The organism is Cupriavidus basilensis OR16, from assembly GCF_000243095.1.
GTDB lineage: Bacteria > Pseudomonadota > Gammaproteobacteria > Burkholderiales > Burkholderiaceae > Cupriavidus > Cupriavidus basilensis_D.
Map to the genome: position 1 here is coordinate 1 of NZ_AHJE01000024.1, position 43,035 is coordinate 43,035.

Consider the following 43,035-nt stretch of genomic DNA (forward strand, 5'->3'; position numbering starts at 1 on the left):
CCGGGTGCCGGGTTGTCGTCGATGAGCGCGACGCTGCAGCCACTCCCGGCCGCCGCGCGCGCCGCCGCCATGCCGGCGGGCCCGGCGCCGACGACCAATACGTCGTAGCGGCGCTGGCAAGAGGCCGGCGCCTGCCCGGTGCCTGTGTGCAGCGCGCTCATGGCGCGCGCTCCAGCACCATGCCCTCCCGGCACGTGATCTGGCACGCCAGCCGGCGCCGGCCGTCGATGGTCATGCGGCATTCCTGGCAAATGCCCATGCCGCAAAACGGCGCGCGCGGCTCGCCGCCGCAGGAGCGGCGGGTGAACGGCCGGTCGCTATAGGCCATGGCCGCCGCCACGGAGATGCCCGCCGGCACCCGCAGCGCGCGGCCATCCAGGAGGACGTTCACGGACAAGTTAACGGCCCGGTTGCGTTTCATGCAGGGTCTCCGTGCCGGGGCCAGGCGCGGTCTCTCGTGGCTGCGGCGAAGCGGCTGAAGGAAAAAGGCGCCGGATCGATCGGGGCCCGGTGGCCCAGCACCAGCGCCGCCAGCAGGCGCGCGCTGCCGGGCGCGGTGGTCACGCCCAGCCCCTCGTGGCCCACCGCCAGCCACAGGCCCGGCTGTCCGGGGTGGGCGCCGACGATGGGCAGCCCGTCAGGCGTGGCGGCGCGAAAGCCGGTCCAGCAGCGGATCGCGTTCATCCCGGCGAGCTCGGGCAGGTAGGCGGTGGCGCGCTGGAGCATGCGGGCCATGACCTGGCTATCCACGGCAGTGTCGAGGCTGTCGAACTGGCGCGACGAGCCGATCAGCAACTGGCCAGTGGGGCGCGGCTGCACATTGAAGGCGACCGAGGTTCCGTCGCTGTGGTGCGCGCTCGCGGCATAGCCGAGTTCGACCAGTTGATGGTTCACGCAGGCCGGGTAGCGCTCGGTAATGACGAGATGCCCCTTCCTGGCGCGGATCGGCAGCGCGGGCAGCAGTTGTGTGGCCTGGATGCCGTTGGCGACGACAACCGCGGTGGCGCTCAGTCGCCTGCCGTCCGCCAGGGTGACATGGTTTGCCTCCACCGCGCTCACCGTGGCTTGCACCAGGCTTATCCGCGATGCCCTCTGCGCGAGCAGCCACGAGGCCACGGCCGGGGCGTAGACGATGGCATCGCCCGCGACCTTGAGCGCGCCCGCCAGGCCCGCGCGCAGCATGGGCTCCTGGCGCGCCAGTTCGCCGGCATCCAGCGTGGCGCACGGGATGCCCTGCGCCCGCAGCGCGTCTTGCCGCTGGCGGGCCAGGTCCATTTCCGCGGCATCGCTGGCCACCCACAGCGTGCCGCACTGGCGATACGCACAGCCAGGCGGCATGTCGCGGGCGAGCTCCCGCCAGAGCCTGAGCGAGCAGGCGCACAGGTCACGCTCGGCCGCGGTGTCGTCCATCATCACCAGGTGGCCCATGCCGGCGTGGGTGGCGCCGCCGGCGCGGCTGTCCAGCACGCAGACATCCAGCCCGTGCCCGGCCAGTTCGAAGGCGCAGGCCGCGCCGACGATCCCGGCGCCGATCACGATGACATCGCCGCAAGCCTGCGCGGGCCTCATGCGCCGATGCCCCAGGCGAAGGGATCGTCGTGCGCGATCAGCAGCGTGGCCTCGGCATGCACATGCGCGCGGCCATGTATGGTCGGGATGATGCGGCCGGGTTCGTCGGCGGGCGCATAGTGCGCCACGAAGCGGCTGCCGGTCACGCTGGCCTGGCGCCAGGGTGTGCCGGGCGCAAGCTTGCCGTCCGCTGCCAGGCAGGCGAGCTTGGCGCTGGTGCCGGTGCCGCAGGGGGAGCGGTCGTAGGCCTTGCCAGGGCACAGCACGAAATTGCGGCTGTCGGCTTCATCGGCATCGTCGGGCGTGCAGAACAGTTCGATATGGTCGACCGGCGCGCCGTCCGGCGCCGCGATGCCTGCCAGTTCGAGCGCCTGCCGCACGGCCCATGCGAACGCCGTCAGCGCCTCGAGATTGTCGCGCGCGATGCGCTGGCCATGGGCTTCGATCAGGAAGAACCAGTTGCCGCCCCAGGCGATGTCGCCGCTGACGCAGCCGTGGCCCGGCACGTCGACGGCCACCGCATGCCGGTAGCGCCAGGCGGGCACATTGCGCACGCCGACCGAGCCGTCTTCATGCAGCGTGGCCTCGACCGTGCCCACTGGCGTATCGATGCTGTGCCGGCCCGGCGCGATGCACCCGAGATGCGCCAGCGAGGCCACCAGCCCGATGGTGCCGTGGCCGCACATGCCCAGGTAGCCGCTGTTGTTGAAGAAGATCACGCCCGCGCAGGCACCGGCGGAAACCGGCGGGCACAGCAGCGCGCCGACCATCACGTCGCTGCCGCGCGGCTCCAGCACGGTGGCGGCGCGCCAGTGGTCGTGCTCCCGCGCGAGCCGCTCCAGCCGCGCGGCCATGCCGCCGCCGCCGAGATCGGGGAAACCGTCGATGACCAGCCGGGTGGGTTCGCCGCCGGTGTGGGAGTCGATCACCCTGATCCGGCGGGGCGCGGGCGGTGATGGTACCGCGGAGCTTGCGGTGGACGGCGGGGCGCTCGGATGCATGGCGGGAATGCCCAGGGGGCCAGGTGTGGATGACCCCTATAGCGTGGCATGGCCGCCCCCTGCCGGCTTGTTGCCTTTCCCCAGCGCCGATGACGAAATCGGCATAGTGGCAAGCCGATGCCCGCCACTTGCCGCAGAGGCCTCAGATGCCGATGAACTCGGCGAACTCCGCCAGCGGCGCGCGCGTGGCGCGCAGCTGGTTGACCGGTGCTTCCGTGTCTTCATAGCCGATCGCCATGCCGGTAAACAACATGCGTTCGGGCGGAATGGCGAGAAAGCCCGAGATGGTTTCCGGATAAATCGCCCAGCATTCCTGCGCGCAGCTGTCCAGCCCATGCTCGCACAGCAGCAGCATCACGGTTTGCAGGTACATGCCCAGGTCCGACCATTGCGGCGGGCCCATGCGGCGGTCCACGGTGCAGTTGGCGAACTGGGCCATGCGCGCCGGCTTGTTCTCGCGCGGGATACCCAGGCAGCGATAGAGGTCCTCGCCTACCTGGAAGCGGCGTTCGCGATAGGGCGAGACCAGTTCGCGCGGGTAGATGTCGTACTCGCTCCCTTCGCCGCCGGGCATGCCGGCGATGCGCTCGCGCATGGTGGCCTTGAGCCGCTCCAGCGGCTCGCCGCCCACCACGTGCAGGTGCCAGGGTTGCAGGTTGCCGCCCGACGGCGCGCGCGCGGCCTGCTCCAGCACGTCGCGGATGACCTCGGGCGGCACCGGCGTGGGAAGGAAGCCGCGTACCGATTTACGGCTCTGGACTGCCATGCTGACTTTCACGCTGTATTCCTTGGGGCTAGGCGGGGGATCAACGGCATCAGATAAAGGGCGGCTCGCTGCCCCAGTCGAAGAAGTCAGGCATGTCCTGCGACACCCGCTCCGGGAAGCTGGCCGGGCGCTTCTCCAGGAAGGCGCTGACGCCCTCCTTGACGTCCGCCGACTGGCCGCGCGACTGGATCGCGCGGCTGTCCAGGCGGTGCGCCTCCATCGGGTGGCTCGCGCCCGCCATGCGCCAGATCAGCTGGCGCGAGATGGCGACGGAAACCGGCGCGGCGTTGTCCGCGATCTCGCGGGCCAGCGCCTGCGCGGCCGGCAGCAGGTCTTCGGGCGCGTGCAGCGAGCGCACCAGCCCGCGCTCCAGCGCTTCCTGCGCCGAGAACACGCGGCCGGTATAGCACCACTCAAGCGCCGTGGAGATGCCAACCACGCGCGACAGGAACCACGACGATGCCGCCTCCGGCGTGATGCCGCGGCGCGCGAACACGAAACCGAACTTGGCGTCGGTGGACGCCAGGCGGATATCCATCGGCAGTTGCATGGTCACGCCGATGCCCACCGCGGGCCCGTTGACCGCGGCGATCACCGGCTTGAGGCTGCGGAAGATGCGCAGCGCCACGCGCCCGCCGCCGTCGCGGTGCGCCGCTTCCTTGCTGGCGCCGTAGCGCTTCTCGTAGTCGAAGGTGGCGCCGCCCGAGGACAGGTCGGCACCCGCGCAGAAGGCGCGCCCGGAGCCGGTGACGATCACCGCGCGGACATTGTCGTCGGCGTCGGTGGCGTCGAAGGCATCGATCAGCTCCTGCATCATCTGTGCGGTGAACGCATTGAGCTTGTCCGGGCGGTGCAGGGTGATGGTGGCGACACCCCGGTCGATCGCATACTGCAGGGTCTCGAAGCTGGGAGGAACGGCTGGGTTCGGGGTGCTCATGGCTGGCCTTGGCTCTCTCGAAAGGGGTGTGGGTAAGGTAGTGCAGAATCGGGCGCCTGCAATCGTCGATTCCGACGAGGTAGGGACGGCAGCGCCGCCGTAGACTGGCGCCAGGACGCCTGGCGGCGCATGCCCGGCAGAAGACAGATCAGAGACGATACAAGACCAGAAGCCAGAAGGAACGACATGAAGACGCGCATTACCGAATTGCTGGGCACCCGCTACCCCATCATCCAGGGCGGCATGCAGTGGGTTGGCTACGCCGAGATGGCCGCCGCGGTCTCCAACGCCGGCGGGCTGGGCGTGCTCACCGCGCTGACCCAGCCCACTCCGGAAGCGCTGGCCGCGGAGATCCGCCGCACGCGCGAGCTGACCGACCAGCCCTTCGGTGTCAACCTGACGCTGCTTCCCTCCATCAACCCGCCGCCGTACGCGCGCTACCTCGACGTGATCATCGAAAGCGGCATCAAGGTGCTGGAGACCGCCGGCAACAATCCCAGGGAACATATCGCGCGCGCCAAGGCCGCCGGCATCAAGGTGATCCACAAGTGCGTGGCGATCCGCCATGCGCTGTCGGCCGAGCGCCTGGGCGTGGACGCGGTCTCCATCGACGGCTTCGAGTGCGCGGGCCACCCGGGCGAGGACGACGTCCCCGGCATGGTGCTGATCCCGCTGGCCGCGCGCCGGCTGGGCATTCCGGTGATCGCCTCCGGCGGCATTGCCGACGGGCGCGGCATGGCGGCGGCACTGGTGCTGGGCGCCGAAGGCATCAACATGGGCACGCGCTTTTGCGCCACGCGCGAGGCGCCGATTCACCACAACGTCAAGCAGGCGCTGGTGGACGCGAGCGAGCGCGACACCAACCTGATCTTCCGCACGCTGCACAACACCGCGCGCGTGCTGAAGAACGCCATCTCCGACGAGGTCGTCACCATCGAGCGCCAGCCGGGCGGCGCCCAGTTCGAGGACGTCAAGCACCTGGTGGCGGGCGTACGCGGCAAGGCCGCGCTCGCCGCCGGCGAGACCGATGGCGGCATCATCAGCGCCGGCCAGTGCGTGGGCCTGATCGACGACATCCCGACCTGCGCCGAGCTGATCGAGCGCATGGTGGCCGAATGCCGCGAGCAGCTCGGGGTGGCCTCGCGCTACTTCGCGGCGTGAGGCGGCGGGACAGGCATGGCTGAATCCAACCAATCTTCCGGCGCCGCTGGTGCCGACGCCGCCGACGCTGCCGACGCGGTCCCGCCGGGCTTCAAGGCCATGCGTCCGAGCGGCGGCTTTCTTGCCCATCTCGGCCAGCTCTACGTGGACAGCGGGCAGCGCGCGGTGGGCGTGCGCATCGGCACGCATCACCTCAACCCGCTCGGCATCCCGCACGGGGGCATGCTGGCCACGCTGGCCGATACCGCCATTGGCATGATGATGCTGATGGAGGGCGAGCGCATGCCGCCCGCCGTGACCGTCAATCTCAGCCTGGATTATTTCGATGCCGCCCGCCTGGGCGAGTGGATCGAGGCGCACGTCGAGTTCGACAAAATGGGTTCGCGGCTGCGCTTTGGCCATTGCCGCGTGATGGCCGGCGAGCGCTGCCTGCTACGCGCCACGGCCATTTTCTCGGTGCTTACGCCCCGCACCTGAAGGGCGGCAACCGGCGCACGCGCGATCGCCGGCGCCGCGCAATCGTCGCTTCCGACGACGCCGGGTGCCCCGTTGCTGCGCCAGAATCCGCATCAGGCTAGCGAGGCTTGCCGTGCCATTCCCGGCGCGCGGCCACCACGGGCGGATCCGCCCGCAACGATAAGAGGAGAACACATGGCAGAGGCATACATCGTAGCGGCCGCGCGCACCGCAGGCGGGCGCAAGGGCGGCAAGCTGGCAGGCTGGCATCCGGCGGATCTCGCCGCGCAGGTCCTGGACGCGCTGGTGGCGCGCAGCGGCGCCGATCCGGCGCTGATCGACGACGTGATCATGGGCTGCGTGGGCCAGGCCGGCGAGCAGGCTGGCAACGTGGCGCGCAACGCCGTGCTGGCCTCGCGCCTGCCGGAAAGCGTGCCCGGCACCTCGGTCGACCGCCAGTGCGGCTCGTCGCAACAAGCCCTGCACTTCGCTGCGCAGGCGGTGATGTCCGGCGCGATGGACATCGTCATCGCCGCCGGCGTGGAAAGCATGACGCGCGTGCCGATGGGCCTGCCCTCCACGCTGCCCTTCAAGAACGGCTTCGGCAGCTCGATGAGCCCGGCCATGCAGGAGCGCTATCCCGGCGTGAAGTTCAGCCAGTTCACCGGCGCCGAGATGATGTCTCGCAAGTACGGCCTCACGCGCGACGATCTCGACCGCTTCGCGCTGGAAAGCCATCGCCGTGCCATCGCCGCTACGCAGGCGGGGCGCTTCAAGGACGAAATCGTGCCGGTGGCGGTGCGCGCCGCCGACGGCAGCAGCAATGGCGAGTTGCACACGGTGGATGAAGGCATCCGCTTCGAGGCCAGCCTGGAGTCCATCGGCAGCGTCAAGCTGATCGAGGAAGGCGGCACCGTTACCGCCGCCAGCGCCAGCCAGATCTGCGATGGCGCGGCCGGGTTGATGGTGGTCAACGAGGCCGGCCTGAAAAAGCTGGGCGTCAAGCCGCTGGCACGCATTCACCATATGTCGGTGCTGGGCCATGATCCCGTGATCATGCTGGAAGCACCGCTGCCGGCAACGCTGCGGGCGCTGGAAAGGGCCGGCATGAAGATCGGCGATATCGACCTGTTCGAGATCAATGAAGCGTTTGCGCCGGTGCCGCTGGCGTGGCTGCAGACCACGGGCGCGGATCCGGCGCGGATGAATGTGAATGGCGGCGCCATTGCGTTGGGGCATCCGCTTGGGGGCTCGGGGGCGAAGCTGATGACCACGCTTGTGCATGCGTTGCACGCGCAGGGTAAGCGGTATGGGTTGCAGACGATGTGTGAGGGTGGGGGGATGGCGAATGTGACTATTGTTGAGCGGTTGTAGGGTGATGGGGTGCCTATCGCTGTTTCTTTGAGCGGCGATGGCGTCTTGGACCCATGAGCGTACGACATGCCCATACTGGGGTGATCGCTGTTTTTTGAACGGCGTTGGTTATTGCACCCAACCGCGCAAAGAAAAGTGACCGGCGCCCCCGTAGGGGGATGTCGTATGGCTCTTGGGCCCAATAACCATCGCCGATCAAAAAACAGCAACAGCAACCCCCCCACCTTCAAGCAAACGTAATAGCCTGCCGCCGATCCCCCCGATCCAAATGCGGCAAACCATTAAAACTCAGCAACCGCTGCGTCCCACGCCCAGAAATAATCTCGCAAAAAGCCGTATTCCGAAACTGCAAATTCAACTCGATCGCAGTCTGCGCCGGCGCACCCAGCAAATCCGCGGTAGCCCGCCCGATAGCCCCGCCAGAACTAACAACCAACACCGCATCCTCCCGCGAAGCCCCTTCCGTGGCATGCAGCAAACCGTCGCGGATCCGCCCCCCGAACTCCGCCCACGACTCCGGCATGCCCACCAGTTGATCCAGCGTCCAGGCCTGATAAGCCGCGCGAAATGTCCGCCAGTAGTCGTTGTAATCCGTATTCTGATGGGCGCGATGATCCGCCCCGCCGGTATGGCTGCGATAGAGCGCTTCGCCATCGTATTCGTTAAGGCCGAGGTGGGTTTCGATGCCCGTCTGGACCGGCACATCGCCAGCCGCCATGCCGGCCAGGATCTCCAGCGCGGTGTCTTGCTGGCGCACCAGCGAGCCGGCCACCACCCGCTTGAACGAGATACCGCGCTCGCGGAAATACTCGCCCAGCCAGCGAGCTTGCTGCCGTCCGGTGTCGGAGAGGCAGTCGTAGTTGGCGGCGCCGAATGAGGCCTGACCGTGCCGTACCAGGAAGAGCGTTGCCATGCGTGATGTCGGCGCCAGAAGGCACCCGGGATGCGGTAAAACGGGAATCGGCACGCGAACGCCAGTGCGCCGCGCGGGGTGCTGCCATTGTAGGAGTGCCGGCCGCGGCGGCCAAGCTAAGCCGCCGCGGATTCATAGCGGTCATTGCCGCGCTGCATGATCCCGCTGCGGCGCGGCAGGGCTGGTCCAGCCTTAGTCCAGTGTCACGCCCGTATCCGCGGTCAGCTTGAGCACGCCCGGCAGGTAGGCCTTGTAGGCGGTGAGTGCTTCTGCCGGCAGGTTGCCGATCGGCTCCGCGCCCATGTCCTCGATTCGCTGGCTGATCTCCGGCGTCTTCACCAACGCGCTCGCCTCGCGGCCCAGGCGCTCGACGATGTCGCTGGGCGTGCGCGCCGGGACCAGCAGCGTGATGGGGCCGACCAGCTTGTACGGCTCGTCGGGGTATCCGGCCTCGGCAAAGGTCGGCACGTTGGGCAAGGCCTTGGCGCGCCGGGTGCCGGTGACGGCCAGCGGACGCAGCTTGCCGCTGGCGAAGTGCTGCTTGAGCGAGGTCACCGAGCCAACCGTCATGTTGACCTGGCCGGCGAGCAGATCGCTCACCATCGGGCCTTCGCCGCGATACGGCACATGCAGGATATCGACGCCATAGGTCTTGTCGAGGTAGGCCTGGATGGTGTGCGGCTGCGTGCCCGGGCCCCAGGAGCCCATGCGCAGCTTGCCGGGTTCCTTCTTGGCATAAGCGATCAGTTCCGCCACGGTTTTCACCGGCAGCGTGCCGTTGACGGCCAGCACCGTGCGCGCCATGGCGATGTCCGACACCTGGCGCAGGTCGGTGCGCGGGTCGTAGGGCAGCTTCTTGTAGAGGGCGAGGTTGGCGGTGATCGGGCCGGGGATGGTCAGCAGCAGCGTGTAGCCATCGGGCGCTGACTTGGCCACATAGTCGGTGCCGATGATGCCGCCGGCGCCGCCTTTGTTCTCCACCACCACGGTTTGTCCCAGCCGTTTGCCCAGGCCTTCGGCTAGCGTGCGCGAGAGCGTGTCGGTGAGGCCGCCGGCCGGATAGGGCACGATCAGGTGCAGGGGCTTGTTGGGATAGCTGACTTGCGCCTGGGCTGCCAGCGGCGGCAGTGCCGCGCAGGCGCAGGCTAGCAGGGCGGCCGCTTTCCCGCAGAACGGGCTGCGTATCTTCATGTTTTGTCTCCTCGGTGTTTTATGGGATCCGGCGCGCGCTCCGAGCAAAATGCGCGCGCCGATATTGGGTCAGGCTTGATTGCGGCGGGAAACCACGCGCGGGACCGCGCGTTGTGATGCTGCGAGGTTGCGGCTTTGCGGCTTTACGGCTTTATGGCGTCACGCCGGCAACGTCAGGTAGCCGGCCACCAGCCGGGTCATTTCGCCGGGTAGCCGCTCATCGTCGAGCGGCAGCGGGCCGGCGTCGTTGAGGATGGCGTTGACCACGATGCTGAACACCGCCTGCATGGCAAAGCGCACGCGCATCTCAGCCTGCTCCGGCGGCACCGGCATGCGTGGCACCAGCAGCGCCACCATGCGCTCCACCACGTCTTGGCCGCTTTCGCGGTGCGGCAGCCATTCTTCCGGACGGTTGGAGGCGTGCTTGAGCGATGCCTTGATCACGCCGCGGTTGGCATGGCAGCCGAGCACTACGTAGCGCATGATCTTTTCCAGCATCACATCGGTGGGCACGTCCTCCCAGCGCTCCACGCGCAGGTAGCGCGCCACGGACTCGCCGGTTTCCTGCATCACCAGGGCGCGCAGTGCTTCGAAGAACGCTTGCTTGTCGCGGAAGCGGCCGTAGAAGGCCCCGACGGATACTTCGCAGGCGGAGGCGATCTGCGCGACCGAAACCGCGGAGAAATCCCGTTGCGCCAGCAGCTCGCGGCCCGCGTCCAGCAGAGCCTGCTCGGTCTCGCGCGCACGGCGCTGGCGTGGCGGCTGCAGGATCGAAGGCGTCGCTACGGTGGGGAATGCGGACGACCCCTTGGCGGGCTTGGCGGGGGACGCGGCAGAAGACGAGAGGGGCATGGTAATTCCGTATGCGAATTCTGATTCGGTTTTGTGAACCATATGGTTACCACGGCGTTTCGTCAAGAAACGGTCTACATTTCCAATATGTGGAAATACATTCCGTTCTTTGACACCGAAAAGGACGCCACCCACACTGGGTGCAAGGAGACAAGATGAACACGCCGGTCGAACAATTCATAGCCGAGCGCAGAAAAGAGGACCCGTCCTTCGGAGGCTTGCTGGCCAAGGGCTTTGCCTTGCTGCGCTGCTTTATCGACGAGCCGCGCCCGCTTGGCAACGGTGAGCTTTCCGAGCGCCTGCAGATGCCGCGCGCCACCGTGTCGCGTATCTGCCGCACGCTGTTCGAGCTGGGCTACCTGGACTGGGACCCCAAGCTCGACAAGTATTTCGTCGGTGCCCAGGTGCTGGCCCTGGGTTATCCCTACCTGGCCGGCCTGCAGGTGCGCCACGTGGCTCGTCCGCTGATGCAGGCGCTGGCGGATCGTATCGAAGGCGCCGTATCGATGGGCGTGGCACACCGGCTGGACGTGACCTACCTGCAGACCTGCACGCATCACGAGGGCACGGCGGCGCGCCCCGGCGTGGGCGCGGTGCGCTCGGTGCTGAGCACGGCGATGGGCCGTGCCTTCCTGTGCACGCTCTCCAAGATCGAGTTCGAGCAACTGATGCGGGCCGCACGCCGCGAACGCGCCGAGGAATACGCTGCCTGCTACGACACCATCTGCCATAACGTGGCGCACTACCCCAAGCGCGGCTTTGCCATCAATGAAGGCGACGCCGGCAGTGGCGTGCATGGCGTGGGCGTGTACTCGCGCATCGTCTACCTGAACCGCCCGCTGCTGTTCAACTGCGCGATCGCCGGCTCGCAAATGCGCCGCGGCGTGCTGGAAAAGAAGATTGCGCCGCTGCTGATGGAGATGACCCGCGCCATCGAATCCACGACCGGCCTGCACCAATAGCCCGGCCCACAGAGCAAGGCACACCAAGCCACACACGCAGCGCCGGCACAGGCGCAACCAAAACAAGCCATTCAAGGCTATCCGGAGACAACGCAATGCCCAGTCTAGATTCCCTGCTGAAACCACGCTCGGTCGCGGTCATCGGCGCGTCCACGCAGCCCGAGAAGGTGGGTGGCATGCCGATTCGGCTGCTGCGCGAGCTTGGCTACGCCGGGCGTATTTTTCCCGTGCACCCCACCGCCAGCGAGATCCAGGGCTTGCCCGCTTACGCGACGCTGGCCGCCATTGGCCAGGCCGTGGACCTGGCCATCGTGGCGGTGCCGGCGGTGGCAACGGAATCCGTGATGGCGCAACTGGCGCAAAACGGCACGCGCGCCGCGATTTTCTTCACCTCGGGCTTTGCCGAAGTGGGCGACGAGGGCCTGGCCATGCAAGTGGCGCTGGCCGAGAGCGCGCGCCGCCACGGCGTGGCCCTGCTCGGGCCCAATTGCCTGGGCGCGATGAACCTGCGCGAGCGCATGTTCGCCACCTTCTCGCCGATCCCGCTGACTGGCGTGCCGCCCGCGGGCGACGTGGGGCTGGTCAGCCAGAGCGGCGCGTTTGGCGCCTACGCCTTTGCGTTGGCGCGCGAGGCCGGGCTGGGCCTGAGCTATTGGGTGACCACCGGCAACGAGGCCGGCCTGCAAGTCGCCGATGTGATCGAGTGGATGGCGCAGGATCCAGATACCCGCGTGATCCTGGCGTACATGGAGGGTTGCCGCGATGGCGCGCGCCTGCGCCAGGCGCTGGCGGCCGCGCGCGCCGCCGGCAAGCCGGTGGTGATCACCAAGGTGGGCACCACCGAGGCAGGCGCGCGCTCGGCGCAGTCGCACACGGCGAGCCTGGCAGGAGAGGACGCGGTGTATCAAGCGGTGTTCGACGAGTACGGCGTGCATCGCGCCCATACGCTCGAGGATTTTTTCCGCCTCGGCTACACGCTGTCGCGCGGGCGGCGGCCGGCGCGCTGGGACAGCCCGAGCGGGTTGATGGGCGACGCGGTGGCGCCGGTGGCCATCGTCACCGTGTCCGGCGGCGTCGGCATCATGATGGCCGATCGCGCTGAAGAGCTTGGCATGCCCATGCCGCCCATGCCCGCGGCAGCCGCCAAGGCACTGCGCACGAGCATCCCCTTTGCCAGTACCGCCAACCCGATCGATGTGACGGGGCAGGTGGTGGCCCAGCCCGCCGTGCTGCTCGACGCGATGGCCGGCGTGGCCACCTGCGGCGAGTACGGCAGCGTGGTGGCCTTTCTCGCTGGCGGCGCTAACGCGCCGCGCTTGTGGGAAGAACTGCAGCGCACCATCGGCGCGCTGCATGAAGACAAGCGCGCCGCGCCGCTGCTGCTGTCCGGCGTGGTCGACGACGACAAGCGGGCGTGGCTGGAGGCGCATGGTTGCCTGGTGTTCCGCGAACCTGCCCACGCCATCGAGGCTGTGGCCACGCTGGCCCGCGCGGCAGCATTGGAAGCCGCCGCCGCGCGCGTGCCAGTTGCCGAGGCCGCCGCGCCGCTCGCCGCGCTCCTGCGCGATGTGCCGGACGATGCCAGCGCGCTGTCCGAGTTCGACGCCATGCGCCTGCTGGCGGACGCCGGCGTGCCAGTGGCCGCGCACGGACTTGCGCGCGACGCCGATGAAGCCGTGGCCCTGGCGCAGCGCATCGGTTACCCGGTGGCCGTCAAGCTGTGCTCGGCACAGGTGCTGCACAAGAGCGACGTGGGCGGCGTGGCGCTCAACCTGACCGACGACGCCGCGGTGCGCAAGGCCTTTGCTGCGATGCAAGCGGCGCTGGCGCGGGCCAGCGCCAGCCTGCCCTTCGAGGGCGTGCTGGTGGCCCGCATGGTGCGTGGCTGGGGCGAGCTGATGGTGGGCGTGCGGCGCGATCCGGTGTTCGGGCTGGTGGTGCTGGCCGGCATCCGCCGCAACCGCCGTGGAGATCTTCCGGCAGATGGCCTTTGGCCTGGCGCCGTTCACCGCGACGGCGTAGTCAAGAAGCTTGAGCCCACCGCGCAACCCGATACCGGCACAGACCGGACGCGCGGATGGGGAACCACTAAAACCGGAGACAAATCATCATGCATTTGCAAGCTGCAAGGACCGCGCGCGCGCCGGTGGCAGGCGTTCTCGCCGCCGTCATGCTGACGGCGTTGGCCGTAACACCAGCGCACGCCGCATCACCGCAAGCCACGAAATATCCTGACAAACCGATCCGCCTGGTCGTGCCCTTTCCGCCCGGTGGCGGCACCGACGTCATCGGGCGGCTGGTGGCCGCCAAGCTGTCGACCGCGCTGGGCGGCACCGTGCTGGTGGAGAACGTGGCGGGTGCCACCGGCACCATCGGCTCGGCCCAGGTGGCGCGCGCCGCGCCGCCCAGGTGGCGCGCGCCGCGCCGGACGGCTACACGCTGTTGCTCGGCATCTCCGCCACGCACGCCATCGCCCCGGCGATCTTCCCCCGCCTGCCCTACGATCCCGTGCGCGATTTCGTCCCGGTGGGCCGGCTGGCCTACGGCGGCAACGTGCTGGTGGCTGGCCCGGCTTTCACGGGCAAGGACCTGCCGGCGCTGATCGCAGCCGCCAAGCGTCCCGGCGCTGACCTCGCCTATGGTTCCTGGGGCCCCGGCTCGGGCGGCCACCTGGCCGGCGAGAGCCTCAATGTCAGCAGCGGCATCCACCTGCGCCACATTCCCTATAAAGGCGTGAGCCCGATGCTGACCGATGTGATGGGCGGCACGCTGCCGGTGGCCATGTCCGACCTGGCCGGCACCTTGCCGTTGATCCGCAGTGGCAAGGTCCGGGCGCTGGCGGTGACCGGCTCGGAGCGCTCGGTGGCGCTGCCCGATGTGCCCACCTTTGCCGAGTCCGGCGTGCCGTTTCGCATCGACAGCTGGTACGCGCTGTTTGCGCCGGCCCGCACGCCGGCACCCATCCTCGATCGCCTTGAGCGCGCCGTCGACGCCATCATGGCCGAGCCCGCCATGCAAGCGCAGGCCGCCACGCTGGGCATGCGCTTCACCCCGCAGCCGCGCGCCGTCTTTGCTGCCCAGATGCGGGACGACGTCCACGCCTGGGCTGCCCTCGTCAAGTCGAGCGGCGCCGCCCTCGAATAATCCCGCCAGGAGCCAACACAGATGACCATGTTCCCTTCCGCCGCCCCCGCCCCCGCCCCCGCCCCCGCCCCCGCCCCCGCCCCCGCCGCCCCCCGCACGCCAGCCCCCAGCAGGCGCTGGTCGCCGGCGCGGCGCTGCCGCTGGTGATCTACGGCTATGCGCTCATCGAGACGTTGCGCACCTGCCGCCTGCAGACCTCGGTCGCCGCGGCCACCGGCTATGGCCGCGCGCCGATCAATGCGTTGTCGGCCAGCGAGCGCCAGTGGACGCACGAGGATCGCGACATCGTCACCCCGGCCAACGACCTGCTGTATTTCTGCGGCTGGGTCAACCTGGCCGATGGCCCGGTGACGCTGCGCATTCCGCCACTGCCCGACGCGGGCCGCTACTACGTGATCGAGCTGCTCGACGTGCACACCAACAACTTCGAGAACCTGGGGCCGCGCAACGTCGCCGCCGAAGGCGGCGAGATCGAGCTGGTCGGCCCGGGCCAGAAGGCCAGCGGCGCGCATGCGGTGTCATGCCCCAGCTCGCTGGTTTGGCTGCTCGGCCGCGTGCTGGTGCAGGGGCCGGATGACCTGGCGGTGGCGCGCGCCTTTGAGCAAGGCTTCGCGCTGACCCGCACGCCGGGCGCGGCGCGTCCGCGCTGCGTGGACCAGTGGCATGACAGCGGCCGGCCCGCGCTGGACTTTTTCCACAACCTCTTCAACGCGCTGCGCGAGTTCCCGCCGGCCGCCGAGGAACTTGGCATCCTGACGCTGCTGCGCAAGGCCGGCATCCGCCTGGAAGACGAGACCGATTTCGCGGCGCTGCGCCCGGCCATTGTGGCCGGGCTGGAAAGCGCCTATGCGCAAGGCATGGCGGTGATCGAGGCGCATACCCGTAGCCAGGGCCGCAAGAGCTGGGGCTACAGCCTGAAGCTGGGCATGTACGGCGACGACTGGCTGCAGCGCGCCTGCACCGCGATGAAGGGCCTGGGCGCCCTGCGCGCGGACGAGGCGATCTACGCCATGGCGGACTTCGATGCCGACGGCGCGCCGCTTGATGGCCGCCGCCGTTACGAGCTGCGCTTCGCGCCCGGCATGCTGCCGCCCGCGCGAGCCTTCTGGTCGGTGTCGCTGTACGGCGAGGATCGTTACTTCAGCGCCAACGAGATTGGCCGCTACGCCGTGGGCGACCGCACGCCGGGCTTGCGCATGGAAGCCGATGGCAGCCTGGTGATTCCCATCTCGCACGCGCGCGCGCGGCAGCAGGAGAACTGGCTGCCCGCGCCCGCCGGCTCGTTCTACCTGATCCTGCGGCTCTACCATCCCGCGCCGTCTTTCCTGCAAGGCCAGTACACCATTCCTGCGGTGCGCTGCGTCGATTGAGTCAACCAAGTTATGGAAGCCACCATGTACCAGACCGTATCCTCAGCGCCCGCCGCGCCCGCCGCGCCCGCCGCGCCCGCCGCGCCCGTCCACGAAGCCATCCGCTACACGCTGCCCCTTTACGAAATGGCGCGCATGCGCGCCGCCACCTGCCCGCGCCGCAACAGCGCGGGAGCGTTTGCCGCGCAGCAGCCCGATGCCCCGGTGCGCTGGATCAATCATTTCATTCACACGCGCCAGCTGCTTGGCCCGCAGCATCGGCAGGTGGTCACGCCCAACAACGACACGCTTTACAGCAACGCCTGGATGGACCTGTCGCAAGGGCCGCTGCTGCTGGACGTGCCTGACAGCGCAGGCCGTTACTACGTACTCGGCCTGCTTGATTTCTATACCAATCCCTTCGGCTATATCGGCACCCGCACAACGGGCAACGGGCGCGGCCGCTTCCTGCTGCATGGCCCGCGCTGGCAGGGCGACGTGCCGGCTGACGCCACCGCCATCGCTTGCCCCACGGATGCGGTGTGGCTGCTCGGCCGCGTGCTGGTGGATGGCGAAGCCGACCTGCCGGCCGTGCATGCGCTGCAGGACCAGTTCCGCCTGAGCACGCTGGCCGGCGCGAGCGCCGCACGGGCCTTCGATGTCCGCATGCAGCCTGGCGAGCATCTGGGCGATCCGCGCCGCTATGCCGAGGTGGTCAACCAGGCGCTGCGCGAGAACCCGCCGCCGCCGGCTGAGGCTGGACTGGTGGCGGGCTTTGCGCCATTGGGCATTGGCGCGGATTGCGATGCGGCTGCGCTTGGCGATGACGCACTCGCCCGCCTGGGCGAGGCCATCCAGGCCGTGCTCGCCGAACTGGCGACGCCGCTGCCGTCCGACCTCGGCGGCGGCTGGACCCTGCCGGTGGAAATCCGCGAATCGTTCGGCACGCAATTCGCCGAGCGCGCGCTGGTAGCGCGCAACTATATCGGCGCGCTCGGCGTGCAAGAGGCGATGTACGTGATGGCCGACCGCGACAGCGAAGGCGCGCCGCTCGATGGCCGCGTCGGCTACGAACTGGCCTTCCCGGCCGATGCGCTGCCGCAGGTGGGCGCGTTCTGGTCGCTCACCATGTACGGCAAGGAGGACTGCATGCTGGTCGACAACGCGCTGGGGCGCTACTCGCTGGGCGACCGCTCGCCCAGCCTGCGCTACGCGCCGGACGGCAGCCTGCGGCTGCGCCTGTCGGCCACGCCACCGGCTGACCCGGCGGACGAAGGCAACTGGCTGCCCGCGCCCGCAGGCGCGTTCTACGTGACGCTGCGGCTCTACGTGCCCCAGCCCGCGCATCTCGACAAGACCTTTGTCTATCCGCCAATCCGTCCGCTGGCGGGTGCGGCCGCTTCGGCCAAGGAGCCGTCATGACACCGAATTCACACAAGCGCAGGCAAGTGCTGCGCCTGGCCGGCAACGCCATGCTGTTGGCCGTGGGCTGCGGTGCGCTGGCGCCCGTGCATGCCCAGGAATATCCGTCGCGCCCGGTGCGCCTGGTCTCGCCCTACGGCCCGGGCGGCTCCAACGACATCTCGGCGCGCCTGCTCAGCGAGGGGCTCAGCCGCAAGTACAAGCAGCAGTTCGTGGTGGAGAACAAGCCAGGCGCTGGCACGCGGGTGGCCAACGAGCAGATCGCCCGCGCCACCCCGGACGGCTACACGCTGCTGTGGGCGGCGGCACCGTTTGCCATCAATACAGCGGCGGGGCTCTCCCAGCATTACGACATCCACAAGGACTTCGTGGCGGTAGGGCCGCGCGTGCTCGGGCCGTTATTCCTGGTCGTCAACGCTGATTCGCCAGTGCGCACGGTCGCGGATTTCGTGCGCATGGCGCGCGGGAAGAAGGACGGCGTGACATTCGCCTCGCCGGGCATCGGCTCGGGGCCGCACCTGACTGCCGAGCTCTTCGCCGCCCAGGCGAAGTTCAAGGGCCTGAATGTGCATTACCGTGGCGATTCCACGGCCTACACGGAGTTGCTCGCGGACCGGGTCGACGCCACGCTGACCGCCATCACTACCGCGCTGCCCTTTATCAAGGCCGGCAAGCTGCGCGTGATCGCAGTGTCCGCCGAGCAGCGCACGCCGGTGTATCCGGACGCGCCCACGTTTGGCGAACAAGGGTATCCCGGCGTGGTGGGTTACGGCTGGTTCGGGCTGATGGCGCCGGCGGGCACGCCGCCGGCCGTCGTGCAGCAGCTCAACCGGGATGCCAGCGCGGTGCTGGCCGATGCGCAGACGCGCAGCAAGCTGATTGGCCTCGGGCTGCAGCCCGAGGTGGGCGACAGTGCATCGTTCGCGCGTTTTATCGATGCCGAGGTGGCCAAGTGGGGGCCATTGATCAAGTCGGCGGGGATCAAGCTGGAGTAGGGGGCCGCGCGGCGTTAGTTGCCGGCTTTCGCGCAGCGGCCCGCTCGCTGCCTGCCCGCCTTAGCGGCGGGCGGCGCCTTTGCGCGCGTCGCGCGCGGCGACAAAGGCCAGCAGCAGGACCCTCGTATGCTCAAAAATCACGTCCCCGAGCTGGGCCATCTCTTCAGGGCCAATCGTCTCCCATTCGAGGGCGCTGAGCACGTTCCGGCGCAACATGCGGAACACGGCAACCTGGCTGTCTATCGCGATGGTCCGGATCCTGGTCAGCGCATCGGTCGGCTCGCGTCCGGTCAGCCGGCCGACGATTGACGCGGTCACGGGAAACAAGCGGCGGTTGAGGCGTTCGTCGATCACCGCGAAGGCAGCCGGCGGACCAAGGCCCGCGCGTTCGCGTGCCATGAAGCGTTGCCAGTCGCGCGCCTCGGGTGAATCGCTCAGGAACGAGACGAAGCAGCCCTGGAGTCCCAGGTATGCCTCGATCAAGTCCGTGTCATTGGCGTCGGGGTTGGCCAATGCCGCTTGCGCCGCGCTCACCGGCGCGGCCAGATGCTCCCAGATGCGTGCGACGAAATGCTCCACGCACGCAATGTAGACCCCTTCCTTGTTGTCGAAGTAGTACTGCAGCGCAGGCGCATTGACGCCGGCCTCTTTCGCAATGTCGCGTGTCGACGCCCCCTCGAATCCCCGTTCCCCGAAGAGTCGCAGCGCCGCCTCGACGATGCGCAGGCGCGTTTCCTCGCCTCTCTGGTAGCCGCCTTCGGCGGCCGGTCGGTGTCGTGCCATGGGTTTCGTCGCCATCCTTGAGATCGTGCCAGGAGAGAAATATATCACTTGACACATTTTGACCAACTGGAATAATTGTTCCGATTGGAATAATTTGGAGCCCCCATGTCCACCGCTGCACCCGTTGATTCGCCTGCCGACCCACTGCTACGGGGCGAAGCCACGTCGACCCCAGTCAAGCCTGCGGTGCGCAATCGCCGCCGCACGGTGCTGCTTTTCCTGGCTGGCGGCGTGCTGGTGGGTGCGGCGGCCTGGGGCGGGCACTGGTGGACGGTGGGCCGCTTCATGGAGACTACCGATGACGCCTATCTGCAGGCCGACAGCGTGACGGTGGCGCCGAAGGTGGGCGGCTATATTGCTGAAGTCCTGGTGCGCGATAACCAGACGGTCGTCATTGGGCAGGCGTTGGCAAGGCTCGACAGCCGTCAGTACCAGGCCGCGCTGGACGAGGCCACGGCGACCGTTGCCTCGCGCCAGGCCGACGTGGCGCGTAGCGAGGCGGACCTTGCGCAGCAGCAGGCCAATATCGCGCAGGCCAAGGCCGAACTCGACGGGGCGCGGGCCAATGTGCGCTACGCAGCATCGCAGGTGGATCGCTATGCGCCACTGGTCAAGTCGGGCGCCGAGACGGAGGAGCGGACCGCCGAGCTGCGCAACGCGCAGACACGCGCCGCCACGACGCAGCAAGCCAACGAGGCTGCCTTGCGCGCCGCCCAGAGCCAGACGCTCACGCTGCAGGCAAAGCTGCAGCAGGCGCGCGCGCAACTGGCGGTGGCCGAGGCGAGTGCGCGCCGCGCTCAGCTCGACATGCAAGATACGTTGGTGCGCAGCACCTTGGCCGGCCGCGTCGCGGATCGCGCCGTGCGCGTCGGGCAGTTCGCACAGCCGGGCACCCGGCTCCTGACGATCGTGCCGCTGCAGGATCTCTACCTGAACGCCAACTTCAAGGAAACGCAGGTCGGCCACATGATCCCGGGCCAGCCCGTGACGATCCATGTCGACGCGCTGCCGGATGCCGATCTGCACGGCACCGTCGAAAGCCTGTCGCCCGGCACGGGTTCCCAGTTCGCCCTGCTGCCCGCCCAGAACGCCACCGGCAATTTCACCAAGATCGTGCAGCGCGTGCCGGTGCGCATCCACCTGGATGTGTCGGGCGAGGCGCGCAGGGCGCTGGTGCCGGGGCTGTCGGTGACGGTAGAGGTCGATACGCGCCACGCGGCCTCCACGCAAGCGCAGGCGCCGGCCGGAGGCGCGCGTGGCTGAGGCGCTGCGCTCCGGGGGCAACCCGGCATCCGCGCCAGCAGCGCCCAAGGTCTCCAAGGTCTCCAAGGTCTCCAATGCCTCCAGCGCCGACTGGATCGCCGTCGCGGCCGGCTCGCTCGGCGCGCTGCTCGCCACGCTCGACATCTCGATCACCAACTCGGCGTTGCCGCAGATCCAGGGGCAGATCGGCGCCGCGGGCACGGAGGGCACGTGGATCTCCACGGGCTACCTGATGTCGGAGATCGTGATCATCCCGCTCGCCGCGTGGCTCACGCGCGTGTTCGGGCTGCGGCGCTTCCTGATGTGGAACGCGATCCTGTTCACCGCGTTCTCGATGATGTGCGGGCTATCCCACAGCTTGGCCGGGATGGTCATCGGCCGCATTGGCCAAGGCTTCGCCGGCGGCGCCATGATCCCGACCGCGCAGACCATCATCCGCACGCGCTTGCCCAGGCACCAGATGCCGATCGGCATGTCGGCGTTCGGCCTGATCGTCCTGCTCGGCCCATTGCTGGGCCCGGTGGTTGGCGGCTGGCTGACCGAGAACGCCGACTGGCGCTGGTGCTTTTTCCTGAACCTGCCGATCTCGGTGGCGCTGGTGACGCTGCTCTATCTTGGCCTGAAGCCGGAGCGCGCGAGCCTGCAGGCGTTCGTCAAGGCGGACTGGCTCGGCATCGCGGGGCTGGCCATCGGCCTGAGCTCGCTCACGGTGGTGCTGGAGGAGGGCAGCGCGAGCGCTGGTTCGAATCGCCGACGATCGCATGGCTAGCGCTGCTCTGCGCGGCCGGCATCCTGATGATGGTCGTTGGCCAGTTCACGGCGAAGACGCCGATCGTACGGCTGCGGCTGCTGCTCAACAAGAACTACGCCAGCGTCATCCTGATCGTCTCGACGGTTGGCGCCGGGCTCTACGGCGTGTCTTACCTGTTGCCACAGTTCCTCGCCACCATCGCCGGATACAACGCGGAGCAGGCCGGCTCGATCATGCTGCTGTCCGGTCTTCCGGCATTCCTGATGATGCCGGTCCTGCCCCGCATTCTTGGCAAGTTCGATAGCCGCTGGCTCGTCATCACCGGGCTGTTGTGTTTCTTTGGCAGCTGCATGCTGGATATCTCGCTCACGGCGCAAAGCGTCGGGCACGACTTCATCGGCTCGCAGATCCTGCGCGGCTTCGGGCAGATCCTGGCGATGATGCCGCTCAACCAGGCATCGATGGCGGCTGTCGCCACCCATGAGGCGGGCGACGCGGCTGGCCTGTACAACATGGCCCGCAACCTGGGCGGCTCGGTCGGGCTCGCGCTGCTTGGCACGCTGATCGACCGCCGCAATACGTATCACGACGCCGTGATCAGCGCGATCGGGCAGGAGCACATCTCGTCCAGCGCGGCGGCGCTGCCGGGCCCTTGCCGGCTGTGCGCGGTCTCCCTCAGCGCCGCGCTGGCGTTTGCCATGACCGGCTGCGCGGTCGGGCCGGACTATCACGGCGCGCCTGAAGTCGCCGCCGACGCCATGCGCGCCGCGGCATTTCCCCATGCCCCGCAAAGTACCGGGCCGGACGCGCCGCGCGTCGCAAGCTGGTGGCGCGCGCTGGGCGATCCCCAGCTGGATGCACTGATAGAAACCGCGCTGGCGCATAGCCCGGACATTCGTGCGGCGCAGGCCAGCGTGCGGCAGGCGCGCGCCGGCCTGCGCGGGCAGCAAGCCGATGCGCTCCCCAAGGTGGGGGCAACCGCCGCCACGCTGCGCACGCGCTCGCCGAATCTGTCTTCGCTTTCCGGCGGCGCATCATCGGGCGGCCGCGGACCGATGGCGCTCTATCTTGCCAACTTCGATGCTAGCTGGGAGATCGATCTCTTTGGCGGGACGCGGCGTGCCATCGAGGCGGCCTCGGCGCAGGCGGACGCTGCCGCGGAACAGCTAGCGGACGCCCACGTGCAACTGGCGGCCGAGGTCGCCCAAGCCTACGTCGGCCTGCGCGAGCAGCAGGCGCGCCTGACGCACCTGCGCGCCTCGGAAAAGCTGGAAGCCGACATGCTGGAACTGACGCAGCAACGGCGCGAACGCGGCGTGGCATCGGAGCTGGAAGTGGAGCGGCTGCTGACCCAGGTGGAGGGCACCCGCTCGCAGAGCGCGCCCATCGAGGCGCAGATCACGGCGTCGTTCGATGAACTTGCGGTACTCACGGGCCGCGCCCCCGGCGCACTGGATGGCGAACTCGGCTCGCAACGGCCGCTGCCCACGTTGCCGGCGACGGTGTCCGTCGGCAACCCGGCCGCGCTGCTCAAGGCGCGGCCGGACATCCGCGCGGCAGAGCGCACCTTGGCCTCGCAGAACGCGCAGATCGGCGCGCGCAAGGCCGACTGGTTCCCCAAGCTGTCGCTGTTCGGCTCCCTGGGCTACAGCGCGATGGACCCCGGCCACCTGGTCCGCAAGGACAACGCTACCTGGCTCGCCTTGCCGCGGCTGCAGTGGAACGCGCTGGATTTCGGCCGGGTTGCCGCCAGCGTGGACGGTGCGCAGGCAGGACGCGACAATGCCGAGGCAGCCTACGAGAGCGTGGTCCTGAAGGCGCTGCGCGATGCCGATGTGGCCTTGTCCCGCTTCGGGCACCAGCGCGAGAACGTGGTCCTGCTGCGCCGGGTGGAGGCCTCCGCCGAACGCGCCTCCGTGTTGACCCAGCAGCGCTATCGCGCCGGTACGGCGAGCATGCTTGACTGGCTGGATGTCGAACGCACCCGGGTACGCGCGCAGCAGGATCGGATCGCCGGCGATGCCAACCTGATCAAGGACTTCGTGTCGTTGCAAAAAGCACTGGGGCTGGGTTGGCAGAACGAGGGCTAGGACGGCGGTTGTCCGCGCCGGGAGGCGCGGGCGGTCGTGGCGTTTCAGTCCGTCCGCTTTGTTGTATTCAGCATACGTTTACCCTGGCTCGTAGAATGTGGATCAAGCTGCCCTGCGCCGAGATTTCGCACGGTTGAGCCGCGCGGCGGCTCGGCGCAAGGGGGCAGCCGCAGCCGCGCAGCTTAGGTGGCCGGCACTCCGCCGGCGCATGCGCCGCTGTTCAAGGGCGGGCAATTGCCCTATCGTGACGACCTTCCCCGCCAACTCTGCGCGGCGATTTCACCGTCTTGTCCCGTCTTGCCGCGGTTTGTCCATGTCCCGCTCTCTTTCATGCGCCGCGCGCCGCTTGCGCTCGCTGGTGTCCGGTTTTCAGGCGTTGCCGATGCTGCTTGCACTGGCAGCGCTAGCCTTGGCACCGCAGGCCGGCAGGGCCGCCGACCACCCTGCGCAGCCTGCCACGCCATCCACCGTTGAAGCCGCCGCTGAAGCCGCCCCCGCTCCCGAGCCGGGCAAGCGGGCGCGCGTGTGCCTGGTGCTGTCCGGCGGCGGTGCGCGCGGCTACGCGCATATCGGCGTGATCCGGGCGCTGGAGAAAATGCACGTGCCGATCGACTGCATCGCGGCCACCAGCATGGGCGCGGTGGTGGGCGGCTTGTACGCCAGCGGCTTGTCGGCGGGCGAACTGGAGGCCAAGCTGTCGCATACCAACCTGAGCGATATCGCCTTCGACCGCAACGAGCGCGCCGAACTGCCGCAGGCGCAGCGCGAGGACGACCTCCAATACCCGATCGGCATCTCGGCCGGCTACGGCGACGGCAAGATCAAGCTGCCCACCGGCCTGGTACAGGGCAACCGCCTGCTGGCGCTGCTGCAAAACCTGACCCCGCACCTGCCGGCCGACGGCGCCTTCGACAAGCTGCCAACGCCGTTTCGCACCATTGCCACCGACCTGGGCACCGGGGCCCCGGTCGTGCTGGACCACGGCTCGCTGCCGCGCGCCATCCGCGCCAGCGTGGCCGTGCCGGGCTTGTTCGCGCCGATCAAGGTGAACGGGCGCGTGCTGGTCGATGGCGGGCTGGTCAGCAACCTGCCGGTGCAGCTCGCGCGCGACATGGGTGCCGACGTGATCATCGCGGTCAATATCGCCTCGCCACTGGATGATCCCGCCAACCTGGACTCGCCGGCGGCGGTGACGCAGCAGATGGTCACCATCCTGACCAACCAGAACGTCGCCGTGCAAAAGGCGCTGCTCAAGCCAGGCGACGTGCTGATCGAGCCCCAGTTGGGCGACTTGTCCTTCACCGACTTCTCGCGCGCCAACGACGGCATCCAGGGCGGCTGGAACGCGGTGCTGGCGGCCGAGCCCCGGCTGGCATCGCTGACGCTGCCGGCGGACGCCTGGCAAAGCTACCTGGCGGCGCGCAAGGGCAGCCAGGCGGTGGCCGGCCCGGTGCGCATCGATGGTATCCAGATCCGGTCGGAAGGCCGGATCCCGGCCAGCTTCGTGCGCAAGTACCTGGGCGTGAACGAGGGGGACACCTACGACGCAGTCACGCTCAACCGCGAGATGGCGCAGCTCTCCACCTCGGGCGACTTCGAGAGCGTGACGCAAGAGCTGGTCACGGAAGACGGGCGCAATGTGCTGAAGGTCGAGGCGCAACAGAAATCCTGGGGCCCGCAGTTCCTGCTGTTCGGCTTCGGCGTATCCAATACCTTCAATGGCCAGGGCGGGTTCAACCTGCAGCTGGGGCATCGTTATCCATGGATCACGCCTGGCGGGCTGGAATGGCGCAATGACATCGTGCTGGGCAGCACCCAGGCCAAGTGGCGCACCGAGCTGCGCCAGCCGGTATTCGACCGGCTGGGCTTCTATGTCGCGCCCTATGTGGAATACGGGCGCAAGCGCGTCGATCTCTATGGCGACACCGCGCCCAACCGCAATACCGACCCGATCACCGCCTTCCGGATCGACACGGCCGTCGCGGGCCTGGACCTGGGTGTGCCGCTGGGCCGGCTGGGCGAGTTCCGGGCGGGCGTGAACTACCAGCAGGTCAACTACTCGGCCGTCTATAACCTGCCCATCGGCACCGGCCGGCTATTCTCCCAGGCCCGTGTGCGCCAGCCCACCATGCGTGCCCAGCTCACCATCGACCAGCTCGACGATCCGCTCTTCCCGCGCACCGGCTACTATCTGCTGGCAACCAACGAGCTGGCCTTCGGCGGCACCGACAACCGCTTCAACGATGGCCATGCCAAGGCGCTCTGGGCCGCCAGCTACGGCCGCCACACGCTGAACCTGGCCGCGGAGGCCGCGGCCACCTATGGCGATCACCGCAGCGACAACAGCGTCAGCGGCGGGCTGGGCTTCACGCTGGGCGGCTTCCAGCATCTTTCCGCCTACGCGCAGGACCAGTTCTCCGGCAACTACCTGCTGTACGGGCGCGTGACCTACCTGAACGACCTGCGCGAGTTCATCCTGCCCGGGCTGCGCACCACCGTGGTGGGCACCAGCCTGGAGGCTGGCGACGTCTGGCTGCGGCGCAAGAACTTTGGCAGCGGGCCGTTCAAGACCAGCGCCAGCCTGTTCATTGGCGGCAACAGCGCCATTGGTCCGCTGTACTTCGGCTTTGCCGCGGCGCCGAACGGGGTGTGGAACCTGTACCTGCAGCTGGGCCGCGTGTTCTAGTCCGCGGGCGCCGGCAGGGGCTCGGTGGCGGGCAGCGCGTTGTCGGCGCTGTCGGCCGGCCGGAAGGTCACTGCCGAGATGCGCCCGTTGCGCATGCGCAGGGTTTGCGTGCCCTGGCTGTGGAAGTCCTCGCCGTTCATGACGGAGGAGGCCGCCACATCGATCTGCGCGGTGGCGCCCTCGATGCGCGGCGGCGCGGTGACGGCGATGCGTATCGTCTTGCCGGCCAGCGCCTCCAGCTTGGCAAACATGCCGATGACCGCATCGCGGTCGTCATAGCTCCCCGCCAGTGGATGCTCGCCCTGGTGGCGCCAGCGCACGCCGGGCTCCAGCAGCGGGAACAGCGCCTCGAACTGCCCGCTGGTCAAGGCCTGCAGGTATTCGTTGACCACGGTGGCCACCGCTTCCTCGCTCATCGGCACCTCGACCCGGGCGCGCGCCGGGCGGCGCGCCTGCGCCGGGTCGAAGCCGAGGAAATCCAGCACATTGCTGACCACCTGCTCGCGGTCGTTGTCCACGCAGATCATGTGATAGCTGTTTTCCACCACCACCTTGCGCACGTCGGGGATCGCGGCTTCCAGGAAGTTGGCCGAGCGCAGGCTGGTCAGCTCGTCCTCACGCGCGTTCACCACCAGCGTGGGGCAGGCGATGCGGTGGGCGCCGTCCAGCACCCAGCCGCGCAGGCGGTCCACTTGGCGGATGCAGGCCAGTGGCACCCAGCGGTAGTGGAAGTTGTCGCCGCGTTCGAACTTGGCTTTGACGATGGCGCGCACGAGGTCGTTCTTGATGCCGAACGGCTCGTCTTCCTCCACCCGCATGCGCGCGGGCAGCGTGGGGATGTGATAGACCAGGTGCCGCAGCGCGCGGTACCAGGGCGTGGACCGATGCTGCCGGCGCTCGGCCAGCGCCAGGGCCAGAAGCCCGCCAAGGCACATGCCCATGATGTGAAAGGTCTCGTATTGCCCGGCCAGCTGATCGTATGCCTGCGTGACGGTGTCGAGCCATTGCTCGGCCCGCACGGGCACCAGGTCCTCGGGCGTGCCTGCGTGCCCCGGCAGCGTCACCGCGTGGGTTTCCACCCCGGCGCGCCGCAGGGCCTTGTGCATCGGGCCGAGGTCGAACTGCGTGCCGCCCAGGCCGTGGATGAGCAGGGCTCCCGTGCCGCTGCCCTTGAGAGCCGTCATGCTGCGTCGCGCTCCTCGATCACAGCCGCGCCTTGCAGGCGCCATGCGCCGGCAATGATCGCGACGGTCTCGTCACCGTCCAGCAGCGGGCCGCTCATATCCAGCACCATGGTGCAGTCGCCCGCCGGCAGCATCAGGCGAAAGAGCAGGTCGGTGCGGGTTTCGCTACCCCCGTCGCTACCCCCGTCACCGTCGCACTCGCGCAGCCAGCGGTCGCGCACCTGGGCCCGGTCGTCGGCATGCACGTGAGCCAGTACGTTGTCGAGATTGCCGAAGGTATCTTCGCGCACACCCAGCGAGCGTTCCACGTCGCCGCTCCAGCGCAGCGTGCCGCTGCGCGGGTCCAGGCAATAGACCAGCTGGCCGCTGGCCGCCAGGGCCAGCTTGATATCGTTCTGGCGCTGCGCCGACTGCAGGTGCAGTTGCTCGCGGCTGGTCCGCAGCGTGCTGATCAGCAGCGTCAGCAGGGCGGCCACGGCCAGGTAGAGCTGCGCCTCGAGCAGCGAGCGGCCATGGTGGGCCGCGCTCTCGGCAAACGGGCCGTCGCCCTGGCCGGTATTGACCAGCACGAACAGCGCCAGGATCGCGACCGCCACCGAGCCGCCCCGGCCGCCCCACAGCAGCGTCACCACCGCGGCGAAGAACAGCGGGATATAGGTCAGCGCAAACACCACGCCCCTGGGCAGCGGGCCCAGGCTCTTGTTATCGAAGATAAAGAAGGTGGTCAGCACCAATGCGGCAAACGCGCCCAGGCCGAACAGGAAATCGCCGCCGCTCATGCCACCCGAGCGCATGGCGCGAAAGCGCGACCAGCCCGCCAGCACCGGCGTGACGATCAGCACGCCCACCAGGTCGGCCGACGCCCAGATGCGCGCGGTGCGCCAGAACGGTACGTCCTGCATGATAGTGAACCAGCCCGCGCCCACCGCGGCGCTGGCAGCGCTGCTGACCACCCCGGCGATCAGCAAGCCGCGCACGAAGGCCAGCCCCTCCAGCGAGAAGTGCGTGCGTCGGACCAACGCCACCGCTACTGCCGCAAAGCCGATCTCGTCGAGCGAGAACAGCATCAGACGCAGCGTGTCGCGCCCCTCCACCCATCCCAGCAGCATCTGCGCGGCGAAGAACGCCAGCCCTACCGGCAGCCAGCGGGGCATCGGCGTGAGCATGAACGCGGCCACGGTCACGCCGGCCGGCAGCCAGATATAGCCGGTGGCGGAGAACGGGCCGTTCAGCTTGTGCGAGATGTAGCCGGAGCAGAAGTACAGCGCTGCCCACAGGATCAGGGCTACGGCTCGGTTGGTTGGTTTCACGTTGGCTTTCCTTGGCTGATGCCCGGGCACGGATGCGGGGCCGGCGCGCGGTGGCCAGCCACTATCTGAACGCGCCAGACGGGCGCGCGGCTGACGCAATGGCGCTGCCGGGCAAGGGCATCATAAGCCTGCACAGGGATTTCTAGCATGGCGCCATGTAATAAATTCGTCACAATAACGGGTGTTCGCGGATGTCCAGTGACGGGTCCGGGCAGGACTCGCCCCGGCGGATGCCGGCAAGGCAAGGCCGCAATATAAACGAGGAGAAAAGACCTGATGGCGAAGTACACATTAAATAATCGATTCCTGCACGCGCTGCTGGCCTGCGCCGGCCTGCCGCTGGCACTGGGCGCGGCCCCTGCCGGCGCCGCCTGGCCGGAAAAACCGATCCGCCTGGTGGTGGGCTTTCCGCCCGGCGGCCCGGTCGACACGCACGCCCGTATCCTGGCCGAAAAGCTGCAGCCTATCCTGGGCCAGTCGGTGGTGCTGGACTATAAGGCCGGTGCGGCCGGCAATATCGGCTCGGACGCCGTGGCCAAGGCCGCGCCGGACGGTTACACGCTGTTGCTGGCCAATACCGGCCAGATGGCCATCAATGGCTCGCTTTATCCCAAGCTGCCGTATGCGATGCCGCGGGATTTTGCGCCGGTAGCCCGCACCGCGCTGATTCCGCTGGTGATGGTGGTCAATAACAATGTGCCGGCCCGCAACCTCAAGGAATTCATTGGCTATGCGCGCGCCAATCCCGGCAAGCTGAATTTTGCCTCGGGCGGCAACGGCGGCATCTCCCACCTGATGCCGGAGATGTTCAAGCAGGCCAGCGGCACGTTCATCGTCCATATTCCGTACAAGGGCAGCGCCCCGGCGCTGACCGACGTGATGGGCGGCCAAGCGCAGATGATGGCCGACTCGATCCCGCTGTTCACGCAATACATCAAGGCCGGCAAAGTGCGTGCACTGGCGGTCACCTCCAAGCACCGCTCGCCGGCCCTGCCTGACGTGCCGACCATGGAAGAGGCCGGGCTGAAGAACTTCGAGGTGGTCGGCTTCTACGGCATGCTGGCGCCCGCGGGCACACCCAAGGAGGTGGTGGCCAAGCTATCCGGCGCGCTGCAGACCGTGCTGGGCGAAGCCGATACCCGCGCCAAGCTGGAGCAGCAGGGCGCCGAATCAGCCTGGCAAGGCCCGGAGGCCTTCGGCCAGACCATTGCCACCGAGAACAAGCGCTGGGCACAGGTGATCAAGGCTTCGGGCGCGAAGATCGACTAAGCCGTCCACGCCGGGGCGGGCAGCCTGCGTGGCTTACCACTGCGCCAGCGCGGTTCCCAGCTTGCCGGCCGGGCGCTCCCAGTGCATTGGCGCGCCGTGCACCGTGGCGGGCGGCTTGATCCGGTGTGCCGGGCCCCATGCGGTGTCCTCGGCGACGGCGGCCAGGTCGGCGGCCGTTTCGGGGGCTGCTTCGGGGGCTGTTTCGGGGGCCAGCATTGACGCGCCGTCTTGCGGGGCCGCGCCCGCCACCAGGAGATGCGCCGTGCGCGCCAGCGAGGCCCGCACGGCGCAGCCGGCACCGGTAGCCAGGCGCTGCGCCAGCCCGCGGATGGCCGCTGTTGCCATCAGGTAGCCGGTGGCGTGGTCGATGGCCTGCACGGGCAGCGGCTTGGGACGGTCCAGACCTGCGGCGCGCCCGCCCGCATCGGCAATGCCGGTGCTCATCTGGACCAGGCTGTCGAAGCCGCGCCGGCCCTTCCAAGGCCCGCTCCACCCATAGGCATCGAGCGACACATCCACCAGCGCGGGATTGATCTCGCGGCGCCGCCGCGTGTCCAGCCCAAGCCGCGCCAGGGCTTCGGGACGGTAGCCGTGCACCATCACGTCGGCCTGGCTCAGCAGCCGTTCCAGCACCTGCCGGTCCGCCGCGCTTTTCAGGTCGAGCCGGGCGCAGCGCTTGCCGAGCGCCACTTCCGGCACGACACCCGGCTCTTCCCAGCCGGGCGGGTCGATACGGAGTACGTCGGCGCCGAACCCTGCCAGCAAGCGGGTGGCCACCGGGCCGGCCAGGATCCGGGTCAGGTCCAGCACGCGGATGCCGCGCAGCGGGCGATCCGGGGCGATGGCCCAGGCCGGCCGCGGCCCGCCAGCGGTGGCCGTCCAGTGCAATAGCGGTTCGCTGGTGACGGCGATGCCCTGCGGATGGGCAGCCCATTCGGCCACGGTGCGCATCGCCGCCGAGCAGCCGCCGCTTTCCACGATGGCCGCCTCCAGCGCACTGGCTTCCCATCCGGACACGGCCCGGGCCACGGCGGCCTGGTCCGCCCGCGCCGCCACGCCAAGCACGGCGAGGGCAGCGTCGCGGTGATGCGGGGCGTTGGTATGGAGCCGGATCCAGTTGTCCTTGGCCCGGTAGTCGCCGGCCACCGCATCCCATTGCGGTGGCAATGCCCAGCCATGCGGCCGCAGCGAAGTGCCGAACCATAGCGAGGCCAGGCGCCGGTCCACCTCGACATGCGGCGCTTGCCCACTGGCCTGGTGGATCAGCTCGGCAACGGCCAGGCCAGTGGCGCCGATGACGGCGGTGGCCAGGCCGGTGACGGGGAATGCCGAGGGCAAGTCACCCGTGCCGGTCACCGCGATACGCTCCAGCCACGTGGCGTCGCCATGCACGCTACGCCAGATCTGGCCAAGGAAGCTGGTGGCGGCACCTGCAGGGTGCTTGGCTGAGAGCGCTGATTCTCCAGGGGCTGGCATGGCGTGGTCTCCGTGATGGGTGGGTCAAGGCTGAGTGCTTTGCAGCATAGGCTCCTTGTTTTAATAGTCAATATTGATTAACTTAATCAATCTATTGCTGATTCTCCCGCTTCGTTCGCTTCGTTCGTCCAAGCCCAAGCCCATGCCCCGTTACCTGACTTCCGCCGAAGCCGCCGCCCAGCTCGGCGTGTCCCGCCAGACGCTCTATGCCTATGTCAGCCGGGGCTTGCTGCACGCGCACGACGGCGAAACGCACCGCGAAAGCCGCTATCTCGCGGACGACGTAGCGCGCCTGGCCGGGCAGCGCACGCGCGGGCGCAAGCCTCGCGAGGTGGCCAAGGCCACGTTGAGCTGGGGGTTGCCGGTGCTGGAATCGGGGATCACCTTGATCGAGGACGGGCGGCTTTATTACCGGGGCGCCGATGCCGTGGCGCTGGCTGCGTCGAACACGGTCGAAGCGGTGGCCGCATTGCTGTGGCAGTGCTCGCCAGACGCTGCGTTTGGCGCCGCGCCGCCTGTGCCGGCGCAGCTTGCGGCGATGCAGGCAGCCTTGGCCGGGCGCCGCAGCGAGGAGACGCTGCTGCCGCTGTTTACCATCGCCAGCGAAGACGACCCCACGGCGCAGTGGCAAAGGTCACCGGAACGCCTTGCCGAGGGCTGTGGCGTGCTGGTGCGCCTGCTGGCCGCCTGCCTGCTTGGCACGTCGCCCGCCAGTGCCCCGGTCCATGCGCAATGCGCCAATGCCTGGCAAGTGGATGAGGAAGGCGCGGACCTGATCCGCATGGCGCTGGTGCTCTGCGCGGACCATGAGCTGAACGCGTCGAGCTTTACCGCCCGCTGCGTGGCATCCACCGGCGCCAGCCTGCGCGCGTCCGTGGTCGGCGGACTGGCCGCGCTGACTGGTGGGCTGCATGGCGGGGCCACAGCGCGCGTGGAGGCACTCTGGGATGCGCTGGGCGACGCCCCGCCGGCGTCGAAGCTGCGCGAGCGGCTGGCCCGCGGCGAAGACCTCCCCGGGTTCGGCCATCATCTCTACCCCGCCGGCGATATCCGCGCCAGCGGCCTGCTGGCACGGATACTCCCGCATCACCCGCAATGGCAAGCGTTCATCGACGACGCTTTCGCGCTGGCGGGGCAGCGGCCGTCGATTGATTTCGCACTGGTGGCGCTGCGCCGGCATCTGCGGCTCCCACCCGGCGCGGCCTTCGGCATGTTCGCGCTTGGCCGCGCCATCGGCTGGATCGCGCACGGGCTGGAGCAGCGTGCCAATGCCGAACTGATCCGCCCGCGTGCCGCGTACATTGGCCCGCGCCCCGGCTAGCTTGGAACAAGCCGCGGTTTAAGCGGTAATGGCTTGCGCATTGGATTTATCGTCCGGATTATTCCTCTTTCCTTTACGCCGCGCGCTGCTGCAGGCGCCGCACCGCGTCGCGCGCGGCAGCGCCAAGTTCGGCAAGGTCCAGGCCCGGAATCGCGTCATGTTCCACGACGACGCGCCCGCCGACCAGCAGTGCGCGCAGTGCCGGCCGCCCGCCGCTGGCCACGGGGGCAATGGCCGGATCGTGCAGGCCAAAGCAGCGCGGGTCGTCGAGCCGGTAGATGGCGAGGTCGGCCGCCTTGCCCGGCTGCAGCGTGCCAACTGCATCCAGGCCGAGTACCGCCGCGCCGCCCGCCGTGCCCCAGCGCACTACGTCTTCCACGCGCGCGGCGTCGGCGCCGCCTTCCTGGTCGCCACCCTCGGCGCGCGGCCGGGCGCCATGGCCTCGCCGCGCGCGCTGCAGCAGCCACGCCGCATGCGCCTCGGAAATCATGTCGGCCGCCTCGTTGGAAGCGGCGCCGTCCACGCCGATCGACACCGGCACGCCGGCGGCCTCCAGCGCCGGGATATCCGCGATGCCGCTGCCCAGCCTGCCGTTGCTCTGCGGGCAGTGCGCGATACCCGTGCCGGTCGCGCCGAGCTGGCGGATTTCGTCCGCGTCCAGTTTCACCAGGTGGGCGAACCACACGTCGGAGCCCAGCCATTCATGTTCGCCGCAGAAGGCCACCGGTGTCGTCTGGTACTTCTCGCGCGCGGCATTCTGGTATTCCACCGTCTCGGATAAATGGCTGTGCAGCCGGATGCCGAGACGGCGCGCGGTGCGCGCGCTGGTGCGCAACTCCTCGGGCGACATCGAATAGAGCGGCGTGGTGGGCGCCATCACCACGCGCCGCATGGCGTCGGGCGCGGGCTGGTGGTAGCGCGCGGTAAGCCGTTCGCAATCGCCCAGGAACTGGTCGAGCGTTTCGGGGCGCAGCGCCTGCGGCAGGTCGCTCTCCAGCTGGCGCGTGCGGGTGGCGCCGCCACGGCACAGCACAAAGCGCAGCCCCAGCGCCTCGGCTTGCTCGAACAGGATGGCCGAGCTGTCGTAGGGCATGCCGGGATAGTAGAGATAGTTGTGGTCCGCCACCGTGGCGCAGCCGCTGCGCGCCAGTTCGATCAGGCCGATGCGGGCGGCAAGCCGGAAGGTGGCTTCGTCAAAGGCGGCGCGGAATCGGTACGGCGTGGCCCCGAGCCACGGCGTGAGCGTCAGGTCCAGCCCAGGCGGGTCGCCCTTGAGCAGCGACTGGAACAGGTGATGATGGGTGTTGACCCAGGCCGGGTAGATCACGCAGTCGGTGGCATCGATGACTTGCTCGCCAGGACGCGGCGCGAGCTTGCCGATGGCCTCGATGGTGCTGCCGGCCACGCGCAGGTCCGGCCCGGCATGGCGCTCGCCCCGACCCTTACCGTTACCATCAAGGCCGGTCAGGATGGCGGTGGCATGACGGATCAGGATGGTGCTTGTCGTCATGCGAGCTCGCTCTCGTGCCAGTGGGACAGCGCCATGCGCGAGACCACCACCATGGCGCCGAACAACGCGACGCCGGTCAGCGTGATCAGGAACAGCGCGGCGAACAGGCGCGGGATATTGAGGGCGAAGCCCGCCTGCAGGATCTGGTAAGCCAGCCCCGCACCCGTGCCGCCGGTGCCCGCCACGAACTCCGCCACCACCGCGCCGATCAGCGCCAGGCCGCAGGAGATGCGTAGGCCACCGAAGAAATAGGGTAGCGCGCTCGGAATGCGCAGGCGGCGCAAGGTATCCCAGCGGCTCGCGCGGTTGATGCGGAACAGGTTGAGCAGGCCGGGGTTGACGCTGCGCAGGCCCAGCACCGTGTTGGAGATGATCGGGAACACGGCCACCATGGTGGCGCAAATCACTAGCGCCAGCGTCGGCTGCTTGACCCAGATGATGATCAGCGGCGCGATCGCCACCACCGGGGTTACCTGGAGCAGGATCGCGTAGGGAAACAGGCTGGCCTCGATCAGCCGGCTCTGCACGAAGAGGAACGCCGAGGCGGTGCCGACCACCACGGCCAGCGCGAAGGCCAGCATGGTGATGCGCAGCGTCACCCATAGCGAGCCGGACAGCAGGCTCCAGTCTTCCACCAGTGCGTGGCCGATGGCGGTGGGCGTGGGCACCAGGTACGCGGGGACGCAGAGCGCGGTGCAGATCGCCTGCCAGGCCAGCAACAGCAGCACGCCGACGGCAAGCGGGGCAGCCACGCGCTGTACGGCGGGGCGCGACAGTAGCGGGGGATTCATGGGGATTCCTTGTTGTCCGTGGGACCGATGCGGTTGGCGGGTTCAGTGCTCGCTAGGGTCGACGCCGGTGTTGGCCTGCGTCAGCAGCGCCGACAACTGCGCGCAGTACTGCATGAAGGCGGGCGATACACGGAAGGCTTCATCGCGGACTTCCGGGCCCTCGATGGCCACGTCGGCGATCACGCGGCCCGGCCGCGCCGCCATCACCACCACGCGGCTCGACAGGTAGACCGCTTCGTAGATGCTGTGGGTGACGAAGACCACGGTGAGGCCGCGCTCGGCCCACAGCGCGCGCAGGTCGGCGTCGAGCTTGTTGCGGGTGAACTCGTCGAGCGCGCCGAAAGGCTCGTCCATCAGCAGCAGGTCCGGGTTGGTCGCCAGCGCCCGCGCGATCGACACGCGCATCTGCATGCCGCCCGACAACTCGCGCGGATAGACCGTGCCAAAGCGGCCCAGCCCCACCAGCGCCAGCGCGCGCAGCACGCGTTCGTCGGCCTCGGCGCGCGGCATGCGGGCCAGGTCCAGCGGCAGCCGCACGTTCTCGGCCACGCGCGCCCACGGCATCAGCGTGGCTTCCTGGAACACCATTGCCAGCGTGCGGCCGGCACTGTCCGTTGCGGTGGGGAGGGATGGGTTGCCCCACCAGCGCATATGGCCCGCCGAAGGTGTTTCCAGGCCGGCAAACAGCTTGAGCAAGGTACTCTTGCCGCAGCCGGACGGACCCAGCAGCGAGACGAACTCGCCGGGCTGGATCGCCAGCCTGACGCGCTCCAGCGCCACGGTGCCGTTGGGTAGGTCTTCTCGACCTGGTTGGCGAACAGCAGCGGCGCGTCGGCGTCGCGCCGGCTGGTGCCGGCCGGGGCTTGGGATAGGTGCAGCCGAAGCGGCGCGTGAACGGCAGGTCCCAGCGGTTGAACATATGCCTGTGCGTGATCGGCTCGGTGGTGCCGGTGACGCGGTGGCCCGCCTCGATATTGCGGATCGGCACCAGCGTTTCCGCCTCGAAGCCCCACTCGCGCTGCTGCAGGTCGTATTTCTCCGGCTTGGGCTGCTCGGACAAACCGAAGTTGGCGCGGTGCACGAAGCTGAAGTGCGAGTTGTCGAAGGCGTTCTCCATCACGCGCAGCGAGCTGGTGTTCCACTTCTCGTAGAACTGGAAGATGCGGCGGTAGCCGGGGTCGCCATCCTCGGGGAAATCGGGAATGGGCTGCAGCGGATCGTCCAGCGCCACCCACACGTAGCCGTATTTCTCCTGCACGTGATAGGCCTGCACCTTCGCGCCCGAAGGGATGGCGTTGTCCGGTGCCTGCGGAATCCGCACGCAGTTGCCTGAGCAGTTGTATTCCCAGCCGTGGTAGCCGCAGACGATGTCGCCGCGCTCGTTGACCCAGCCCTTGGACAGGCGTGCGGTGCGGTGGCAGCAGCGGTCCTGCAGCGCCGCGGGCTTGCCGTCGGCACGCCTCCACAGCACCAGGTTTTCGCCCAGCAGGGTAAAGGGCTTGGGGCCGTCGTCAAGCATCGAGATCGGCATCAGTGCGTACCAGAAGCGGCGCAGCACGGGTTGTTGGGTGACCAGCATGTCGGAAATCCTTGTATGAGGTTGATCTTGAGAGGCGCGGCCGCGCGCTTCAGGGCATGACCTTCAGGTCTTTCACGAACTGGGTGGTGTAGGCCTGCTTCCAGTCGGTATCCGCCTTGAGCAGCCCGGCGCCCACCATGAAGTCGCGCGTCTTCTGCCAGCGCGCATCGGTCATCACGCCAATGCCGTAGCGGGCGGCATCGCCACCGCCAACCATGTGGTACTCCTTGAGTTTTTCCACGCCCCAGGCGAGTTGGTCGTCCTTCATGTTGGGGTTCTCCTGCTTGATCAGCGCATTGGCCGGGGCAGGGTCCGCCAGGTAGCTCTTCCAGCCTTCCATGGTCGCCTTGACGAAGCGCGCGACCACGTCCGGCTTCTCCTTGACCATCTTTTGCATGGCGACGATGGTGGTGCCGTAGGGCGGATAGCCATCGTCGGCGAACAGGAAGAAGCGTGTCTTGGCACCGGCTTTGCTGGCCGAGAACACTTCGGAAGACGCATACGCCTGCTGGGCCGATTGCGGGTCGGCAAAGAAGGGCTGCAGGTTGAAGGTGTAGACGCGAGACTGCGACTCCTCGAGCTTGTACTTGCCCTTGAGCCACGGCCACCAAGTGGTGCGGCCCGAGGTGGAGACCAGCACGGTGCGGCTCTTCAGGTCGGCCAGGCTCTTGACGTCCTCATGGGTCATCATGCCTTGCAAGTCGGTCTGGAAGGAGGTTGCCACGGTGGTCACCGGCACGCCTTGCTCAACGCTCTTGAGCACCTGCAGGTCGTAGCCCATCAGGAAATCGGCCTGGCCGCTGGTGAGGATCTGCATGCCATTGACCTGCGGGCCGCCCATGCGCACGGTGACATCGAGGTCGTACTTCTTGTAGATGCCTTTCGCCACCGCCTGATAAAAGCCGCCGTGTTCCGCCTGGGCATACCAGGAGGTGAGGAACGTCACCTTGTCGGCGGCGAGTGCGGTGGCGGGAATCGCGGCGAGCGTCAGCGCGGCGCAGGCGCCGGTCATCAACAGGCGGCGCAATGGGGAAGGCGTCTTCATGGGAGCTCCTGTGCGGATGTTTGCGGGGGAAACCTGGGCGGGTACGGCAACAGGCGGGCAACGACGCGGCACGCGAGCGGCGCCATGGCCGGCAGATGCGACCGCGAAATGGAATAAGGGCTTGAAGATGGGGGACATCGTGGGCGCTCTCTTTTCTCTCGTGCCCGGCCAGGTGGCCGGATCCAAACGCCTGGATGCCTCGCATTGCGAGTCAACCAGGTGTGCGACCGGATGGTCGCGAGAGCAATGTCCCACGCCGGCATGCGTCTGCCCGCTGGGGGGAGGCGCATCGGCGCTAACCGCTTCTACTCGATAGCTTGTTCAGCAAGAGGCATGCCAACGGCAGCGGTGAACGCCGCGTCCCAAATGCGCCGGATGGTGGCACGCCGCTGGCCGGCCTTGGTGCACGCGTCACCCGGCGCGATGCACGCGGCGCACCAATTCGGTGAGCGGCGCGTTGTCCGGCGCTTCTGGTGCTATCAGGGGCCGGTATCAGGGGGCACGGCTTGCACGGATTGCGGCGGGCCCCACTGCGCCTTGGCTTGCTCGATCGGGCGGCTTGCCACGAATCGAGGATGCGCTGCATGGCGGATTGCTCGACGCTGGCGCAGCCGCCCAGGGCGATGGCGGCGAGTGGGGTCAACCAAAGGCGAGGGGAGATGGAGAGACGGCGGACGACAGGCATGGCGGCTCCAGGGGGAGCAAGCATGCCCCCTGTCGTGCAGCCTAGCCCAGCCGCCCGCCTTGCCGCAAGCGGCCGCAGGCGCTTTATGCGGGCTTGCCCACAGTCGGCGCCAGCACGGCCTTGTCGGCATCCCGGGACGGCTCGTGCGCGCTGTCGTCGCCACCGGCCTGGCCCAGGTCCATGCCCTTGGTTTCCGGCAGCAGCAAGGCGGCGCCCATCACCATCATGTAGCCGACGCCGGCCACGATGGCGATCGCCAGTGGCAGCGAGGTGCGGCCGGTGCTGAGCCAGCCTACCGTCAGCGGGAAGAGCGAGCCGATCACGCGCCCGACGTTGTACGAGACGCCATAACCCGTGGCGCGGATGTCATTGGGATAGGACTCCGAGATGGTGGCGCCGATGCCGGCGAACACCCCTTGCATCAGGATGCCGAGCGGGAAGCCCAGGAACAGCATCGACGTGTTGGAAACCGGGATCACCATATAGACCAGCGCCATGACGAAGGCGCCGGCGGCAAAGGCGATATAGGTCAGGCGGCGGCCCCAGCGGTCGGTGGCATAGGCGCCGGCCACGTAGCCCACCAGGGAGCCGACGATCGTCATCGCCAGGTAGGAGCTCGTGCCGAACACCGACAGCCCGCGCTCGGTCTTGAGGAACGTCGGCAGCCAGGTGGCAATCGCATAGTAGGCGCCCAGCATGCCGCCCGACAGCAGGCTGCCCGCCCGACAGCAGGCTGCACAGCACGGTCTTGCCCAGCAGCGGCCTGCGGCCAAGCCGCGCCAGCTGCTGCCATGCGGTGGGGCCGTCGCCGGCGCCACCGGCGGCGCGTTCGGCCTGGCTCTTGGTGAAGACCTCTGGTTCTTCCAGATTGCGGCGCAGGTAGATCACCACCAGCGCCGGCAGGATGCCCATGAAGAAGCAGACGCGCCAGGCGGTTTCCGCCGGGAAGATGCTGAAGGTGATGGCATAGGCAATGGCCGCCGCGCCCCAGCCGAACGAGTAGCTGCTGGCGGTGAAGCCGGAGTATTTACCGCGATGCGCCGGGTTGCGGATCATCTCCGTCACCAGCACCATGCACAGCGAGGATTCGCCGCCGAAGCCCAGGCCTTGCAGCATGCGGAAGGCCAGCAGTTGCTCGGGCGTGTTGGCCAGCCCGCACAGGAAGCAGGCAACGGCGAATACCACGATGGTCCAGCGCAATACCCGCACCCGGCCGTAGCGGTCGGCCAGGATGCCCGCGCCGATGGCGCCCACCAGCGAGGACACCAAGGTCCACGTCACAATGGCGCCAGCGGCCGATTTGCTCATGCCCCACTGGGTCAGCAAGGTCGAAATCAGGAAGGAATAGATCATGAAGTCGAACACATCGACCGCATGACCGAGGAACGCGCCGTAAAAGCCTTTGCGCTCCATTGTCGATAAATCCTTGAACCACGTGAACATGCTCTCTCCTTCGTGTCTTCGCATCGGGGGGCGGTGCGCTGTTTTTTTATGGCGCCGGGGCGCGCTACACCGTGTGGGATTGGGCCGGCGGTGGCCGGAAGGCAAAACCCGCTGCTTCCAGCAACTGGGCAAAACGCAGTGCGTCCAGGTCTTTGAGGCGCCCGGCGACGATCTGCACGCCCACCGGCAGGCCGCTGCGGCCCGGGCCGATCGGCGCCACCGTCGAAGGCAGGCCGCACAGGCCGGAGTGCCCGGCCCAGAACAGCTGGTTGGTGAGCGGTTGCGCCAGGCCGTTGACCTGGAGCGTGCGCTGCCACGGCTCGCCGGTTTCATCCAGCGCAAAGGCGGTGGTGGCGGCCGCCGGACATAGCAATACGTCGACCTCGCCAAAAAAACGTTGCCAGGCCTGTGCGAAGGTGGCTTGGGCTTGCTGCAACTGCAGCCATTGCCGGTGCCGGATGCCGGCGCCAGTGAATTGCAGCGCGGCGTAGCTGTGGTCGTCGGGCGCGGCGCGTGCGGCGCGGGCCAGCGCGGCATCGAAGCCAGCGTCATCCATATGGATCGACGTAGTGGCCCTCAGCATCAGCACGTAGGTGTGCCAGAGGGCCGCGGCATCGAAATCCGGGCGCGCATTCCAGCGTACCTGGGCGCCTTGCCCCTCCAGCCAGCGGCCAAGCGTCTCGATTTCGTCACTGACTTCCTTGTCCACCTCGCATAGCGAATGACTCGGCAGCACGGCGATGCGGAAGTCGGCCAGCGTGTGCTTGGCGCAGGGCGGCAGCGTCAGGTGATAGGCCTGCGCTTCGATGCCGTCCGGGCCAGCCAGCGCCCGCAGCACCAGTTCCAGGTCGTGCGCGCTGCGCGCCAGCGGCCCGGCCACGTTGATGGCCTGCTCGCCGTAGCCGTGGCCAATGCCATGGCCGCGCAGCGGCACCAGCCCATGGCTGCTCTTGTGCGAGAACACACCGCAGTAATGCGCCGGGTTGCGCAGCGAGGAGCCGATGTCGGAGCCCACGTCGAAGAAGCTCATGCCCGCGCAGACGGCTGCGGCGCTGCCACCGGACGAGCCGCCCGGGGTGCGGCTGGGGTCGTGCGGGTTATGGGTGGTGCCATAGACGGCGTTGTAGCTTTGCCAGTCGCGCAGCCCGATCGGCACATTGGTCTTGCCCAGCAGGACCGCGCCGGCCGCGCGCAGGCGCTCGACCACGGCCGAGTCGCCGGCGGCAATGTTGTGGCGCTGCGCCGGGTTGCCGCACGTCGTGGGCCAGCCTGCCACGTCGAAGGATTCCTTGACGGAGAAGGGAATGCCGTCCAGCGCGCCAAGCGGCTCCCCACGGTGCCGGCGCTGGTCGCTGGCCTCGGCCGCGGCGCGCGCGGCGGCAAAATCCGCCAGGATGAGGGCGTTGATCTCGCTGTGCGAGGCGGCATAGGCGGCCTCGCACCAGCTCACCAGGTCCCGCGCGCTGGCGCGGCCTGTGGCCAACAGCTCAGCGGCTTCCCGCACAGGCAGGAAGCAGGCCTCTGGCGGCCGGGTGTCGGTGCTTTCTATGTCTTGCCGCGTCACGCTTTCGCTCCGTATTGTGGGGTCCGTTGTCAAGGCACACAGGGGATAGGGGGAGGGTGGGGCTGCCTCTGGAATCGGTATACTATATTCATTAAATTGCCGAGGGCAAGGCAATTATTCGAATGTCAACGATTCGCCGCGTTCTGGTGCAATGCAGCAGGTTTCAGCACAAATCCGGGGTTCGTGGGAGAGCGCTGGCTGGACGTCGCGCACCTTGGCGGTGCGCGAATTATGGTGTTTTGGTATACCGTTTTTGGGCAATAGGCCGACTGGCGAGCAGTCGCCCTGCTTAGCGCTCGAAGAAAGACAAGGTCTGCTGGTCTGGGCTCAGCGGCTTGCGCCGGTGGGTGACCGCCGGGGTTGATGCGCTCCGTGGCTGTGTTTCCGGCCCGGGTGCGGACGTCGGTTGCAGCTCGAATTGCCGCACTGCTTCCAGCGCGACGGCACCGGCGAGCAAGGCCGGCAGTCTTGGTGCCAGGATCTGGTAGGTGTCCAGGTCAAAGCGCGCGGGCGAGGACAGCAAGCCGGCCGCCGCCTCCAGCGTGGGCACCGAGCCCAGGTAGCACCAGTCCTCGAGGAGGTGCCACCACGCCTTGGCGCCATCCTGCTCGCGCCACGCCACCGCGCCCGCGAACGGCCAGGGTTGGATCGCCAGGCCGGCCAGGGCGGCGACCGCCCGCTCGCGGTGGGCGGCGAGGGACTCGTCGCCGGTGCACGCACCCAGGCAGCGGTGCAACTGACGCGCGAAGCAGGGCTGGCCGCGCCGCGCGGTTTTTTCCAGGGCCAGGGCGGCCTGGCAGAGCTGATGGGTTTGGGCCAGTTCGGCCAGCCGCGCCTGGGCGCTGGCCCGGCTGGGAAAGGCGCCATACAGATTAGGGTGCCGGCTGAAATCGGTGTCGCGATCCGAGCGCAAGATCGGCGCGCTCAGCCCGGGCGCCAGTTCCCACGCATACAGCCCGGTGTACTGGCGCAGCATCTGGTTGTGCAGCGGCTGCTTCGTCTTGATCAGGTGTGCCTCCAACAACAACCCCCCCACCTCGCCGCCGGTCTCGCGCCATTCGACGCGGCGCACCGCGCGCGCCAGCCGCATTTCCAGGGCGGCACGATGATCGCCGGAGAAATGGGCGCCAATGCGCTGGCGCAGGTGGATGCTCTTCCCTATATAGAGAGGCATGTCCTGATCGCCGTAGAAGAGATACACGCCCGCCGTGTCGGGAACCTCGTCCAGCGCGGTTTCTTCCAGCCCGGCAGGCAGGCTCGCCCGCTTGACCAGCGACTGCACGGCCGACTCGACCAGGTCCACCGTGTAGAGCTCATGGATTTTCTGCCAGAATTGCCACAGCAGTTCGGCATCGGCGAGTGCCCGGTGCCGGCCCTTGGGCTGCAACTCGAACCGGGCGATCAGCGCATCCAGCCCGTGGCGTGCCGCCGAGGGAAACAGCGAGCGCGAGAGCCGTAGCGTGCACAGGACGTCAGCGCGAAAGGTGATGCCGACGCGGCGGAACTCATTCTTGAGAAAGCCATAGTCGAAGCGGGCGTTGTGCGCGACGAAGAGCTTGCCTTGCAGTTGCTCCGCCAGTGTCTGCGCCAGCGACTCGAAGGTTGGCTGCCCACGCACCATGTCGTCGGTGATGCCGGTCAGTTGCTGGATGAAGGGCGGGATGCCGATGCCCGGGTCCACCAGGGTGTCCCACTCGACTATACCGTCCGGTCCTACTTCCACCACCCCGATCTCGGTGATGCGGTCGCGCGTGCCGTCGGCGCCTGTCGTTTCCAGGTCGACAAAGACAATTGGGCGTGAAAGTGCCGCAGCCAGCGCCTGCGCATCCAGATGCCCGGGCGTGTGCGCCGGCTGGAGTGATGGCTGGTAGATGGGAAGGTCAGGCATCCGTCGATTCTAATAGATAGCAGCCGCGCGAAAGCTGTCCTTGCGCCCGGGGGCACGGAGACCTGCTTCATCACCGTGTCACAGACTGTTCTGAAAAGATTCAAGAAAACGCTTGCCACGACCGAAGGGCTCCCTTACTATTCGCCCCCTCGCACCACGAAAGACCGCTGCAAAGCAGACGGGACAAGGGTTGCGAGGTTGGCAGGGGTGGTTGGCGGCGCGCACGGCGCAGCGAGCTGAAGGAAAAAAACCTGTTGACGAAACGATGATCACGCTTCATAATCTCGTTTCTCTGCTGCAGCAAA

33 protein-coding genes and 3 pseudogenes are annotated in these 43,035 nt (G+C 68.3%); 15 read left to right on the plus strand and 21 right to left on the minus strand.

Annotated elements, in window-relative coordinates:
- The 6 genes from OR16_RS42850 to OR16_RS10130 all read right to left on the minus strand — a co-directional run.
- Nucleotides 1–161: FAD-dependent oxidoreductase (locus OR16_RS42850; RefSeq protein WP_006157869.1), on the minus strand; the 161-nt coding region annotated here is incomplete at its 3' end.
- On the minus strand, nucleotides 158–421 hold the full coding sequence (locus OR16_RS10110; protein ID WP_006157870.1) for a (2Fe-2S)-binding protein: 264 nt from the start codon (nucleotides 419–421) through the stop codon (nucleotides 158–160). The genes OR16_RS42850 and OR16_RS10110, both read right to left, overlap by 4 nt.
- Nucleotides 418–1,569: an NAD(P)/FAD-dependent oxidoreductase gene (locus OR16_RS10115; protein WP_006157871.1), complete on the minus strand. Its 1,152-nt coding sequence runs from the start codon at nucleotides 1,567–1,569 to the stop codon at nucleotides 418–420. Before OR16_RS10115 ends, OR16_RS10110 begins: the two co-directional genes overlap by 4 nt.
- Nucleotides 1,566–2,570, minus strand: a complete 1,005-nt coding sequence (locus OR16_RS10120; RefSeq protein WP_050982930.1) for a 4-hydroxyproline epimerase — start codon at nucleotides 2,568–2,570, stop codon at nucleotides 1,566–1,568. The genes OR16_RS10115 and OR16_RS10120 overlap by 4 nt, the downstream gene beginning before the upstream one ends.
- 142 nt (nucleotides 2,571–2,712) lie before the next feature.
- Nucleotides 2,713–3,348 (minus strand): nitroreductase, encoded by a 636-nt coding sequence (locus OR16_RS10125; RefSeq protein ID WP_043419192.1) that lies wholly within the window; start codon nucleotides 3,346–3,348, stop codon nucleotides 2,713–2,715.
- Nucleotides 3,349–3,385: 37 nt separating this feature from the next.
- Nucleotides 3,386–4,273 carry a crotonase/enoyl-CoA hydratase family protein gene (locus OR16_RS10130; RefSeq protein WP_006157874.1) on the minus strand — a complete coding sequence of 296 codons (888 nt, stop codon included), beginning with the start codon at nucleotides 4,271–4,273 and terminating at the stop codon, nucleotides 3,386–3,388.
- Between the two features lie 129 nt (nucleotides 4,274–4,402).
- Between OR16_RS10130 and OR16_RS10135 the strand changes: the two genes are divergently transcribed.
- The 3 genes from OR16_RS10135 to OR16_RS10145 all read left to right on the plus strand — a co-directional run bounded on the left by OR16_RS10135 (nucleotide 4,403) and on the right by OR16_RS10145 (nucleotide 7,264).
- Nucleotides 4,403–5,434 (plus strand): NAD(P)H-dependent flavin oxidoreductase, encoded by a 1,032-nt coding sequence (locus tag OR16_RS10135; RefSeq protein ID WP_272942839.1) that lies wholly within the window; start codon nucleotides 4,403–4,405, stop codon nucleotides 5,432–5,434.
- Nucleotides 5,435–5,449: 15 nt separating this feature from the next.
- Nucleotides 5,450–5,911 carry a PaaI family thioesterase gene (locus tag OR16_RS10140; RefSeq protein WP_006157876.1) on the plus strand — a complete coding sequence of 154 codons (462 nt, stop codon included), beginning with the start codon at nucleotides 5,450–5,452 and terminating at the stop codon, nucleotides 5,909–5,911.
- A gap of 174 nt (nucleotides 5,912–6,085) precedes the next feature.
- Nucleotides 6,086–7,264 (plus strand): acetyl-CoA C-acetyltransferase, encoded by a 1,179-nt coding sequence (locus OR16_RS10145; protein WP_006157877.1) that lies wholly within the window; start codon nucleotides 6,086–6,088, stop codon nucleotides 7,262–7,264.
- Nucleotides 7,265–7,490: 226 nt separating this feature from the next.
- Here the strand turns inward: OR16_RS10145 and OR16_RS10150 are convergent, their stop codons facing one another.
- The 3 genes from OR16_RS10150 to OR16_RS10160 form a co-directional block, all read right to left on the minus strand.
- Nucleotides 7,491–8,177 carry a histidine phosphatase family protein gene (locus tag OR16_RS10150; protein ID WP_006157878.1) on the minus strand — a complete coding sequence of 229 codons (687 nt, stop codon included), beginning with the start codon at nucleotides 8,175–8,177 and terminating at the stop codon, nucleotides 7,491–7,493.
- 192 nt (nucleotides 8,178–8,369) lie between these two features.
- Entirely contained in the window at nucleotides 8,370–9,368 is a 999-nt protein-coding gene (locus OR16_RS10155; protein ID WP_006157879.1) for a Bug family tripartite tricarboxylate transporter substrate binding protein, read from the minus strand.
- 159 nt (nucleotides 9,369–9,527) lie between these two features.
- The gene (locus OR16_RS10160; RefSeq protein ID WP_006157880.1) at nucleotides 9,528–10,220 is read right to left on the minus strand and encodes a TetR/AcrR family transcriptional regulator; all 693 of its coding nucleotides are present in this window, start codon (nucleotides 10,218–10,220) and stop codon (nucleotides 9,528–9,530) included.
- A 155-nt stretch (nucleotides 10,221–10,375) separates the two neighbouring features.
- Here OR16_RS10160 and OR16_RS10165 point away from each other — a divergent pair, with 155 nt between their 5' ends.
- The 6 genes from OR16_RS10165 to OR16_RS10190 all read left to right on the plus strand — a co-directional run bounded on the left by OR16_RS10165 (nucleotide 10,376) and on the right by OR16_RS10190 (nucleotide 18,092).
- The gene (locus OR16_RS10165; protein WP_006157881.1) at nucleotides 10,376–11,182 is read left to right on the plus strand and encodes an IclR family transcriptional regulator; all 807 of its coding nucleotides are present in this window, start codon (nucleotides 10,376–10,378) and stop codon (nucleotides 11,180–11,182) included.
- A gap of 95 nt (nucleotides 11,183–11,277) precedes the next feature.
- A complete protein-coding gene (locus tag OR16_RS10170) occupies nucleotides 11,278–13,359 on the plus strand; it encodes an acetate--CoA ligase family protein (protein ID WP_006157882.1) in 2,082 nt (693 codons plus the stop codon).
- A 232-nt stretch (nucleotides 13,360–13,591) separates the two neighbouring features.
- Entirely contained in the window at nucleotides 13,592–14,326 is a 735-nt protein-coding gene (locus OR16_RS10175) for a tripartite tricarboxylate transporter substrate-binding protein (protein WP_006157883.1), read from the plus strand.
- Nucleotides 14,327–14,469: 143 nt separating this feature from the next.
- Nucleotides 14,470–15,696 carry a DUF1254 domain-containing protein gene (locus OR16_RS10180; protein ID WP_006157884.1) on the plus strand — a complete coding sequence of 409 codons (1,227 nt, stop codon included), beginning with the start codon at nucleotides 14,470–14,472 and terminating at the stop codon, nucleotides 15,694–15,696.
- A gap of 24 nt (nucleotides 15,697–15,720) precedes the next feature.
- On the plus strand, nucleotides 15,721–17,097 hold the full coding sequence (locus tag OR16_RS10185; RefSeq protein WP_100227861.1) for a DUF1254 domain-containing protein: 1,377 nt from the start codon (nucleotides 15,721–15,723) through the stop codon (nucleotides 17,095–17,097).
- Entirely contained in the window at nucleotides 17,094–18,092 is a 999-nt protein-coding gene (locus OR16_RS10190; protein ID WP_006157886.1) for a Bug family tripartite tricarboxylate transporter substrate binding protein, read from the plus strand. Before OR16_RS10185 ends, OR16_RS10190 begins: the two co-directional genes overlap by 4 nt.
- A gap of 60 nt (nucleotides 18,093–18,152) precedes the next feature.
- On the opposite strand, the gene OR16_RS10195 is transcribed toward OR16_RS10190, so the two are convergent.
- Entirely contained in the window at nucleotides 18,153–18,890 is a 738-nt protein-coding gene (locus tag OR16_RS10195) for a CerR family C-terminal domain-containing protein (RefSeq protein ID WP_237717005.1), read from the minus strand.
- A 90-nt stretch (nucleotides 18,891–18,980) separates the two neighbouring features.
- Between OR16_RS10195 and OR16_RS10200 the strand changes: the two genes are divergently transcribed.
- The 4 genes and pseudogenes from OR16_RS10200 to OR16_RS10215 all read left to right on the plus strand — a co-directional run bounded on the left by OR16_RS10200 (nucleotide 18,981) and on the right by OR16_RS10215 (nucleotide 25,665).
- Nucleotides 18,981–20,138, plus strand: a complete 1,158-nt coding sequence (locus OR16_RS10200) for an HlyD family secretion protein (RefSeq protein ID WP_006157888.1) — start codon at nucleotides 18,981–18,983, stop codon at nucleotides 20,136–20,138.
- A 94-nt stretch (nucleotides 20,139–20,232) separates the two neighbouring features.
- A pseudogene (locus OR16_RS44500) lies at nucleotides 20,233–21,530 on the plus strand (MDR family MFS transporter); the annotation flags it as partial.
- Nucleotides 21,531–21,587: 57 nt separating this feature from the next.
- The gene (locus tag OR16_RS10210) at nucleotides 21,588–22,979 is read left to right on the plus strand and encodes an efflux transporter outer membrane subunit (RefSeq protein WP_050982933.1); all 1,392 of its coding nucleotides are present in this window, start codon (nucleotides 21,588–21,590) and stop codon (nucleotides 22,977–22,979) included.
- Between the two features lie 382 nt (nucleotides 22,980–23,361).
- On the plus strand, nucleotides 23,362–25,665 hold the full coding sequence (locus tag OR16_RS10215) for a patatin-like phospholipase family protein (RefSeq protein ID WP_006157891.1): 2,304 nt from the start codon (nucleotides 23,362–23,364) through the stop codon (nucleotides 25,663–25,665).
- Here the strand turns inward: OR16_RS10215 and OR16_RS10220 are convergent.
- Both OR16_RS10220 and OR16_RS10225 read right to left on the minus strand, forming a co-directional pair.
- Complete coding sequence (locus tag OR16_RS10220; protein ID WP_006157892.1) at nucleotides 25,662–26,849, minus strand: alpha/beta fold hydrolase; 1,188 nt, start codon at nucleotides 26,847–26,849, stop codon at nucleotides 25,662–25,664. The two genes, OR16_RS10215 and OR16_RS10220, sit on opposite strands and share 4 nt — an antisense overlap.
- Nucleotides 26,846–28,159 (minus strand): MASE1 domain-containing protein, encoded by a 1,314-nt coding sequence (locus OR16_RS10225; protein WP_006157893.1) that lies wholly within the window; start codon nucleotides 28,157–28,159, stop codon nucleotides 26,846–26,848. The genes OR16_RS10220 and OR16_RS10225 overlap by 4 nt, the downstream gene beginning before the upstream one ends.
- 276 nt (nucleotides 28,160–28,435) lie before the next feature.
- Here OR16_RS10225 and OR16_RS10230 point away from each other — a divergent pair, with 276 nt between their 5' ends.
- On the plus strand, nucleotides 28,436–29,428 hold the full coding sequence (locus tag OR16_RS10230) for a Bug family tripartite tricarboxylate transporter substrate binding protein (RefSeq protein ID WP_006157894.1): 993 nt from the start codon (nucleotides 28,436–28,438) through the stop codon (nucleotides 29,426–29,428).
- 33 nt (nucleotides 29,429–29,461) lie between these two features.
- Here the strand turns inward: OR16_RS10230 and OR16_RS10235 are convergent, their stop codons facing one another.
- Complete coding sequence (locus OR16_RS10235; protein WP_006157895.1) at nucleotides 29,462–30,904, minus strand: CoA transferase; 1,443 nt, start codon at nucleotides 30,902–30,904, stop codon at nucleotides 29,462–29,464.
- A 142-nt stretch (nucleotides 30,905–31,046) separates the two neighbouring features.
- Here OR16_RS10235 and OR16_RS10240 point away from each other — a divergent pair, with 142 nt between their 5' ends.
- Entirely contained in the window at nucleotides 31,047–32,225 is a 1,179-nt protein-coding gene (locus OR16_RS10240) for a citrate synthase family protein (RefSeq protein WP_006157896.1), read from the plus strand.
- Nucleotides 32,226–32,298: 73 nt separating this feature from the next.
- Here OR16_RS10240 and OR16_RS10245 read toward each other — a convergent pair whose 3' ends face one another.
- The 8 genes and pseudogenes from OR16_RS10245 to OR16_RS10280 form a co-directional block, all read right to left on the minus strand.
- Nucleotides 32,299–33,735: an amidohydrolase family protein gene (locus tag OR16_RS10245; RefSeq protein WP_006157897.1), complete on the minus strand. Its 1,437-nt coding sequence runs from the start codon at nucleotides 33,733–33,735 to the stop codon at nucleotides 32,299–32,301.
- The gene (locus OR16_RS10250) at nucleotides 33,732–34,526 is read right to left on the minus strand and encodes an ABC transporter permease (RefSeq protein ID WP_006157898.1); all 795 of its coding nucleotides are present in this window, start codon (nucleotides 34,524–34,526) and stop codon (nucleotides 33,732–33,734) included. The genes OR16_RS10245 and OR16_RS10250 overlap by 4 nt, the downstream gene beginning before the upstream one ends.
- 42 nt (nucleotides 34,527–34,568) lie before the next feature.
- Nucleotides 34,569–35,306 (minus strand): ABC transporter ATP-binding protein, encoded by a 738-nt coding sequence (locus OR16_RS44505; protein WP_006157899.1) that lies wholly within the window; start codon nucleotides 35,304–35,306, stop codon nucleotides 34,569–34,571.
- A gap of 85 nt (nucleotides 35,307–35,391) precedes the next feature.
- Nucleotides 35,392–36,105 (minus strand): annotated as a pseudogene (locus tag OR16_RS44510) (Rieske 2Fe-2S domain-containing protein); the annotation flags it as partial.
- Between the two features lie 49 nt (nucleotides 36,106–36,154).
- A complete protein-coding gene (locus tag OR16_RS10265) occupies nucleotides 36,155–37,150 on the minus strand; it encodes an ABC transporter substrate-binding protein (protein ID WP_006157901.1) in 996 nt (331 codons plus the stop codon).
- A gap of 768 nt (nucleotides 37,151–37,918) precedes the next feature.
- Nucleotides 37,919–39,278 (minus strand): annotated as a pseudogene (locus tag OR16_RS10270) (MFS transporter).
- A 64-nt stretch (nucleotides 39,279–39,342) separates the two neighbouring features.
- On the minus strand, nucleotides 39,343–40,842 hold the full coding sequence (locus OR16_RS10275; protein ID WP_006157902.1) for an amidase: 1,500 nt from the start codon (nucleotides 40,840–40,842) through the stop codon (nucleotides 39,343–39,345).
- A gap of 289 nt (nucleotides 40,843–41,131) precedes the next feature.
- The gene (locus OR16_RS10280) at nucleotides 41,132–42,730 is read right to left on the minus strand and encodes a 3'-5' exonuclease family protein (RefSeq protein WP_006157903.1); all 1,599 of its coding nucleotides are present in this window, start codon (nucleotides 42,728–42,730) and stop codon (nucleotides 41,132–41,134) included.
- Nucleotides 42,731–43,035: the final 305 nt, after the last annotated feature.

What these genes read in the sequence shown, in the direction of transcription:
- OR16_RS10250 (WP_006157898.1), bottom strand. Translation starts at nt 34,526, where the DNA reads ATGAATCCCCCGCTACTGTCGCGCCCCGCCGTACAGCGCGTGGCTGCC.
- OR16_RS10165 (WP_006157881.1), top strand. Translation starts at nt 10,376, where the DNA reads ATGAACACGCCGGTCGAACAATTCATAGCCGAGCGCAGAAAAGAGGAC.
- OR16_RS10280 (WP_006157903.1), bottom strand. Translation starts at nt 42,730, where the DNA reads ATGCCTGACCTTCCCATCTACCAGCCATCACTCCAGCCGGCGCACACG.
- OR16_RS10230 (WP_006157894.1), top strand. Translation starts at nt 28,436, where the DNA reads ATGGCGAAGTACACATTAAATAATCGATTCCTGCACGCGCTGCTGGCC.
- OR16_RS10220 (WP_006157892.1), bottom strand. Translation starts at nt 26,849, where the DNA reads ATGACGGCTCTCAAGGGCAGCGGCACGGGAGCCCTGCTCATCCACGGC.
- OR16_RS10170 (WP_006157882.1), top strand. Translation starts at nt 11,278, where the DNA reads ATGCCCAGTCTAGATTCCCTGCTGAAACCACGCTCGGTCGCGGTCATC.
- OR16_RS10215 (WP_006157891.1), top strand. Translation starts at nt 23,362, where the DNA reads ATGCTGCTTGCACTGGCAGCGCTAGCCTTGGCACCGCAGGCCGGCAGG.
- OR16_RS10135 (WP_272942839.1), top strand. Translation starts at nt 4,403, where the DNA reads ATGCCCGGCAGAAGACAGATCAGAGACGATACAAGACCAGAAGCCAGA.
- OR16_RS10240 (WP_006157896.1), top strand. Translation starts at nt 31,047, where the DNA reads ATGCCCCGTTACCTGACTTCCGCCGAAGCCGCCGCCCAGCTCGGCGTG.
- OR16_RS10140 (WP_006157876.1), top strand. Translation starts at nt 5,450, where the DNA reads ATGGCTGAATCCAACCAATCTTCCGGCGCCGCTGGTGCCGACGCCGCC.
- OR16_RS10210 (WP_050982933.1), top strand. Translation starts at nt 21,588, where the DNA reads ATGACCGGCTGCGCGGTCGGGCCGGACTATCACGGCGCGCCTGAAGTC.
- OR16_RS10195 (WP_237717005.1), bottom strand. Translation starts at nt 18,890, where the DNA reads ATGGCGACGAAACCCATGGCACGACACCGACCGGCCGCCGAAGGCGGC.
- OR16_RS10235 (WP_006157895.1), bottom strand. Translation starts at nt 30,904, where the DNA reads ATGCCAGCCCCTGGAGAATCAGCGCTCTCAGCCAAGCACCCTGCAGGT.
- OR16_RS10110 (WP_006157870.1), bottom strand. Translation starts at nt 421, where the DNA reads ATGAAACGCAACCGGGCCGTTAACTTGTCCGTGAACGTCCTCCTGGAT.
- OR16_RS10155 (WP_006157879.1), bottom strand. Translation starts at nt 9,368, where the DNA reads ATGAAGATACGCAGCCCGTTCTGCGGGAAAGCGGCCGCCCTGCTAGCC.
- OR16_RS10185 (WP_100227861.1), top strand. Translation starts at nt 15,721, where the DNA reads ATGTACCAGACCGTATCCTCAGCGCCCGCCGCGCCCGCCGCGCCCGCC.
- OR16_RS10265 (WP_006157901.1), bottom strand. Translation starts at nt 37,150, where the DNA reads ATGAAGACGCCTTCCCCATTGCGCCGCCTGTTGATGACCGGCGCCTGC.
- OR16_RS10190 (WP_006157886.1), top strand. Translation starts at nt 17,094, where the DNA reads ATGACACCGAATTCACACAAGCGCAGGCAAGTGCTGCGCCTGGCCGGC.
- OR16_RS10120 (WP_050982930.1), bottom strand. Translation starts at nt 2,570, where the DNA reads ATGCATCCGAGCGCCCCGCCGTCCACCGCAAGCTCCGCGGTACCATCA.
- OR16_RS10200 (WP_006157888.1), top strand. Translation starts at nt 18,981, where the DNA reads ATGTCCACCGCTGCACCCGTTGATTCGCCTGCCGACCCACTGCTACGG.
- OR16_RS10150 (WP_006157878.1), bottom strand. Translation starts at nt 8,177, where the DNA reads ATGGCAACGCTCTTCCTGGTACGGCACGGTCAGGCCTCATTCGGCGCC.
- OR16_RS10145 (WP_006157877.1), top strand. Translation starts at nt 6,086, where the DNA reads ATGGCAGAGGCATACATCGTAGCGGCCGCGCGCACCGCAGGCGGGCGC.
- OR16_RS10115 (WP_006157871.1), bottom strand. Translation starts at nt 1,569, where the DNA reads ATGAGGCCCGCGCAGGCTTGCGGCGATGTCATCGTGATCGGCGCCGGG.
- OR16_RS10130 (WP_006157874.1), bottom strand. Translation starts at nt 4,273, where the DNA reads ATGAGCACCCCGAACCCAGCCGTTCCTCCCAGCTTCGAGACCCTGCAG.
- OR16_RS10245 (WP_006157897.1), bottom strand. Translation starts at nt 33,735, where the DNA reads ATGACGACAAGCACCATCCTGATCCGTCATGCCACCGCCATCCTGACC.
- OR16_RS10160 (WP_006157880.1), bottom strand. Translation starts at nt 10,220, where the DNA reads ATGCCCCTCTCGTCTTCTGCCGCGTCCCCCGCCAAGCCCGCCAAGGGG.